Source organism: Acetobacterium fimetarium, assembly GCF_014284475.1.
Classification (GTDB): domain Bacteria; phylum Bacillota; class Clostridia; order Eubacteriales; family Eubacteriaceae; genus Acetobacterium; species Acetobacterium fimetarium.
Genome location: NZ_WJBC01000005.1, coordinates 56,651 through 114,321, shown reverse-complemented (window position 1 = coordinate 114,321; position 57,671 = coordinate 56,651). Strand labels below are relative to the sequence as shown.

Here is a 57,671-nt window from a genome sequence, read left to right as displayed (position 1 = left end):
CCTTGGTCCAATTTACCTGCATCCCCTGATCCAGAAACCGTATCTTCCGTGGACAGCCATCCATGATGGCTTCATTTTGATACTGAAGCAATGTGTACAGAATCTTTTCACATTCTGCATTGAAGGCATTTTCCGCAATTTTCTCTTTTTCTCCAAAGCCAAAGCTTACCATGGATACCGTCAGAAATGACAGTATTGACAAAGTCACCACGAGTTCCAGTAAGGTATACCCTTTTTGAAATCGCCCTGACTTTTTCGTTGTTCTTTCTTTGGCCGCAGAAAATATGTATTCGTTTACATCTGCTACATTTTTCATCTCTTTCACTTCTATTTGAGGCTCACTGTTTTGGTCGATTTATCATAACTAAATACTTTATTTTTGCTCACTGGCTTTATCTCGGCATTTTTTAAATAGCCCTTTGCGTTCAATTCTGTAACCAATCCGTCAAAAGTGGCTATCGTGGATGGGATCTCACCTTTTTCAGCCTCATACAGTTCGACAGCACTTTGAACGATGTGAACATTTGCCAAATCTGTTTTTTCCTGCGAATTCGCAAGAACCCCAGTAAAACGCGGCAATGCCAAAGCGGTCAACGCTCCCAGGATCGCGATCACCACGATTACCTCGATTAGCGTAAACCCACAAACATTTTGAGCGAGTCTGAAAGGGCTGTCTTTATTTTCCACTTTTTCTCTCCATTCTCTTTTAACTTGAATGGTAACACGATAAATCAATTAAAGAAAGAGTAAAAATTTATTTTTCGTTGCATATTGCAACCGATAAAACAATGGTCCCCAAACCTACAACGCTCAAAATTTTGCAGCTACTTAAAGCTCTTTTTTGTTTTTCTGAGGATCTTCTGTTCCCGTTTTGCAACCGGGGCAACTTCCGCCTTTACAGCCTTCACAGGTAAAATCTCCTGATTTCATCTTCCTGACTTTTTTAAATATAACATAACCGGCAGCGCCAATAATCAAAGCTGCCAATATCCACGTAACCATTTTATACCTGCTTTCTGATCTCTAATAAATAAATATTCTGCTTCCGATCTGAAAAACTAGAAAGGACACGACGTAGGCTAAACCAATTTGGTAAGCCAGTGCAAAAAGAAAGTCTTTCCAGTTTCCCAGCTCTTTTTTCATGGTGGCAAGCGCCGCCATACAAGGTGATGCCAACAACACAAAAATTATAAAACTATAAGCCGAAACCGGTGTGAAAATCTGACTGATTGCGTCCGTCAGGCCGCTTGCCTGACCCGCCGTCAATACGCTCAAGGTACTGATAATCATTTCTTTGGCCGCAATGCCAGTCAGCAATGCAACAGAGGCCATCCAGTTGCCGAAACCGAGCGGTACGAAAACCGGCGCAATCAATTTGCCAAAGGCTGCCAGAATGCTTTCATCCGCGGATTGCACCATTTGAAACGACAGCGTAAAGTTCTGTAAAAACCATAAAACGACCGATGCCGCAAAGATAATGGTTCCTGCCCGTATCAGGAATTCTTTTATTCTATCCCATACCTGAGTCAGGGTATTCTTCAATTTGGGCAGTCGATAGGGTGGAATCTCAAGAAGATAACCCGAATCGGCCCCCTTGAACCAGGTTTTTGAAAGAATGAACCCGGACGAAAAGACCACAATCAAACTGATCAGATAGAGCGAAAACACCAGCAATGTCTGATTCGCGGTAAAGAACACCGAAGCCATCAGGATGTAGATCGGCATTTTCGCACCACATGAAATAAACGGTGTCAAAACGGCTGTCAATTTACGTTCTCGTTCATTTTCCAGCGTCCGTGTTGCCATGATCCCCGGAACCGAACAGCCCAAGCCGACAACCATGGGAATGAAGGATTTTCCTGACATCCCAAAATGGCGGAAGATACGATCCATCATAAAAGCAACTCTTGCCATATATCCGCTGTCTTCCAGAATGGAGATAAAAAAGAACAGGACCATCAGCTGCGGTACAAAGGTGATGACGGCGCCCACCCCGGTGATAATCCCATCATTGATCAGAGCAATGATCCAATCATCTGCCCCGATGCCTCCCAGGCCCGATGCGATGTTGACGATCAGCACGTCGTTGATGAACCACTCAATGCCGCCGACGGTTAAATTCCCCACCAGCGTGATGGAGATGTAGTAAATGATGAACATGAAAACAAAAAAAATCGGGATCGCCGCGAAGCGATTCATTAAAACTTTATCGAGTTTTTCCGCAAACTGAAAGCTGTTTTCTTTCGTTTTTCGTGTTGCCTGATTGACACTGTCAGTGATAAAGCGGTAACGGAAATCCGCGATGGCGCTGTCCACATCATGTTTTGAAAACTCTTCGATCTGCTCTCTTGTCTTCTCAATATCGCCCAATAATTCAGCCGGATCATCAAGCTTTGACAAAATTTCCTCATCTTTTTCAATCAGTTTTACCGTTCGAAAAATCCGGGGATAATCCGCCAGAACATCCGGGTACTTGTCTTTCAACAAACTTTCAAATACTTCAAACATTTCATTGATTTTTTCGGGAAATATCTTCGGGAATGCCTGCCTTTTATCATCGACCACGATCTTCTCGACCAATCGAATCAGCTCGTCAATGCCCGTTTCATTTTGTGCCGATATTTCCACAAACGGAAAGCCAAACAGTTTTTCCATCATGTCAACATCGATTTTTACCCCTTTTTTCGCCACGACATCCATCATATTGAGAGCGCCAACCATTGGGCAATCCAGCTCCATGAGCTGCGTGGTTAAATAAAGATTACGCTCGATATTTGAAGCATCAATGATGTTGATGATAAGATCAGGATGTTCATTCAGCAGAAAATTTCGCGAGACAATCTCATCCATGGAATAGGGTGCCAGTGAATAAATACCCGGAAGATCGACCAATGAAATACTTTCTGAAGTATTCTTTAATTCGCCTTCCTTTTTTTCCACCGTCACTCCCGGCCAGTTACCCACATACAGATTGCTGCCGGTGAGACAATTAAATAGCGTGGTCTTTCCCGCATTGGGATTTCCCGCCAAAGCAACCTTAAATTTCATATTTTTCCTCATTTCCGTTCTGCCTGATGCTACTGAACCATTAGAATATTTTCCGCGTCTTTCTTTCTGAGACTCAACGCATAACCTCTCAGCCGAACTTCAATGGGATCCCCAAATGGAGCTGTTTTATTAACTTCTATCTCAACACCGGGTGTAACACCCATATCCATGAGCTTTCGTCTCATCAGACCTTCAACCGCAATCGAACCAACACACGCTTTTTGTCCTGGTTTTAAATCCTTCAATGTGAATATAACAAACACCTCCATATCTCTGTAATTTCAGGATTCGCCATCCTGCGATTCTTAACCATCGCATTTCAGCTCCTCCCTGATTTGTTAGTCTTATTATACTTTAATTGAAAATCATTGTCAATTAGCTTTTATATGTATTTAAGTTTTTTTTAAAAATAAAAATAGCATAAAAATCTAGTTATCCGCATAAAAACTGGACTTATCACACTTTATCAAGGTCAAAACCACTCAATTTACTACTAATTTACTACTTATGAATGAGCTTTGATACGACGATTTATCCTTGAAAAGTGAAGATATAAAGATACTTCCAATAAAATTTGAATATTTAATAGGTAGACACTTCAAAAAATGAGGTGTCTATTTTTTTACCCGATTTTGAAAGGAAGTGAACTTATGAAAACAAAAAATCAAGAATCAAAAGGTCGTTCCCCACTCTTTAAGACCATCAAACATTCATTCAGCCAATAAAAAAGAAAGGATAGGTAAAAATATGGAACTTAAATTTGTGATTCCCAACATGGAAAAAACATTCGGCAATTTAGAATTTGCTGGCGAGGATAAAGTCGTTCAGCGAAGAATCAACGGACGGCTAACTGTCTTATCAAGAAGCTATAATCTCTATTCTGATGTTCAAAGAGCAGATGATATTGTGGTGGTGCTTCCTGCTGAAGCTGGCGAAAAACATTTCGGCTTTGAGGAACGTGTGAAGTTAGTCAATCCACGTATTACCGCAGAGGGCTACAAAATCGGCACTCGTGGTTTTACAAATTACCTTTTACATGCTGACGACATGATAAAAGAATAAAGAAAGAGAGGAAAAATGATGAGATTAGCAAATGGCATTGTATTAGATAAAGACACGACTTTTGGAGAATTGAAATTCTCTGCTCTACGTCGTGAAGTGAGAATCCAAAATGAAGACGGGTCGGTTTCAGATGAAATCAAGGAACGTACCTATGACTTAAAATCCAAAGGACAAGGACGCATGATTCAAGTAAGTATTCCTGCCAGCGTGCCTTTGAAAGAGTTTGATTATAACGCACGGGTGGAACTTATCAATCCCATTGCGGACACCGTTGCTACTGCCACCTATCAAGGAGCAGATGTTGACTGGTATATCAAGGCAGACGATATTGTGCTGACAAAGGATTCTAGTTCATTCAAAGCTCAACCACAAGCAAAGAAAGAACCGACACAAGACAAATAGTCGCTAGGTAGAAAGGAGACTTTTTCGCATGAAACAGCGTGGTAAAAGGATTCGCCCATCTGGTAAAGATTTAGTCTTTCATTTTACGATAGCGTCACTCCTGCCTGTTTTCCTGCTGGTTGTCGGACTGTTTCATGTGAAGACAATCCAGCAGATCAACTGGCAGGATTTTAACCTATCACAAGCAGATAAGATTGACATTCCCTATTTAATTATCAGTTTCAGTGTCGCAATTCTTATCTGCTTGCTGGTAGCGTTTGTATTCAAACGGGTTCGCTATGATACGGTTAAACAACTTTACCACCGTCAAAAACTGGCAAAGATGATACTTGAAAACAAGTGGTATGAATCTGAACAGGTCAAAACAGAGGGTTTCTTTAAAGATAGTGCTGGTCGTACAAAGGAAAAGATAACCTACTTCCCTAAAATGTATTATCGACTTAAAAATGGCTTGATACAGATACGGGTGGAAATCACGCTGGGAAAATATCAAGACCAACTCTTACACTTGGAAAAGAAATTAGAGAGTGGCTTGTACTGTGAGCTGACGGATAAAGAGTTAAAGGATTCCTATGTGGAATATACTTTGCTCTATGACACCATAGCCAGTCGTATTTCTATTGATGAAGTAGAAGCTAAAGATGGTAAACTTCGCTTAATGAAAAACGTATGGTGGGAATATGATAAGCTCCCTCATATGTTGATTGCTGGTGGTACAGGTGGCGGTAAAACTTACTTTATACTGACACTGATTGAAGCCTTGCTTCATACAGATTCAAAACTGTATATTCTTGACCCGAAAAATGCTGATCTTGCGGACTTAGGTTCTGTGATGGCAAATGTCTACTATAGAAAAGAAGACTTGCTTTCTTGCATTGAAACATTCTATGAAGAAATGATGAAACGTAGTGAGGAAATGAAGCAGATGAAGAACTATAAGACTGGCAAAAATTATGCTTACTTAGGTCTCCCGGCACACTTCTTAATCTTTGATGAATACGTCGCTTTCATGGAAATGCTGGGAACAAAAGAAAACACCGCAGTTATGAATAAGCTGAAACAGATTGTCATGTTAGGTCGTCAAGCTGGCTTCTTTCTAATACTGGCTTGTCAACGTCCAGACGCAAAATATTTAGGCGACGGAATCCGTGATCAGTTTAATTTCAGAGTGGCTTTAGGTCGTATGTCTGAAATGGGCTATGGCATGATGTTTGGCAGTGACGTACAAAAGGATTTCTTCTTAAAGCGAATCAAAGGTCGTGGCTATGTTGATGTAGGAACAAGTGTCATATCAGAGTTTTATACTCCCCTTGTACCAAAAGGATATGATTTCTTGGAGGAAATTAAAAAGTTATCCAACAGCAGACAGTCCACGCAGGCGACGTGCGAAGCGGAAGTCGCAGGTGTGGACTGATCTTGCTGGCTGGTGTGGCAATAGCCACGCCAGCACTTACCCCCCCGTATCTAACAGGGGGGTACAAATCGACAGGAAACAGTCAAAAAAACATTAGAAAATCCTTTGGTTACAAGGGATTTACAAAATTTCAGCGTATGTCAAATGGGCTTTAAAAGTTGACATACGCCTTTTTGATTGGAGGGATTTTTACTGAATGAACAAACTTGGTTACAGCATTTAAAAGAAAAACGCTTGGCTTATGGACTATCTCAAAACCGTTTAGCTGTTGCGACTGGTATTACAAGGCAGTATCTAAGCGATATTGAAACAGGAAAAGTCAAGCCATCAGAGGATTTACAGCAGTCCCTTTGGGAAGCTCTGGAACGCTTCAATCCCGACGCTCCCCTTGAAATGCTGTTTGATTATGTAAGAATTCGCTTTCCGACAACAGACGTACAGCAGGTGGTCGAAAACATCTTACAACTGAAACTGTCCTATTTTCTTCATGAGGACTATGGTTTCTATTCTTATTCAGAGCATTATGCTTTAGGCGACATATTCGTCCTTTGCTCCCATGAACTGGACAAAGGAGTTCTGGTGGAATTGAAAGGTCGTGGGTGCAGACAATTTGAAAGCTATCTTCTGGCACAACAAAGAAGCTGGTATGAGTTCTTTATGGACGTTTTGGTGGCTGGCGGTGTGATGAAACGCCTTGACCTTGCCATTAACGATAAGACAGGGATTTTAAATATCCCTGTACTCACTGAAAAGTGCCAACAGGAAGAATGTATCTCCGTCTTCCGCAGTTTTAAAAGCTATCGCAGTGGCGAACTGGTACGCAAAGAGGAAAAGGAATGTATGGGAAACACCCTCTATATCGGTTCATTACAAAGTGAAGTTTATTTCTGTATCTATGAAAAGGACTACGAGCAGTACAAGAAAAATGATATTCCCATTGAAGACGCAGAAGTAAAAAACCGTTTTGAGATTCGATTGAAAAATGAGCGTGCCTATTATGCAGTCCGTGATTTACTCGTCTATGACAATCCAGAGCATACCGCCTTTAAAATTATCAATCGGTATATCCGTTTTGTAGATAAAGACGATTCCAAACCTCGTTCTGATTGGAAACTGAATGAAGAATGGGCTTGGTTTATTGGGAACAATCGTGAACGATTAAAACTAACCACAAAACCAGAGCCTTACTCCTTCCAAAGGACGCTGAACTGGCTATCTCATCAAGTTGCCCCGACCTTAAAGGTTGCGATTAAACTTGATGAAATCAACCAGACGCAGGTTGTAAAAGACATTCTCGACCATGCGAAACTGACAGACCGACACAAGCAGATTTTGAAGCAACAGTCAGTAAAAGAACAGGACGTGATAACAACAAAAAAATAACTCAAATACAAATTCATTGAATATAGAGAGGAGAACATTTTTATGAATTTTGGACAAAACCTTTATAACTGGTTTCTATCAAACGCTCAATCACTGGTGCTTTTAGCAATCGTTGTGATTGGCTTGTATCTTGGCTTCAAGCGTGAGTTTAGCAAACTGATTGGCTTTTTAATTATTGCGATTATTGCGGTTGGCTTAGTCTTCAACGCTGCTGGAGTAAAAGACATTTTACTAGAGCTATTCAATCGCATTATTGGTGCTTAAATAAAACCGTTCTTTTGTGGAATATAAGTGGTTTTCTTATGTTCCGCAAAGGAATGGTACACCAAACGAAGTGCGGTAGGGATTTTTGAATCTCTACAAAGAAAGGACGTGAATATATGGACGATATGCAAGTCTATATTGCGAATTTAGGCAAATACAATGAGGGCGAATTGGTCGGTGCGTGGTTTACCTTTCCCATTGACTTTGAGGAAGTCAAAGAGAAAATCGGCTTGAATGATGAATATGAGGAATACGCCATTCATGACTACGAGTTACCCTTTACGGTTGACGAATACACTTCCATTGGCGAACTCAATCGACTATGGGAAATGGTATCGGAATTACCCGAAGAATTACAATCGGAGCTATCTGCTCTGCTCACTCATTTTTCAAGCATTGAAGAACTAAGCGAACATCAAGAGGATATTATCATTCATTCCGATTGTGATGATATGTATGACGTGGCACGCTACTACATTGAAGAAACGGGTGCTTTAGGCGAAGTACCAGCTAGTCTTCAAAACTATATTGATTATCAAGCCTATGGTCGGGATTTAGACCTTTCAGGAACGTTTATCTCAACCAATCATGGGATTTTTGAAATCGTCTATTAAATCTGTCGGTACATTACTACTGGCAGATTTTCTATTTTACGGGGTGGCTCAATCAGCTACCCCTATTTTTTATGAAAGGATTGATTACATGAAGAAAATACGAAGCTATACCAGTATCTGGTCTGTGGAAAAGGTACTGTATTCTATCAATGATTTTAGACTTCCGTTTCCCATAACCTTTACGCAAATGACATGGTTTGTCGTGTCACTCTTTGCAGTGATGATACTTGGCAACTTGCCCCCTCTTTCCATGATAGAGGGAGCATTTCTCAAATACTTTGGGATTCCTGTGGCTTTCACATGGTTTATGTCTACAAAAACTTTTGATGGTAAAAAGCCTTATGGATTTTTGAAGTCTGTCATTGCTTATGCACTGCGACCAAAGCTGACCTATGCAGGAAAAAAAGTAACGCTTGGCAGAAACCAGCCACAAGAAGCCATTACAGCAGTTAGGAGTGAATTTTATGGCATATCCAATTAAATACATTGAAAACAATCTCGTCTGGAATAAAGACGGGGAATGTTATGCTTACTATGAGCTTGTTCCTTACAATTACTCATTTCTAAGTCCAGAACAGAAAATACAAGTGCATGATTCTTTCAGACAGCTTATCGCACAAAATCGTGATGGCAAAATTCATGCTTTACAAATCAGTACAGAATCCAGCATACGTTCTGCACAAGAGCGTTCCAAAAATGAAGTCACTGGCAAGCTCAAAGCGGTTGCCTATGACAAAATCGACCAACAGACAGACGCTTTAATATCCATGATTGGCGAAAATCAAGTGAACTACCGTTTCTTTATCGGCTTTAAGTTGCTTCTCAACGATCAGGAGTTTTCTATGAAAAGTCTTACCGTTGAAGCAAAAAATGCTTTGTCTGATTTTGTCTATGATGTGAACCATAAGCTGATGGGCGATTTTGTTAGTATGAGTAATGATGAAATCCTGCGTTTTCAGAAGATGGAAAAGCTCTTAGAAAATAAAATCTCTCGTCGTTTCAAAATCCGCAGGTTAGATAAGGACGACTTCGGCTATCTGATTGAACACCTTTACGGACAGACAGGCACTGCCTATGAAGAGTATGAGTACCATCTATCAAAGAAAAAGCTGGATAATGAAACGCTGATTAAATACTATGACTTGATTAAGCCTACTCGCTGTTTGGTGGAAGAAAAACAGCGATATTTGAAAATCCAGCAGGAAGATGAAACCGTCTATGTAGCTTACTTTACCATTAACAGCATTGTCGGAGAACTGGACTTCCCGTCCTCTGAAATCTTCTACTACCAGCAACAGCAATTTACATTCCCGATTGATACGTCAATGAATGTGGAAATTGTAGCGAATCGTAAAGCCCTATCTACTGTCCGCAATAAAAAGAAAGAACTGAAAGACTTGGATAACCACGCTTGGCAAAGTGATAATGAAACCAGCTCCAATGTGGCGGAAGCTCTGGAAAGTGTGAATGAGCTGGAAACCAATTTAGACCAAAGCAAGGAATCTATGTACAAGCTGTCTTATGTGGTAAGGGTATCAGCAAATGATCTTGACGAACTCAAACGTCGTTGTAATGAAGTGAAAGATTTTTATGACGATTTAAGCGTAAAACTGGTACGACCATTTGGGGATATGCTCGGCTTACATGAAGAATTTTTACCTGCCAGCAAGCGTTATATGAATGATTATATTCAATACGTGACCTCTGATTTCCTCGCTGGTTTAGGTTTTGGTGCTACTCAAATGCTGGGGGAAAATGAGGGGATTTATGTTGGCTACAGCTTAGATACTGGACGCAATGTCTATCTGAAACCTGCTCTTGCCAGTCAAGGGGTTAAGGGTTCAGTAACCAATGCGTTAGCGTCGGCTTTTGTTGGTTCGCTGGGTGGTGGTAAATCCTTTGCGAATAACCTTATCGTCTATTATGCGGTGCTTTATGGGGCACAAGCAGTGATTGTAGACCCAAAAGCAGAACGTGGCAGATGGAAAGAAACCTTGCCAGAGATTTCCCATGAAATCAATATCGTCACTCTGACTTCTGATGAGAAAAACAAAGGCTTACTTGACCCTTATGTGATTATGAAAAATCCCAAAGATTCTGAATCACTGGCTATTGATATTCTGACATTCCTTACGGGGATTTCCTCTCGTGATGGGGAACGCTTCCCAATCCTTAGAAAAGCCATTCGTGCAGTAACCAATAGTGAAGTACGAGGGTTGATGAAAGTGATTGAGGAATTACGGGTTGAGAATACGCCACTAAGTACCAGTATAGCCGACCATATCGAAAGTTTTACAGACTATGACTTTGCACATTTATTATTCAGTAATGGTTATGTGGAGCAGTCTATCAGCTTAGAAAAACAACTGAACATTATACAGGTTGCGGACTTGGTACTTCCCGACAAGGAAACTTCCTTTGAGGAATATACCACTATGGAGCTTTTATCCGTTGCTATGCTGATTGTCATTAGTACCTTTGCTTTAGACTTTATCCATACAGACCGAAGCATTTTCAAGATTGTAGATTTAGACGAAGCATGGAGCTTTTTACAGGTAGCACAAGGAAAAACACTATCTATGAAGCTGGTTCGGGCTGGTCGTGCTATGAACGCTGGGGTATATTTCGTGACCCAAAATACAGACGACCTCTTAGATGAAAAACTGAAAAATAACCTCGGCTTAAAATTTGCATTTCGTTCCACTGACCTTAACGAGATTAAAAAGACCTTAGCCTTTTTTGGTGTAGACCCAGAGGACGAAAACAATCAGAAGCGATTGCGTGATTTGGAAAACGGGCAATGCCTTATCAGTGATTTATATGGTCGTGTCGGTGTGATACAGTTCCACCCTGTATTTGAAGAACTGCTCCATGCCTTTGATACCAGACCACCTGTGCGAAAAGAGGTGTAAATGTGAAACCATCAATAGTAAACAGAATAAAATCAAACTGGACGCTGAAACGTCTAGGTAAAGTGGCAATGACAGTGGCTTTCACACTTGTGATTGCCATTTTTCTTTTAGCCATGCTGGGAACGGTGGTTCAAGCTGCGGGCTTGGTAGATGATACGGTCAATGTGGCAAATGAATACAGCCGATACCCACTTGAAAACTATCAACTGGATTTTTATGTGGATAATAGCTGGGGCTGGCTTCCGTGGAACTGGTCGGACGGGATTGGAAAACAGGTCATGTATGGACTATATGCCATTACCAATTTTATTTGGACAATCAGTTTGTATGTTTCCAATGCGACAGGTTACTTAGTACAGGAAGCCTATTCCTTAGACTTCATTTCCGCTACAGCAGATTCCATTGGTAAGAATATGCAGACCTTAGCTGGTGTGAGTGCAAACGGATTTTCAACAGAGGGTTTCTATGTTGGATTCCTCTTACTCTTGATTTTGGTTCTTGGGGTTTATGTTGCCTATACGGGACTGATAAAGAGAGAAACCACAAAGGCAATTCATGCCATTATGAATTTTGTGCTGGTGTTTATCCTATCGGCTTCCTTTATTGCCTACGCTCCCGACTACATTAAAAAAATCAATGACTTTTCATCAGACATCAGTAATACCAGTTTATCACTTGGCACGAAGATTGTCATGCCCCATTCCGATAGTCAAGGCAAGGACAGCGTGGACTTAATCAGAGATAGCCTGTTTTCCATACAGGTTCAGCAACCGTGGCTACTGCTTCAATACAACAGTTCAGACATTGAAAGTATCGGTATTGACCGTGTGGAAAGCCTGCTCTCCACCAGCCCAGATTCCAACAATGGCGAAGACAGAGAAAAAATTGTTGCGGAAGAAATTGAAGACAGAAGCAATACCAATCTAACCATTACAAAGACCATTAACCGTTTAGGTACAGTCTTCTTCCTATTTGTCTTCAATATTGGGATTTCCATATTTGTATTCCTATTAACAGGAATCATGATTTTCTCGCAGGTACTTTTTATCATCTATGCTATGTTTCTGCCTGTGAGCTTTATTTTAAGCATGATTCCATCATTTGATGGTATGTCAAAACGAGCCATAACAAAGCTCTTTAATACCATTTTGACACGAGCTGGAATCACATTGATTATTACGACAGCATTTAGTATTTCAACCATGCTCTATACCTTATCGGCTGGTTATCCGTTCTTTTTGATTGCTTTTCTACAGATTGTGACCTTTGCAGGAATCTACTTCAAGCTGGGCGATTTAATGAGTATGTTTTCTCTACAGAGTAACGATTCTCAAAGTGTGGGAAGTCGTGTGATGAGAAAACCTCGTATGCTTATGCACGCTCACATGCACCGTCTACAGCGGAAACTTGGACGTTCCATGACTACTCTAGGGGCTGGGTCTGCCATTGTTACAGGTAAAAAAGGACAGTCGGGTTCGGGGAGTTCTGCAAGGACACAAGCAGATCACTCCCGACCAGACGGAAAGGAAAAATCAACACTTGGAAAACGTATCGGTCAAACCATCGGTACAGTAGCTGATACCAAAGACAGAATGGTAGACACTGCTAGTGGTTTGAAAGAACAGGTTAAAGATTTGCCGACCAATGCAAGATATGCAGTATATCAAGGAAAATCCAAAGTAAAAGAGAATGTCCGTGATTTAACCAGTAGTATTTCTCAAACCAAAGCGGACAGAGCCAGTGGACGCAAGGAACAGCAGGAACAAAGGCGAAAAACCATTGCGAAGCGTCGCTCTGAAATGGAACAGGTCAAACAGAAAAAACAGCCTGCTTCTTCTGTTCATGAAAGACCGACTACAAGACAAGAACAATATCATGATGAACAGACCTCAAAACAGTCTAATATTCAGACTTCATATAAGGAATCTCAACAAGCCAAACAAGAGCGTCCAGCAGTTAAGTCCGATTTTTCAAGTCCAAAAGTGGAACGCCAAGGCAATACCGTTCAAGAAAAAACCGTTCAAAAGCCAGCAACTTCAACCACTACAGCAGATAGAACTTCACAACGTCCAATCACAAAAGAACGTCCGTCTACTGTTCAAAGAGTACCACTACAAAATACAAGAAGTAGACCACCAATCAAAACCGCCACCATTAAGAAAGTCGGTAAGAAACCATGAAGTTGAAAACTTTAGTGATTGGTGGTTCTGGATTATTCTTGATGGTCTTCTCACTGCTTCTGTTTGTTGCCATTTTATTTTCAGATGAACAGGACAGCGGAATTTCCAATATTCATTATGGAGGTGTGAATGTTTCCGCAGAAGTGCTGGCTCATAAGCCTATGGTAGAAAAATATGCCAAAGAATATGGCGTTGAAGAATATGTCAACATACTTCTTGCGATTATACAGGTGGAATCGGGCGGTACTGCGGAAGATGTTATGCAGTCCTCGGAATCCCTCGGTCTTCCACCTAATTCATTGAGTACAGAAGAATCCATTAAGCAAGGTGTGAAGTATTTCAGTGAATTATTAGCCAGTAGCGAAAGGCTCAGTGTAGATTTAGAATCGGTTATCCAGTCCTACAATTATGGTGGTGGTTTCTTAGGGTATGTGGCTAATCGTGGAAATAAATATACCTTTGAACTGGCTCAAAGTTTCTCAAAAGAGTATTCAGGTGGCGAAAAAGTGTCTTACCCCAATCCCATAGCCATACCTATCAATGGGGGCTGGCGATACAACTATGGCAATATGTTTTATGTGCAACTGGTAACGCAGTATCTTGTCACAACAGAGTTTGATGATGATACGGTACAAGCCATCATGGACGAAGCACTGAAATATGAGGGCTGGCGATACGTTTACGGTGGAGCTTCCCCGACTACTTCTTTTGATTGTAGCGGACTGACACAATGGACGTATGGAAAAGCTGGAATTAACTTACCACGAACCGCACAACAGCAATATGATGTGACCCAGCATATCCCACTATCGGAAGCACAAGCTGGCGATTTGGTTTTCTTTCATTCTACCTATAACGCTGGCTCTTATATTACTCATGTTGGGATATACCTTGGCAATAACCGTATGTTTCATGCAGGCGACCCAATCGGTTATGCCGACTTAACAAGCCCCTACTGGCAACAGCATTTAGTGGGAGCAGGACGAATCAAACAATGAGAAAGGAAGATTTAATGATGAAATTTAGAAAAAATCAGAATAAAGAAAAACAGATACCAAAGGAAAAGAAACCTCGTGTCTATAAGGTCAATCCTCATAAAAAGGTTGTGATTGCCTTGTGGGTACTTTTAGGGCTTAGTTTCAGCTTTGCGATATTCAAGCACTTTACAGCTATAGATACTCATACTATTCACGAAACAACTATCATAGAAAAGGAATACGTTGATACTCATCATGTAGAAAATTTTGTAGAGAACTTTGCGAAAGTCTACTATTCATGGGAGCAATCCGATAAGTCCATTGATAATCGAATGGAAAGTCTAAAAGGCTATCTGACAGATGAACTTCAAGCTCTCAATGTTGATACAGTACGCAAAGATATTCCTGTATCGTCTTCTGTAAGAGGATTTCAGATATGGACGGTAGAGCCAACTGGCGACAATGAGTTTAATGTAACCTACAGTGTAGACCAGCTCATTACAGAGGGAGAAAATACAAAGACCGTCCACTCTGCTTATATAGTGAGTGTCTATGTAGATGGTTCTGGAAATATGGTACTGGTTAAGAATCCGACCATTACCAACATACCTAAGAAATCAAGTTATAAACCAAAAGCCATTGAAAGTGAGGGGACGGTTGATTCCATTACAACCAATGAAATCAATGAGTTTTTAACGACGTTCTTCAAGCTCTATCCTACAGCGACAGCCAGTGAACTTTCCTACTATGTGAATGACGGGATATTAAAACCAATCGGAAAAGAGTACATCTTTCAAGAACTGGTAAATCCTATTCACAATCGTAAGGATAATCAAGTCACGGTATCGCTGACAGTGGAGTATATCGACCAGCAGACCAAAGCAACGCAGGTATCTCAATTTGATTTGGTACTTGAAAAGAACGGGAGTAATTGGAAGATTATAGAATAACAAATATTGGTACATTATTACAGCTATTTTGTAATCACGTACTCTCTTTGATAAAAAATTGGAGATTCCTTTACAAATATGCTCTTACGTGCTATTATTTAAGTATCTATTTAAAAGGAGTTAATAAATATGCGGCAAGGTATTCTTAAATAAACTGTCAATTTGATAGTGGGAACAAATAATTGGATGTCCTTTTTTAGGAGGGCTTAGTTTTTTGTACCCAGTTTAAGAATACCTTTATCATGTGATTCTAAAGTATCCGGAGAATATCTGTATGCTTTGTATGCCTATGGTTATGCATAAAAATCCCAGTGATAAGAGTATTTATCACTGGGATTTTTATGCCCTTTTGGGCTTTTGAATGGAGGAAAATCACATGAAAATTATTAATATTGGAGTTTTAGCTCATGTTGATGCGGGAAAAACTACCTTAACAGAAAGCTTATTATATAACAGTGGAGCGATTACAGAATTAGGAAGCGTGGACAGAGGTACAACGAAAACGGATAATACGCTTTTAGAACGTCAGAGAGGAATTACAATTCAGACGGCGATAACCTCTTTTCAGTGGAAAAATACTAAGATGAACATCATAGACACGCCAGGACATATGGATTTTTTAGCAGAAGTATATCGTTCATTATCAGTATTAGATGGGGCAATTCTACTGATTTCTGCAAAAGATGGCGTACAAGCACAAACTCGTATATTGTTTCATGCACTTAGGAAAATAGGTATTCCCACAATCTTTTTTATCAATAAGATTGACCAAAATGGAATTGATTTATCAACGGTTTATCAGGATATTAAAGAGAAACTTTCTGCGGAAATTGTAATCAAACAGAAGGTAGAACTGCATCCTAATATGCGTGTAATGAACTTTACCGAATCTGAACAATGGGATATGGTAATAGAAGGAAATGATTACCTTTTGGAGAAATATACGTCTGGGAAATTATTGGAAGCATTAGAACTCGAACAAGAGGAAAGCATAAGATTTCATAATTGTTCCCTGTTCCCTGTTTATCACGGAAGTGCAAAAAACAATATAGGGATTGATAACCTTATAGAAGTGATTACGAATAAATTTTATTCATCAACACATCGAGGTCAGTCTGAACTTTGCGGAAAAGTTTTCAAAATTGAGTATTCGGAAAAAAGACAGCGTCTTGCATATATACGTCTTTATAGTGGCGTACTGCATTTGCGAGATTCGGTTAGAATATCGGAAAAGGAAAAAATAAAAATTACAGAAATGTATACTTCAATAAATGGTGAATTATGTAAAATCGATAAGGCTTATTCCGGGGAAATTGTTATTTTGCAGAATGAGTTTTTGAAGTTAAATAGTGTTCTTGGAGATACAAAGCTATTGCCACAGAGAGAGAGAATTGAAAATCCCCTCCCTCTGCTGCAAACGACTGTTGAACCGAGCAAACCTCAACAAAGGGAAATGTTACTTGATGCACTTTTAGAAATCTCCGACAGTGACCCGCTTCTGCGATATTATGTGGATTCTGCGACACATGAAATCATACTTTCTTTCTTAGGGAAAGTACAAATGGAAGTGACTTGTGCTCTGCTGCAAGAAAAGTATCATGTGGAGATAGAAATAAAAGAGCCTACAGTCATTTATATGGAAAGACCGTTAAAAAAAGCAGAGTATACCATTCACATCGAAGTTCCACCGAATCCTTTCTGGGCTTCCATTGGTCTATCTGTAGCACAGCTTCCATTAGGGAGCGGAGTACAGTATGAGAGCTCGGTTTCTCTTGGATACTTAAATCAATCGTTTCAAAATGCAGTTATGGAGGGGATACGCTATGGCTGTGAACAAGGATTGTATGGTTGGAATGTGACGGACTGTAAAATCTGTTTTAAGTATGGCTTATACTATAGCCCTGTTAGTACCCCAGCAGATTTTCGGATGCTTGCTCCTATTGTATTGGAACAAGTCTTAAAAAAAGCTGGAACAGAATTGTTAGAGCCATATCTTAGTTTTAAAATTTATGCGCCACAGGAATATCTTTCACGAGCATACAACGATGCTCCTAAATATTGTGCGAACATCGTAGACACTCAATTGAAAAATAATGAGGTCATTCTTAGTGGAGAAATCCCTGCTCGGTGTATTCAAGAATATCGTAGTGATTTAACTTTCTTTACAAATGGACGTAGTGTTTGTTTAACAGAGTTAAAAGGGTACCATGTTACTACCGGTGAACCTGTTTGCCAGCCCCGTCGTCCAAATAGTCGGATAGATAAAGTACGATATATGTTCAATAAAATAACTTAGTGTATTTTATGTTGTTATATAAATATGGTTTCTTGTTAAATAAGATGAAATATTTTTTAATAAAGATTTGAATTAAAGTGTAAAGGAGGAGATAGTTATTATAAACTACAAGTGGATATTGTGTCCTGTATGTGGAAATAAAACACGATTAAAGATAAGGGAAGATACTGAATTAAAAAAATTCCCCCTCTATTGTCCGAAATGCAGACAAGAAAATTTAATTGAAATAAAGCAGTTCAAAGTAACTGTGATTACAGAGCCAGACGCAAAGACGCAGAGCCGATAAAATGAGATTAATACAATCTCATTTTATCGGCTCTTTCCGTTATGTATGGATTCTTTTAATTAGTCTTCGATGTTTCTTGCTTCGTTGATACCGCTGGCTAAAGATTCCATTAAGGATAGTTCTTTGTCTGTAAAGCTATCCATGTATTTCTCTATCTGTAATCGTCGGGTGCTTTTTACCAAGTTATTAGCAGGTAAGAAAAATTCATCAACGGAAACATGAAGTAACGATACAAGGTCATAAAGAACTTGTATGCTGGGGTGTTGCCCTTTATTTTCAATATTAGTTAAGTACCGTGGGTCAATTTCAATCAATGCTCCCACTTGTTCACGAGTTAAACCTCGTTTCAATCGAGCTTCTTTAATGGCTAAACCAAAGGCTCTAAAATCATATTTATCTTCTTTTTTACGCATAGTAGACCACCTCTATACATTTTATTGTTCCTACTGAATTAAAAACAGGTATAGAAAAACGTGTTATATGGTTTATAGGTTTATATTTAATAAAAAGCACTACTAAACGCCAATAAAAAAAACCGTTATATGGTAGTGCTATTTACGCTGTTAAAATATTGTATATTACTTCCAAATGGCGGTTTGTTGGAGGTCAACGTCGCCATGAAGTACATCATATACAATAAATTTCCTTACATTGGGTTCTTGTCAAAAAAAGTCGTCTATCTGCAATAGATAAGTACGTCCACCAATGTGGTTTTATAAATCATATAGATAGAATAACAGAAGCATGTAAACAGAGAAATAAATCTGTTTATATGCTTTTTTGGCTATTCAGAACTTTTTTACAAAGTTTATTTATCAGTAATGCAACAAATCCCCCTTTCACATTGGGACTAAGAGTGAAAGGAGATAAACGAGCAAGGCTCACTTCCTTTCCTAGACAGAAAGGGGGTGAGAAACATGAAACCATCTTCTTTTCAGACCACAATAGAAAATCAGTTTGACTATATCTGTAAACGTGCTATGGAAGACGAGCGAAAGAATTATATGCTTTATCTTTCAAGGATTGCAAAGCGTGAGGTGTCCTTTTCGGATGTTGGCGATTATCTTGTTAGCCAGTTTGCGACAACAGATAACTATTCAACTGACTTTCAGATTTTTACACTCAATGGGTTATCAGTAGGCGTTGAAAATGATTTGTTGAGTGAAGCATTACGTGAGTTGCCAGACAAGAAACGTGAAATTCTACTGCTGTTTTACTTTATGGACATGAGCGATTCAGAAATTGCAGACCTGTTGAAATTGAACCGTTCTACTGTCTATCGGCATAGAACCAGTGGACTAGCCTTAATTAAAAAGTTTATGGAGGAATTTGAAGAATGAAAACACAATATCCTATGATTCCCTTTCCTCTCATTGTAAAGGCAACAGATGGCGATACCGAAGCGATTAACCAGATTCTACATCATTACAGAGGGTACATAACGAAGCGTTCCCTACGACTTATGAAAGATGAATATGGCAATCAAAGTATGGTCGTTGATGAAGTCTTACGTGGAAGAATGGAAACCAGACTGATTACAAAGATTTTGTCATTTGAAATTAAGTAATATCCTCTCTCCTTTCGTGGAAGCGTGCTAAACCATTCCACGCTTCCCGAACAGGGAGGTTTGTTATTCCACCAAAGCATATTGAGCTTTCAATGTGTTTTGATAGGCTAACGAGCCATTGTTCTTTGAAAACTGAATAAAAGTAATCGAATACGTTTCGATAAGAAAAGAGCCAACGGAACTAACCGCCATGACCTATCTTATAAAGATAGCGAGCGATTCATGTTAGTGATCCGAGAAGCAATCTTTAGCAGGATTGCCTGCAACGACATTCTTATCGTGATAATGATACTCCCATACAGTCAATAGTCCGAGCGTGATAAAACCGTCGCAGGCAATGAGTATGGCTACATGAGAACCATGCAGGGGTGGAACTCCCGTGAGCTTTGCTAAAGCTGTTCGATTGCTGGTAAAACAACTTTTATGAAATCCAAATAAGTGATTTGGAAAGGAGGATTTTATGAAGCAGACTGACATTCCTATTTGGGAACGTTATACCCTAACCATTGAAGAAGCGTCAAAATATTTTCGTATTGGCGAAAACAAGCTACGACGCTTGGCAGAGGAAAATAAAAATGCAAATTGGCTGATTATGAATGGCAATCGTATTCAGATTAAACGAAAACAATTTGAAAAAATTATAGATACATTGGACGCAATCTAGCGTCGCCAAAGGGTCTTGTATATGATAAAATAGTATTAAGTCGTATCAAGGCTCTTTCCATAAAGGAAAGGAGCAAATGCCATGTCAGAAAAAAGACGTGACAATAAAGGTCGAATCTTAAAGACTGGAGAGAGCCAACGAAAAGACGGAAGATACTTATACAAATATATAGATTCATTTGGAGAACCGCAATTTGTTTACTCGTGGAAACTTGTGGCTACAGACCGAGTACCAGCAGGAAAGCGTGATTGTATCTCACTTAGAGAGAAAATCGCAGAGTTACAGAAAGACATTCATGATGGTATTGATGTTGTAGGAAAGAAAATGACACTCTGCCAGCTTTACGCAAAACAGAACGCTCAAAGACCAAAGGTTAGAAAAAACACTGAAACTGGACGCAAATATCTTATGGATATTTTGAAGAAAGACAAGTTAGGTGTAAGAAGTATTGACAGTATTAAGCCATCAGACGCTAAAGAATGGGCTATTAGAATGAGTGAAAATGGTTATGCTTATCAAACCATCAATAACTACAAACGTTCTTTAAAGGCTTCATTCTATATTGCTATACAAGATGATTGTGTTCGGAAGAATCCATTTGACTTTCAACTGAAAGCAGTTCTTGATGATGATACTGTCCCTAAGACCGTACTAACAGAAGAACAGGAAGAAAAACTGTTAGCCTTTGCAAAAGCTGATAAAACCTACAGCAAAAATTATGATGAAATTCTGATACTCTTAAAAACAGGTCTTCGTATTTCAGAGTTTGGTGGTTTGACACTTCCAGATTTAGATTTTGAGAATCGTCTTGTCAATATAGACCATCAGCTATTGAGAGATACTGAAATTGGGTACTACATTGAAACACCAAAGACCAAAAGTGGCGAACGTCAAGTTCCTATGGTTGAAGAAGCCTATCAAGCATTTAAGCGAGTGTTAGCGAATCGAAAGAATGATAAGCGTGTTGAGATTGATGGATATAGTGATTTCCTCTTTCTTAATAGAAAGAACTATCCAAAAGTGGCAAGTGATTACAACGGCATGATGAAAGGTCTTGTTAAGAAATACAATAAGTATAACGAGGATAAATTGCCACACATCACTCCACATAGTTTGCGACATACATTCTGTACCAACTATGCAAATGCAGGAATGAATCCAAAGGCATTACAGTACATTATGGGACATGCTAATATAGCCATGACGCTGAACTATTACGCACATGCAACATTCGATTCTGCAATGGCAGAAATGAAACGCTTGAATAAAGAGAAGCAACAGGAGCGTCTTGTTGCTTAGTAGTACAAATGAATTTACTACTTATTTACCACTTCTGACAGCTAAGACATGAGGAAATATGCAAAGAAACGTGAAGTATCTTCCTACAGTAAAAATACTCGAAAGCACATAGAATAAGGCTTTACGAGCATTTAAGAAAATATAAAAAGATAATTAGAAATTTATACTTTGTTTAAACAAAAAAAACGAAAGCTGATCAAGGCTTTCGTTTTTGGGTTCTATACTTTTGATAATATTTTTTTCAGGTACTGTCCGGTGTAGGATTCACTTACATCGGCAATTTCTTCAGGTGTTCCGGTTGCAATGACGGTCCCGCCGCCATCGCCGCCTTCCGGGCCTAAATCAATGATGTGATCCGCCACCTTGACGACATCCAACTGATGCTCAATCACCACCACGGTACTGCCACTGTCAGCCAGTCGCTGCAGGACTTTAACCAGCTGGTCGACATCGGCAATATGAAGGCCAGTTGTGGGTTCGTCCAGGATATACAGTGTTTTTCCGGTGTTTCTTTTGCTTAACTCTGTCGCCAGTTTAATTCGCTGCGCTTCGCCGCCGGACAGCTGAGTGGAGGGCTGCCCCAATCGCACATAGCTCAGACCAACATCATAAAGAGTTTGCAGCTTTTCTTTAATCTTTGGAATATTGTTGAAGAATTCCAGCGCCTCCTCAACGGTCATTTCGAGCACATCGGCAATGTTCTTGCCCTTATATTTGACTTCCAGGGTTTCCCGGTTGTAGCGCCTTCCATGGCAGACTTCACAGGGCACATAGACGTCCGGCAGAAAATGCATCTCGATTTTTAAGATGCCGTCGCCGCTGCATTTCTCACACCGCCCGCCTTTCACATTAAAACTGAACCGGCCTTTCTGATAGCCTCTCGCCTTTGCTTCCGGCGTTTTGGTAAAAAGATCGCGAATCAGATCAAAAACGCCGGTATAGGTGGCCGGATTGGATCTGGGCGTCCGGCCGATGGGTGACTGATCAATATCAATGACCTTGTCAATCGTTTCGATTCCCTGAATACTTTTGTACTTACCCGGTTTTTTGAGACTTCGGTAAAGCTTTTGCGAAATTCCCTTATACAGAATTTCATTCACCAGGGTGCTTTTACCCGATCCGGAAACACCGGTGACACAGATGAATTTTCCCAGCGGAAACACCACATCGATATTCTTCAGGTTATTTTCTGAAGCACCGATGATCTTGATGTATTCGCCGCTTCCTGCCCGGCGGGTTTCCGGAACGGGGATTGACTTTTTGCCACTGAAATACTGTCCGGTAATGGACTCCGGCACGGCCATGATCTCTTCCAGGGTTCCCTGGGCGACCACCTCGCCGCCGTGAACCCCGGGGCCGGGGCCGATGTCAACGATATGGTCGGCTTCCTGCATGGTTTCTTCGTCATGTTCAACCACAATCAGCGTATTTCCCAGATCGGTCAGGTGGCGCAGTGTTTCCAGCAGTTTCTGATTGTCTCTCTGATGCAGCCCGATGCTCGGTTCGTCCAAAACATAGAGAACCCCCACCAAACCGGATCCGATCTGCGTCGCCAGCCGGATCCGCTGCGATTCTCCGCCGGACAGCGTCCCGGCATTCCGTGACAGGGTCAGGTACTCCAAGCCCACGTTTTTCAGGAAATTAAGCCGGGCATTGATTTCCTTGAAAATCGAATCACCGATCATGATTTCCCGGTCTGTCATTTTTTGGGTTCTGAAGAACTCGATCAGTTTTCCGACTGACATATCGGTTATTTCAATGATGTTTTTACCATGAATCGTCACCGCCAGACTGGTTGGATTCAGCCGTTTTCCATGGCATTTCGGGCAGGGTGTTTCCGACATATACCGTTCGATCAGACTGCGCATCCGCTCTGATGGTGTTTCGATATAACGTCTTTCCATGTTTTTGATCAGGCCTTCAAAAGTTGACGAATAGGTTCCCGAGAACTTGCCTTCATAGGCAATCTCCAGCACTTCGTCGCTGCCATACAAAAGCGCTTTCAGGAATTCCGGGCTGGCGTTTTCGAGCGGGTCCTCCATTGAAAACTGGTGTTTTTCACCCAGTGCTTTGATCAGATTATAGTAATATTTGGAATCGCTTTTCAAACCGAAGAATTTAATCGCACCGTTAGAAATCGACAATTGTTTATCCGGGATCAGCAAGTCCGGATCGACCTCCTGATGAAAGCCGAGTCCGTGGCAATCGGGGCACATGCCAAAGGGGTTGTTGAAGGAAAAAGTCCGTGGTTCCAGCGTGTCCATGGCTATGCCACAATCCGCACAGGCGAGTTTTTCACTGAAAAGCTGCTGTTCCTTCCCGATCACATCGCAGATCACAAGGCCTCCGGAAAGCTTCAGTGCCATCTCAACGGAATCTGTCAGGCGCTTTCCAAGATTTTCTTTTGCGATCAGCCGATCCACTACCACCTCGATGGTATGTTTTTTGTTTTTATCCAGATTGATTTCGTCGGTCACCTCCATGGGTTCTCCGTCGACCACAATTCGGACAAAACCTTCTTTTTTGATATGTTCGATGATTTTTTTATGCTGGCCCTTTTCTTTGCGGATGACCGGAGCCAAAATCTGAAACTTCGTTTGGGGCGGCAGCGCCAGAATGGCATCGACAATCTGATCCACCGACTGGGACTCCACCACTTTTCCACACTTCGGACAATGCGGAATCCCGATTCTGGCGTAAAGCAACCGCATGTAATCATATATTTCCGTGACGGTTCCAACGGTTGATCGGGGATTCCGGTTGGTCGTTTTCTGGTCGATGGAAATTGCCGGGGACAAACCATCGATGCTTTCCACATTCGGTTTCTGGGACTGACCCAGAAACTGGCGGGCGTATGAAGAAAGGGATTCCATATAACGGCGCTGCCCTTCGGCATAGATCGTGTCAAATGCCAGCGAAGATTTTCCCGATCCGCTGACTCCAGTCAACACCACAAGCTGATCGCGGGGTATTTTCAAGCTGATATTTTTTAAATTATGTTCTTTTGCACCTTTGATATCTATATATTTCATGATTCTGTTTTATATCTCCTTAAATCTTCGTCTACTGATTCTCCAGCTGTTTCAGCCAATGAATTTCGTCACGCAGCTTGGCAGCGCGCTCAAATTCCAGAGCTTCGGCAGCACTGAGCATTTCTATTTCCAGTTCTTTTATCTTGTTCTCGACATCAGAAATCTGCTCTTCTTCCTGATAGCTTGCCTGATCTTCGGCAACTTTTGTGGCTTCGATAATATCCCGGATATCCTTTTTAACCGAGGTCGGCACGATGTGATGTTTTTCGTTATAGGCCGTCTGAATTGCCCGGCGGCGATTCGTCTCGCTGATGGCATAATCCATTGAAGCAGTTATTCTGTCTGCATACATAATAACATGACCTTCCAGATTTCTTGCGGCCCGTCCGACGGTCTGAATCAGCGAAGTTTCTGAACGCAGGAATCCTTCCTTGTCCGCATCCAGAATAGCGACCAGCCCGACCTCAGGCAGATCCAGGCCTTCCCGCAAAAGATTGATGCCGACAAGAACGTCAAACGTGCCTAGGCGCAGGTCTCTGAGAATCTTCATGCGTTCAATGGTATCCACGTCGGAGTGGAGATAATTAACCTTGATCCCGTTTTCTTTGAGATACAGCGTTAAATCTTCTGCCATTTTCTTTGTCAGCGTCGTGACCAACACCCGGTTGCCTTTTTCTGTCGTCGCATTGATTTCTCCCAGCAGATCATCAATTTGACCATTAACCGGGCGCACTTTTATTTCCGGATCAATCAGTCCGGTTGGGCGGATAATCTGCTCGATTGTTTTCTGGCTGTGTGCTTTTTCATATTTACCGGGCGTCGCGGTGGTAAATACGATCTGATTGATTTTCCCTTCAAACTCCTGAAAGTTCAGCGGCCGGTTGTCGTATGCTGACGGCAGCCGAAAGCCAAAATCCACCAGATTCTTCTTTCGCGCCTGATCCCCTGCATACATCCCGCCAATCTGCGGAATGGAAACATGGGATTCATCCGCAATGATCAGAAAGTCTTTGGGAAAATAATCGATCAGCGTATAGGGCGGCGATCCTGGCGGCAAGCCATTGATGTAACGGGTGTAGTTTTCAATGCCATTGCAGTACCCCATTTCCCGAAGCATCTCAATGTCGTAATTCGTTCGCTGGAGGATGCGCTGAGCTTCGACCAGCTGGTTGTTGTTGGTGTATTCATCATATCGCAACCGCAATTCCTTCTGAATCGCGGCAATTGCCCGTTCGAGATTTTCCGGCGTGGTGGTATAGTGGGATGCCGGAAAAATGGAAACATGGCTGAGTTCTCCGTAAATTTCTCCGGTCAGGGTATTTATTTCCGTGATCCGTTCAATTTCATCGCCAAAGAATTCCAATCGTATCGCTTTTTCGGAGGATGCGGCCGGAAAGATTTCCAGGATATCACCCCGAACCCGAAAATTGTTTCGTTCAAAGGCGATATCGTTTCTGGTATATTGAATATCGACGAGTTTGTGGATGATGGCGTCGCGGTCTTTTTCCATGCCAGGGCGCAAAGAAAGCACCAGATTCTCATAATCGATGGGGCTTCCCAGTCCGTAGATGCACGATACGCTCGCAACAACAATGACATCGCCTCTTTCAAATAGCGATGCTGTGGCCGAGTGCCGCAATTTGTCGATTTCGTCATTGATGGATGAATCTTTTTCGATAAAAAGATCGGAATGCGGCACATAGGCTTCCGGCTGATAATAATCATAATAGCTGACAAAATATTCAACTGCGTTTTCCGGAAAAAAGCTCCGGAATTCGTTGGTCAGCTGAGCAGCAAGGGTTTTGTTATGGGCAATCACAAGCGTCGGCTTCTGTACCGCTTCAATTACCTTTGCCATGGTATATGTTTTGCCTGAGCCGGTTACGCCCAGCAAAGTCTGGAATTTCAATCCGTCTTCGATGCCTGCTGCGATTTCTTTGATCGCTTTTCCCTGATCACCTTTCGGTTCATATTCGGAAACTACTTTAAATGGGTTTTTCATCGCTTTCATCCGCGCCCTCCTATCGATAACCTGAACATTCGTTCTATTATCTTACCACAGGAATTTTATAATGGCAATCAGTAATCCTTCTAAATTAATAAATATAAAGAAGCACACCCTAAGGTGTGCTTCTTTAATCAGTTTGTACCGCCAAGGACTTCCAGTGCTTTCTGCAGCTGGACATCTTCTTCATCGGTGAAGCGATTGTTTTTCATAAAATCGCTCGCATCAATACCGACGCTCGGCTCCAGCCCCTTTTTATTGATGCTGTTGCCGCTGGGCGTAAAGTATTCCGAATTCGTGATTTTTATGCCACTGCCATCGGTGAGTTTGATCACTTCCTGAACAATGCCTTTTCCGAAAGATTTTGTACCAATAAGGGTTGCTGCACCGGTATCCTGAAGGGCCCCCGCCAAGATCTCTGCTGAGCTGGCCGAACCTTCATTAATCAATACTGCAATCGGCAGCCCTAACTGTTGTGTTGCATCTGATTTATATTCGGTCTTTTTCCCGGCTTTATCAACCGTATAAACAACCACCGTTTCACCCAGTAAGCGATCCGCAATTTCCACTGCCTGATTGACCCCGCCGCCCGGGTTGCTACGCAAATCAATAACCAGGCCGGTGATATTCTGTGCCAGCAGCGCGGTAAGCTGGGCCTCAAAATCAGTTGCCGTGTTATTGCCGAATTCACTGATCTGAATGTAACCTTTGTTTCCAATGACTTGGGAGTCCACTGTTTGAACCTGGATGGCCTTTCTGACCACTTCCAGTTCGATTGTTTCAGTGCCTCTGGCAATCGTCAGTGCGACCGTCGTATCGGCCGGACCTTTGACGCGGGATACCACCGCATCGGAGCCTAAGATGCTGACATCTTCACCATTCACTTTAATGATCTTATCCCCGGTTGTAATTCCGACTGCTTCAGCCGGCGTTCCTTTTTGGGATGCGATCACCGTGGTATAGCCTTCATCATCTTCGGTGACAACCACACCGATTCCCTCGTATTCCCCCGTTGCCATTTCCATGAAACTCGTGAACTCATCCTTGGTAAAATAGGCTGTATAGGGATCGCCCAGGCTGTCGTACATCCCTTTGATGGCACCATCCATCATCTTGTTGTCATCCGTATCCTGATAATATTCCGCTGAAATCTGGTCTTTCAACTGTAACAGTTTCTTGATGCCATTGGCCGTTTCTTTGCTGTCGACGCTGACAATCAACTTGTTTCCCAGTAAATAGTTTCCCGTTGTCGCAATTGTAAAGGTGAAAACATTTGTGACAATCAACAATACCGCGATGATGATAATCAGCCTTTTTTTTGATTTATTCTCCATAGTCCTCCAAACAAGCTACCGCTTACGAATTATTATAAAATAGAACAGGAGAAAAGAATCATGATTCTTTTCTCCTGTTCTTTGCTTTCTATTGTACGTTTAAACCCTTAAAATATACTAAAAGGATCGACGAAGTCGCCACCGGAAATAATTCCGAAATGCAAATGCGGCCCGGTGGAATTTCCCGTTGAGCCAACCAGGCCAACGATATCGCCCTGATTAACCGTTTGTCCGGCCGAGACATTGATGGCACTCAAATGGCCATAATAACACTGGATGCCATTTCCCAGGTCGATGACAACACAATTACCATAACCGCCGTTCCAGCCGGCTGATACAACGTATGCATTGCCCATGGCGGCAACCGGTGTTCCGGTGGAAGCCCCGATATCAACACCTTCATGATAACCGGTGTATGGATCGGTACGCGGTCCATAGTAACTGGTAATCTCACCGCCGCAAGGCCATGTATAGGAACTGGATGAGACAAAGGAAGTACTGCCGCCGGTGGTGGAACCACTGCCCGCCCGTGCTGCCACTTCTGCGGCAATCTGTGCTTTAATATCAGTGGCCGCTGCTGTTTCTGCATTAAGGGCCGTCTGAGCTTGGGCAATGATCGCCTGGTTCTGCGCAACAAGCTGATCTTTCTGAGCTTTAAGCTGTTGCTGCTGTGCCAGAGCGGTTTCCTGTTCATTCTTTTTACTGACCGTCTGCAGACGGGATGCTTCAATGCTTGCTTTCTTTTCGGCGATCGTCTGCTTGGTTTCTTCCAACGCATCCAATGCTTCTTTATCGGATTCGACAATATAGCGTGACATATCTACCTTGGTGACGAAGTCAGAAAAATCGGTAGAATTAAATAAAAATTCCAGGATACTTCCGTTTCCATGCATATACATTGAACGGACACGCTCATTCATTGCCGCTTCCTGTTCCGCCCGTTTTGCCTCGGCCGCATTCAACTCTATCTGAGTTTGGGCAATATTGGCTTCCAGCGCGGTAATTTCAGCATTGATTCCATTGATCACCCCTGAAATACGGGACATTTCTTCATTTGCTTTGGTAATCTCAGCTTCGATGCCATCGATTGTATTTTGTGTCATATCAATCTGATACTGTGCCGCCGCTGCTCTCTCATTACTGGCTGCCAGTTGATCTGAAAGTGACTCGGCGTTTACCGGGGAAATAACCATTCCCAGCAGCAAAACAGTTCCCACCATGCCCGTTATCATTCTTTTTTTAATCATATACCAATCCTCCTGATTTAAAAACCACTTTTAAAGTTAATAATTTATACATCCAAAAACTTGCGAATTGCAAATACACTGCCAACCGCTCCGATAAACCCGCCATAGATCAGAAAGAAAAACAGCAGTTTTCCCATAACCGCCTCAGGCGAAGCCAAACTGGCGTCGACCGGCAGGAAAGAACTTCCGCCGACAAAACCCAATATATAATAGTATGTGATTCGAATGATCAAAAATGCGACAATCGCACCGATGAGTCCCAGAAACGTTCCTTCCAGAATAAACGGAGCCCGGATATAATTATTGGTCGCACCGACATACTTCATAATACCAATCTCTCTACGCCTGGCAAAAACGGTCAATTTAATGGTATTGTAGATGATAAAGATTGAGATCACTGACAGAACAACCAGGACGACGATGCTCAATGTGTTGGTGAAGTTATTGAAACTGACCAACGCCTGGACATATTCCTGCCCGTATCGGACATATTCGACGCCCTGCCCTTTATAATTCATCGCCAGATCCTGAACCGCTTCCAGATCGCTCGGATCATTCACCCGAATGATAAAGGATGCCGGCATCGGGTTATTTTCCGAATTGTAGCCACTCAACAGTGATGAATACTCATCCAGACTTGATGAGAATTTATCCAATGCTTCCTCAGCACTCTCGAACGTGACGCTTTCGATCATATCGCTGTTCTCCAGCCCCTGTTCAACCGTCAGCTTTTGAGCCTCGGTAAAATCCTGTTGCAGAAAAACTTTAAGTTCAAGCTTTGATTCCACATCTTTTGTTACTTCTTCAACATTGATACTCAATATCAAAAAAATGCCTAATATCATCAATGCTGCAATGACCGACAATATGGAAGCAGCACTCATGAGATTATTTCGCTCAATACTCTTTACCGTGTCACGAACTACATTTCTTGGCATTGTCTTTATTGAACTAAACTTCATATCCGTACCTACCTATTGCATCGTCAACCGTGAGGACACCATCTTCCAGTGTCAGCACGCGTTTTTTCATGGTATCAACAATCTCACGATCATGCGTTACAACCACAATGGTGGTGCCGCGTCGATTTATTTCTTCCAATATACTGATAATTTCATATGAAGTTTCCGGGTCCAGGTTTCCTGTCGGTTCATCACAGATCAGGATGGTCGGATTATTAATGATTGCCCGTGCAATAACCACGCGCTGCTGCTCTCCTCCTGAAAGTTCATGCGGATAGTGATTCATCCGATGCGACAGTCCCACCATATCCAACGCCAGGGGAACTCGCTTGCGGATCTGTCTTTCCGACTTTCCGATTATTTCCATCGCGTAGGCGACATTTTCATAGACGCTGCGATTCTCCAGTAGCCGAAAATCCTGAAAGACGACACCCATTTTTCGTCTCAAGAAGGGAATCTCCCGTTTTGACAGATTTGCAATGTTGTAGTTATTGATATAAATAGAACCCTGTGTTGGCTCAATTTCTCTTAAAAGAAGCTTTATAAATGTCGATTTTCCGGCCCCGCTTCGACCAACAAGAAAGACAAACTCTCCCTTGTCAATAAACAAACTCACATTTTTGAGCGCGTCACTCTTGTTTTTCTCGTAACCCTTGGTTACATTTTTAAATTCAATCATATTCTATTTCACTCCCAGGATGTATGCCATCTGAATTCGTTTTTGCAGCGTATTCTAACACATCAAATTATAATGTTTCTTAATACCCTTTTTCTAAACTCTCATTATTTTAACTCAATTAAAACGGAATGTGAAAGACTTCTCATGTTTAAACGCGCTGCCTATCGGCTGTCAGAACAGTCTCGTATTGATTAATGTATTCATTTTAACATACTTCCTGACTAATTTCATTAAAAAAATAAATTTTTTGTAACAAATGTAACTTATTCCATCCAATTCTGTGATCGCAGCAGTCAAGAATGCGATCGTCCCTGTAGTTAAACGCTCCGGCAGTTGCCGGGTGAATGTAAATCCCAATTTAATTCAAGATTGGGCCAGACATGAAAAAATGAGAAAAGGCTTTTTTCCGATCTGCCTTTTCTCATTCACAATTCTTTATTTAATTAAACATAACTGCCTGGATTCACTGCTGTTCCGTATTGTCGTATTTCAAAATGAAGATGCGGTCCGGTGGAATCTCCGGTACTGCCGACAGCACCAACGGTCTGTCCAATGCTTACCGTCTCCCCTGCCGAAACATTAATGGCACTCAAATGCCCATAAACGGCAGATAAACCATTTCCGATATCGACAATGACACAATTGCCGTAACCGCCGTTCCAGCCAGCCGAAATAACTGTTCCATTTCCGGCACAGGCAACGGCCGTTCCAGTGGAAGCACCGATGTCAACACCTGAATGGTATCGGGTGGTGCCAGGATTGAGGGGATCATCGCGATATCCAAACTCGCTGGTAATTTCTCCGCCGCAAGGCCACTGATAGCCGCTCGAGTAACTTGGTGTCGTGCCTGATCCGCTGTTTGAACCGCCGGCATCGCCGCTGCTTCCGTCCGCTCCGTCACTGACGCCGCCACTTCCAGCATCCCCAGCGCCGCTGGGCGCACTCTGCGAAGCCTGTGCGGCTTGTGACGCATAATACGCCTCAAGCTGACCCTGAATATCGGCCGATGTTGCTGCTTCAGAATCGGCAATTGCCTGATACTGCGTTAGTACCGTCTGATTTTGTGCCAGCAACTGGTCTTTTTGGGCCTTGACATTTTCCTGTTCAGACAGAGCCGTTTCCTGCTCTGTCTTCTTTTGAACGGTCTTCAGGCGGTCCGCTTCAATGCTTGCTTTTTTCTGGTCAATAACCGCCTTTGTTTCTTCAAGGGCATTGATTGAATCCTTGTCGGCAGCAATGATGTAACGCGACATATCTAATTTAGTGACAAAATCCGAAAAATCAGTGGCCGAGAACAAGTATTCAATGATGCTTCCGTTACCATACATATACATGGTTCTCACCCGTTCACTCATTGAAGCTTCCTGTTCAGCCTTCTTGGCTTCTGCTATTCCCAGTTCATCCTGAGTTTTGGCAATGTTCGCTTCGATTCCCGAAATATCTGTATTGATTGAGCCAATCACACCGCTAATGCGATTGACCTCATCATTCACTTTGCTGACCTCCACCTCAATCCCGTCAATCGTATTTTGCGTCATGTCGACCTGAAATTGAGCGGCGGCTTGCCGGGCACTGCTTTGCGCTAACTGCTCGCTGAGAGAAGTAGCATTGACGGGTACTGCTAAAAAGGCCAAAACCAACGAACCAGTAACAAAACCTGATATGATTTTTTGTTTTTTCATTTTACCCCTTTTTTCATAACTTATAATCGTTACGATCCTATTTAAATTTTTATCAGTCATATTATTTTTGTAACGATTGTATTATACCACAACAAAGTCGGTATTAAAACAAAACAATCGAAATATCTGAAAATATTTTATCTAAAATATGGATGAAACTTTCATCCCTGGTTGCCGATAAGCACCGTACCGACAATTGTTAATCAGTTGTATGCTTGCAATTCGTACAGGCTGCCGCCTGTTCGCCTTGATGCATACAACACGATGTAATAATTGTCGGTACTACGTTAGTACTTCATCTACAGTCTCCAATAAAACTTTCATTCTTCAATTGTTTTTACATGCAAACAGTCTCTCGCTGATCCAACAGCGAGAGACTGCAAAGGTCTTTAGAGACAGCTTTTAAGTTTTTCAACCATGTCAAGTCGTTCCCATGGCAAATCAATATCAGTTCGTCCAAAATGGCCGTAGGCGGCGGTCTGTTTGTAAATCGGGGCCCGCAGTCCGAGATTTTTAATGATCGCTGCCGGTCGGAGATCAAAACATTTTTCGATCAGTTCGATGATTTTGTCTTCCGATATTTTTCCGGTTTCAAATGTATCAACGTGAATGGAAACCGGTTTTGCAACCCCAATCGCATAGGCCAGCTCAACTTCGCATTTATCCGCCAGGCCTGCTGCAACAATATTTTTTGCCACGTGCCGTGCTGCATAGGCTCCGGATCGATCCACTTTTGTGGGATCTTTTCCGGAAAAAGCACCACCACCGTGACGGCCATAACCACCGTAAGTATCGACAATGATTTTACGTCCGGTCAAACCACAGTCGCCCTGCGGACCGCCAATAACAAATCGTCCGGTCGGATTGATAAAGTACTTGGTGTTTTCATCCAGCAATGCTGCAGGAATAACCGGTTTTATAACCTTTTCAAGCATATCTTTTTGAATCGTCTCAAATGCAACATCAGCACTGTGCTGAGTGGAAATGACAATCGTATCAATTCGCGTTGGAACACCATCATTATATTCAACTGTCACTTGTGTTTTTCCATCCGGTCGCAGATAATCAACAAGCTTCTGTTTTCGGATATCCGTCAGGCGTTTTGCCAGCTTATGCGACAATGAAATCGGCATCGGCATCAGTTCCGGGGTCTCATTGCAGGCAAATCCAAACATCATCCCCTGATCTCCGGCTCCTGTTGCCAGCTCCAGCTCGTCGCCTTCCCCTTTTTTGGATTCCAGTCCTTCGTCAACCCCCATTGCAATATCGCCGGATTGTTCATCGATGGTTGTTATCACTGCACAGGTATCGCAGTCGAAGCCGTATTTTGCGCGATCGTAACCAATTTCACGTACCGTTTCTCGCACTATTTTGGGAATATCCACATAACAGGTGGTTGTAATCTCTCCGGCTACCACCACTAGTCCCGTGGTAACCAAGGTCTCACAGGCAACTCGTGCCATATGATCCTTTTCGAAAATCGCATCCAGTACGGCATCAGAAATCTGATCGCACATTTTGTCAGGATGCCCTTCGGTAACCGATTCCGAGGTAAATAATTTCTTCATATCGTTCTCCTTCTGATAATAATGTATAGGTCATTGCGTAACTCTTAATGCACGAACAAAAGTTGCTTTGATGTCGGTTTTCGCAACCAATTGTGTAACGTGTAGGCGAACAGTTCAAAGAACTGTCCGCCGTACAGTGTAACAATTGGTTCGCGTAAACCGGCAGCGAAGCTCACAGTCGTTTCGCAAATGCCTAGCAATGTAACGTCTATTTACCTGACACCATAAAAAAACCTCGCCGTCAGACGAGGTTAATGATTTACATTAAATCCCATCATTGCGAAAAATTCGCAGGTATTGGCACCATGCTTTCGCTGGTTGCCGGGTTTCATCGGGCCTGTCCCTCCACCTCTCTGGATAGGTAAATATTCAATTACTAGAGTCAATAATACACTTCATGGTTTTCGCTGTCAATATTTTTTTTAATTATCGGCATTGTTTTTACAGCACTTCACAGCCGTTGTCTGTGATCACCACGTCGTCTTCAATCCGAACACCAATGCCAAGCTTTTCCAGATATAAACCCGGTTCAACGGTCAGCACCATTCCCGGTTCCAGTACCAGATCGCCGTCGGGTCGCAAATCATGGGTATCCAAACCCAAAGAATGCCCAATCCCATGATAGTAGAATTCCGTAATATCCCGATTTCTGGGGATAATGCCGGCATCACAACATTTTTCAAGGAACAGTTTTTTAGTTAAATTCTGCAGGTCTTTCATGACCGCACCGGGTTTATATGCCAGAAACATTTCTTTTTGTACCAATTCAACGATGCGGACTATTTTTTCCTGGATAAACGTCATTTCGCCATTGACGGCAAGGGTCCGGCTAATATCTCCGCAATAACCGTTCACTCTCGCGCCCAGATCAAATAGAACCAGATCGCCGGATTTTAATTTCGAACAGTTTGTCACATAGTGAAGCGTTGTGGCATTTTTCCCGGACGCAACAATGCTTTCAAACGCGAGCCCATCGGCGCCTTCTTTTTTGATATAATATTCAAAAAAGGCCGCCAGTTCATATTCACAGATGCCAGGCTTGATCAGCTGTTTCATTTCTTTGAAGCCTTCTTTTGTCATCGCATTGGCCTTCTTTATGGCTTCAATCTCATCAGGCGTTTTGATCATCCGCATTCTGGCTAAAATCGGATGCAGATCTTTCAGTTCACACTGTTTGAGCAATTTCTGGACCTGTTTATCTTTGACTTTGAAGCTCTGATGTTTCGGAACTTTAAAGTCAAAATATAATCGGCTAAAAGAAACAATTTCGCTTATTTCTTTTGGCAGCTCTTTGCTGTACTCAATTGACGCGATTCCGGATACTGCTTTTGCCTGCTCTTTGTCAATTTTTTTACCGACCCATTTTTCTTTAACCGGATCGGATTCTTCAATAAACAACTTTTCACGCACCAGACCAGCTGCTGTTTTCACGATGATCAACACCACATCAGGCTCTTTTATTCCGGTTAAATAGTAAAAATTATTGCTTGCAAAAAAGGGATAGTTCTCATCTAAGGACTTTTCAATTTCTCTGCCTGAAAACAGGATTGCCATACTGTCGTTTTCCAGTTGTTCCCCAACCTTTTTTCTGTTCTCCACATAGAAGCTCTGTTTTAGTGCCAATTTTTTCCTCCTGAATTTTTAAATCGATCATCGTGGGTTGAATTCGCCAATTTTCAACTGCAAACAGTCTGACTCCCTTAATCCCATTTCAGGAACCGGTGAATCAGGCATTTTTCGCTTCAATCCGATAAAAATGCCATTAAATTAAAAAATGCCTGATTTATCAGCCAGATACACAGATAATCTCCTTTTATTCTTCTTCATTAAATGATAAAATGATTGCAATATGTCGATTAACTTCAATTGTACCTTTAAGCACGGCTTTTGGCAACATTTGACCCGGCATTTAATTTATCAGGAGAACCTTTATGAAAAAAATTCTTGGCCCTCTTCGTCGCGGGGTCGAAAAATACGAAATGATCAAACCCGGCGATCGCATCGCCGTCGGATTGTCCGGCGGCAAAGACAGCACTGCGCTTTTGGTTGCAATGAAACGCTTTCAATACTTTTCCCCAGTTCCTTTCGAACTTGAAGGAATCACTCTGGATATGGGTTTTGGCGGCATGGATTTTTCCCCGTTGATTGATCTATGCGCCAGCCTTGATATCCCTTATACCATCAAAAAAACATCCATCGGACCGATCGTCTTTGAAGAACGCAAAGAGAAAAACCCTTGCTCCCTTTGCGCCCGCATGAAACGTGGTGCCCTTCACGATTTGGCGATTGAACGGGGCTGCCGGAGTATCGCTCTCGGGCACCATTCAGATGATGCCATCGAAACATTTTTCCTCAGTCTCTTTTATGAGGGAAGAATCAATACGTTTTCGCCGGTAACCTATCTGGACCGGAAAAACATCACCCTGATCCGTCCTTTGATTTTTGTCAAAGAGCGAGATATCATCAGTTACTTCAAAATGAATGTACTGCCTGAAATCAAAAGCACTTGTCCCGCTGATGGGTTCACCAAACGGGAGGATATCAAAACCATGATCAAGGATCTTCGTAAAACCATCCCCGATCTGGATGACCGGGTGTTAGGGGCGATTCAGAACAAGGAACAACTGAATCTCTGGTTTTAGATTTCCCGATATTCCTTAAAATCAGCTGATTCTGAAGTGCTGAAGGTACGAACAGAAGTTGTTTTGCTGCCAGTTTCTGCAACCAATTTGGTAACGTGTAGGCGAACAGTTCGGAGAACTGTCCGCCGTATAGTGTACAAATTGGTTCGCGCAAACTGGCAGCGAAACTTGCGGTAGTTTAGCAAATGCCTACCACATAAAATAATAAAATTTAGAAAGCAGGTATTAAAATGAATGAAAAAATACTGGTCGTCGATGATGAAGCGTCGATTGTCGATCTGATAAAACTAGAGCTTGAATTTGAAGGCTATCAGGTTGAAACGGCATACGATGGCGTAGAAGCTGTCGAAAAAGCGCTGGCCATTCGTCCTGATCTGATTGTGCTGGATATCATGCTGCCGAAAAAGAACGGCTATGACGTCTGCCGTGAACTGTGTCCGCAATTGGGAGTGCCCATTATTCTTCTGACTGCGAAAACCGATATCATCGATAAGGTTTTAGGGCTGGAACTGGGTGCTGATGACTATCTCACCAAGCCTTTTGACAATCGGGAACTATTGGCGCGAATCAAAGCGCATTTGAGACGTTCATCGATCACCGTTGAGCCTCAGAAACAGGAATCACTTTTACAAAACGGCGACTTGAGCATTTATGCTGATGAGCGCATGGTCTTGCTCGAGGGAAAAGAAATCCATCTGACACCAAAAGAATTTGAGCTGCTTTTTCTGCTGGCCTCCAATCTTGAACAGGTTTTTCCCCGTGATACGCTGCTTGAGAAAATTTGGGGATACGACTACTATGGCGACACCCGAACCGTTGACATGCATGTTCAGAGAATTCGACGAAAAATTGATACCCAGGGCAACAAGTACATCCAGACTGTATTTGGAATTGGATATAAAATGAGGAAGCTCTGATGCAACTGAGTTACCGCGTCCGGATGATCCTGTACAACATTCTGCTTTTCGCTTTTGCCTTTCTGATTGTTGTATTTTGCGTATTTCAGGGGACATCCTATTACTATATCAATCAGGCCAAAAACAATCTGTTAAGTATGACTCAGGACACCACTTTATATATCGGCCAGGAGATCAAAGCTTCGCAAAGTTCCGACCCGCTGTCTGATCGACTGGTTGCGAATGCACTTTACCTGTGCAAGAACATTTCAGCCAGTGAAAATAATCGTGTCCTGCTTTTTGATATCAACGGATCGCTGATTGCAGATTCCGTTGATATCAGCAATACCAATCTTCTTGATACGGAAATTAATTTGTCAAAGACTGAGTCTGCTCCGATATTAACCTTGAAATCCATCAATAATGCAAGCATTGCTTACTATGTCTCTCCGATCACGATCGATAATTCCACCATTGGTTATATTGGCTTTCTCTATCCAATGCGTGAACTGGATACCTTTCTTCATGTTACCAGTGTCCTTTTTGCCATCAGCGGCATTATCGGTCTGATCATATTGGTGGCCGTGACGACGTCTTTTTCCCGACACTTTTTTCAACCGATCAAAGATCTGACCAAAATTTCCAAAGAGATCAATAACGGAAACTTCAATTTAACCATTTACTACAAGCATTCTGATGAAATCGGAGATTTGACACAGGCGTTCAATGGGATGGTTACCAATATCAACAATGTCATTCTTCAGCTTGAGTCTGAAAGAAAGCGTCTTGCCGGCGTCCTGGCATCGATTGACGACGGCCTCCTGGCGATTGATAAAAACGGAAATATTATTACCTCAAACAGCTATATCAAGACTTACTTTAATGTCAGCAACCCGAAAACGATTTATGATTTTCAGTACCAGTCCTTTCTGCGCGATATTTTTGACAGTCTGAAAAACGGAAAAAATCATATTTCAGAAGAAATTGACTGCAACGATCGAAATCTGCTGCTGATCGGCAGTCCGATTCGGGAAAAGGGTTTTGAGGAAAACTATCTGATTATCATCCGTAATATGACGGCTGCCCGTCATCTTCAGGATGAGCAGCGCAAATTTATCAGCAGTGTTTCGCATGAACTGCGTACCCCTCTGACAACAATTATCGGGTATACCGATATGCTGACCCGCCGACAGGTTGCCGACCCAGAAATCATCAACCGCTCTTTGAACACCATCAATCGGGAAGGCCACCGCCTCCTTCGACTTGTCGATAATTTGCTGAATGTCAACAAATTTGACAAAGCGGAGTTTGATTTCAAAAAGACCAACCTGAACATCGTCGTTCTGATCTCGGAAGTCGTTGAGCAGATGCAGATCAAGGCAACACAGTCCGATATCCAAATCAACTATATTTCTGATGAGCTTCCGGAAATTCTCGGCGATTATGACCGGCTGCAACAGGTGTTCATCAACATTCTTCACAATGCCATCAAATATTCAAACAACGGTGACATTATCGATGTTATCTCAACCCTTGAAGATGACAAAATTGTGGTCTCCATTCGTGACTACGGCCCCGGAATTTCAGAAATTGAACAAACACGCATTTTCAACGCCTTTTATCGTGTTGAAGAAGATCGTTCGCGCGGGCCGGAAGAAGGGGGATCTGGTCTTGGCTTGTATATCGTCAAACAGATTGTTGAAAAACATGAAGGAAAAATTGAAATTGTTAGTCAGGTTGGCGAAGGAACCAATATCATTGTGTCGCTTCCTGTCTTATCGGTTCTTTTGTATGGAGGGAATGCAGATGAAAAAGCTGAAGCGTAGCATCATTTGTTTTGTCTTCGTCGTCACGACGGCAATTGTAACCAGTGGCTGTCAAAATGTATTTATTCCATCCAACCGACCGGTCGTCATTAAAGAAGCTGTGTCCTCGGCCCTGCGATCGTCTCATCAAATCAGCATCCAGTCCTGTAATGAGATAGCATCCGGTGTGGTTCAGGACATTTCAAACAGCGGCAACAATATCATTGTTCTCAATAGTGGCACCACTTTTACGATTGATCTGTTGAATACCGACACGCGACAGTTGTCCGCCTTTATCAATTCAGATAAAAAGGAACTGTCCGCCCTCTATGACACCCATGATACCGGGATTTATTATATTCAAAAAGTGGTTGAACCCGCTTCTGAAAATGTAAACAGTCAACTTTTGTGGACTGATATCAACAAGAATATCACCCGTATCATTTCAACGCCAGAGGAGAACGTCAATCAGTTTTTTGCCATCAACGAGTCCGGTCAGGTGGTTTATGTGAACAACAGCAATGAACTGATCCTGGCTGACAGCGGTGGCAACCGTACTGTCTACCAACCCATTCGCGATTATTCTATTCTTTCTGTAGACTATATTGAAGATGAGAAGGGTTTTGTATTTATGGCCTATGACCCGGCCAAAGAGGAAAAGACAAATCTGTATTATGCCAAAATTGAAGATGGTTCTCTGGAATTATCACCCAGCCTGGTTGTCGAAAATGTGATTAATTTTGATATCAACAAGGTTACCAATCAAGTTGTTTTTATCAAGAACAGCAGTGAATATCAAACTATCGGTACCTGGAAAACCGATGATACGAAAACCACGACCATCGCAACCGGCAATTTTGGAACTGCCAATTTTACCCCAAATGGTGAAAATATTTTTTACTCGCAGTATTCAGCCAATTACGATTCCCAGTCACAATCGATTTGGATGATGAACGCCAACGGCGATAATCCCCTGCAGGTGACGGCGCCACTGAATTTGAACTCCCAGCTGATCTGTCATCCCAATAAATCGATTCTGTATTTTTCGGTAGAAAAAAATGCTGAAAGTGCCAATACCACGGAAGACACGGTGCTGTCTCAGACCTATCAGATCACTTACAAGATTGACTGATTCACAAAATCAGCCGCTCCTTTGGGGATACTCTTTCAAAGCAAAAGCCTCTGTTCCACTAATCGGAACAGAGGCTTTTGGCTATTTCCTGCGTTTTTTCGTCTGATCATGTCGGGATATAAAGCTATTTCAGATCATTTGCACTCTTCCCTGATAAACAATGCCGCGTTTGGGATCAACCGAAATCAGCTTGCCATGCTCAATGACATTCAGGGCTTTTGACACATTGACAATGACCGGGATGTCGTAGTGAAGCCCTGCGATTGCGCCTTCTGAGCTCAGACCGCCTTCTTCTGTAATAATCGCCGAGGCCAGATGAAGGATATGACTGATCTCTGTGGTTACCGATTTGACAACTAGAATATCGCCTTCCGTAAATTCACTGGTATTGGCTTCGGTAATGATTTTTGCGTAACCGGTTACCGCTTTTTTACCGATGCCGACGCCATTGATGATGGCATTGCCAACCGTATGGACTTTTATCATATTGGTATTTCCCTGTACTCCCAGCGGTACCCCGGCAGCTACGACGACGATGTCGCCGAATTTTACATAACCCTGCTCAACTGCCTTTTTAACCGCATCCATAATCATGCTGTCGGTATCGCCAAACTCCGGCGTATAAATGCAATCGACGCCCCAAACCAGAGCCAGCCGTCGGACCGTTGTTACCTTATCGGTCACTGCCAGTATTTCACAGTCCGGGCGGTATTTCGAAATCATTCGGGCGGTATGGCCGGATGATGTTGCGGCAATAATGGACTGCGCCGTGAGCTGATCGGCAATTTGGCAGGCCCCTTCACTCACTGCATTGGTGGTGGTCAGTTCCCCATGCTCCGGTTTTAGTCGACGTTCATATTCTTCTGAGTTTTCACTTTTCACGACGATATTCCACATCGTTTTTACGGCTTCAATCGGATAGGAGCCGGCGGCTGTTTCGCCTGAAAGCATCACCGCATCGGTGCCGTCAAAGACAGCATTGGCCACATCGCCAACCTCAGCCCGGGTTGGCCTTGGATTGCGCATCATCGAATCCAGCATCTGGGTCGCCGTGATGACCGGTTTTCCAACCAGATTGCATTTTTTTATGATGCTTTTCTGTACCAAGGGCACTTCTTCCGCCGGTATCTCTACCCCCAGATCGCCTCGGGCAACCATAATGCCGTCAGAAACGGACAGAATACGATCAATTTTTTCAACGCCTTCGCGATTTTCTATTTTTGAGATGATTTCGATGAGATCGCCGCCGTTGTGTTCCAGCACTTTTCTGATTTCCAGCACATCCTTTGGTTTCCTGACGAAAGAGGCGGCAACAAAATCCACCTTCTGTTCAATCCCGAAAATAATATCCTCTTTATCCTTTTTTGTTAACGCCGGCAACTCGATATTGACGCTGGGAAGATTGATGCTTTTTTTGCTTCCCAGGGTTCCACCATTTAAAATTCGACAACTCATTTCGGTTCCCTGAATGTCTTCCACTTCAAGCTGTATCAATCCGTCATCGATTAAAATTCGGCATCCCGCTGCGACTTCATTAGGGAGATTATCATAGGATACGCTGAAGCGTTTTTCATCTCCGGCGATGCTTTCGGTCGTTAAAACAACCTTCTTCCCGGCTTCAAGTTCAACTTTTCCAAGCAGCAGTTCCCCGGTCCTGATTTCCGGTCCTTTTGTATCCAGCATAATCGCAACCGGTATGCCCAGCTCTTTTCGCACTTCTTTAATGCGCTGAATTCTGCCCGCATGTTCCTCATGAGAACCATGAGAAAAATTCAGCCGGGCCACATTCATGCCATTAAGAATAAGTTCTCTCAATATTTCCTTGGTATCTGACGCTGGTCCCAAAGTACAAACAATCTTGGTTCTTTTCATTTTCTTACCTGCTTTCTATCTAAAATCTTTTTTACCAATCATATCGATAAAACCGAAGCCATTTCGTAAATGTCCTGTCGGAATATTTTTTTCATTTGAAGCGCTTCTTCCAGGGGAATCCCCAGATAAGAGCCACACCGCTGGACAATCACACAGCCGGTTGTTTTCCTGATGATGTTCATGACCGCATTGTATCCCATGAAACAGGCCAGATTCCGGTCGGCATTGGAAGGTGAGCCGCCTCTTTGAATATAACCCAAATTCGTTCCTCTTGTCGTCACCTGGGTGCGTTCCTCAATTTTTACACAATAGTCCATGTAATTTCCGCAGCCTTCTGCCAGCATCACGATGCTGTGAAGCTTGCCCCGATCTTTTCCCTGCAGAAGTCGCTCGCAGATAGCGTCAATGTCCGTTTTGACTTCTGGCAGAATCAACGCTTCCGCCCCTCCGGAAAGGCCGGCATAAAGAGCAATATCACCGCATTTTCGGCCCATCACCTGAACGATATTGATGCGGTTATGGGCAGAGGTTGTATCTCTTATTTTGCTGATCGCATCCAGCGCGGTTGTCACCGCCGTGTCAAAACCAATGGAATTGTCACTGCACCCCATATCATTATCAATGGTTCCCGGAATCACAATGACACTGACGCCAAGCTTTTTAAGCGCAGCAGCCCCCTTTGTGCTTCCGTCGCCGCCAATAACGATGAGATGATCAATGCCGTATTCGGCGAGCACTTCAGCACCTTTTTTGACTCCCGCATCGGTAGCAAAGAACTCACTTCTTGATGTCCGAAGAATCGTGCCGCCCCGCTGCAGAATATCCGCTACTGAGTAAACACTCATCGGTGTGATATCCTCCTCCAGCAGACCGGCAAAACCACGATTAATTCCATAAACTTCAATCTTGTTGAATATCGCCGTCCGCACAATGGCACGGATGGCGGCGTTCATCCCCGGGGCATCTCCCCCACTCGTTAAAACTCCAATTCGCATTTCTATCTTACCTCCACGTTTTGATTTCCTAGAATATGAATTAATTCATTGATCAAAGCATCTCCCGGCGTAATCCACAAATTTTTATTGGCTCCGAACTGCATCTGATCTTTTTTTATGTATAGCACTACCGGGACGGATCCCGGATACTTTATTAGAATTGATTTCACCCGGTTTATCAAGGTCTTTTCTGTTAAATCATCAAAGCTGAGCATGAGTTTTTTACGTGACTGATTTGTTGTGGTTGTTTTGTAGGGAGCCGAAGTTTCCTTAACTTGCAGGCTCGGCATGGTTTGCGGCGGTTGTCCGATGGGATAGATCTGTGAAGCAATCACTGATGTTTTTGCTTCTTCGTTATAGTTTATTTTCCCCTTAATGACCACCGGTTGATCCTGCTTTAATTGATTCCGGTATTCATCGTAGGTTCGCGGAAAGACGACCACTTCAATCTTTCCATACAAGTCCTCGATGGTCAGAAAGCACATCATCTGTCCTTTTTTCGTCATCATCGATTTCAACTCGGCAATTAATCCGCCTACACTGACCTGTTGTCCATCTCTTATTCCAGCATCTTTTAAATCCTGATAACTATCAACCATATTAGAAAAAAGTGTCACTCTCTTTTTCAGTATCTCTTCATACTTTTCCAACGGATGACCGGTAACATACAGACCGAGCACCTCTTTCTCCAGTGCCAGCCGTTCTTCCTTGGAAAACGGTTCTTTTTGCGGAAAGTGCTCCTCTTTTAAAGTCAGTATTTCGCTTGCGTTTTCCAGACCGCCCATGTCCAGCAGCGACAGCTGACCGGACAGGCGATCTCTTTTTTCTCGCTGCACCTGATCAATAATCAACTCGGCGATGGCCAGCATCTGCGCCCGGTTGCTTTCGACTGAATCAAAAGCGCCGCCCTTGATGAGACTTTCAATGCTCCGTTTGTTCAGGGATTTGAGATCCACGCGTTCATAGAAGTCACGAAGACTGATGAAATCTCCGCCCTTTTTCCGGGCTTCGATGATTGCGGCGATGGCATTTTTTCCAAGTCCTTTTACCGCACCCAGTCCAAAGCAGATTGAATTCTCTGATACACTGAATTTTTCATAACTTGCATTGATACTTGGCGGCAACACATGGATCGCCATTTTACGGCAGTCCTCAATGTATTTCGCGACCTTTTTCTCATCATCCATTACGCTCGACATCAAAGCAGCCATAAACGCGGTGGGATAAAAACATTTCAGCCAGGCCGTCTGATAGGAAATGACGGCATACGCCGCGGCATGGGATTTGTTGAAGGCGTATTTTGCAAAGTCTTTCATCTCTTCAAATATTTTGATGGCCACTTTTCCCGGAACACCTCGACGGATGGCTCCATCCACTCGGATTTTCCCGTTTTCATCCACTTCGCCATGGATAAAAACCTGGCCTTCGGATTCCATCACACTGCCTTTTTTCTTTGACATGGCGCGCCGTACCAGATCGCTTCGTCCCATCGAAAAGCCGGCAACATCACGGAATATCTGCATAACCTGTTCCTGATACACCATACAGCCATAGGTCACATTCAGAATCGGAGTCAGAATCGGATGATCGTAAGTGATACCCGCCGGATTCTTTTTGTTTTCGATATAGCGGGGAATCTGGTCCATCGGACCGGGACGGTACAGCGATATCCCGGCAATGATATCTTCAAAATTACTGGGCTGGAGTTCTCTCATAAACTGCTGCATACCACGGCTTTCTAATTGAAATACACCCATGGTATCCCCTTTTGAAAGCATCTCATAGACCTTTGCATCATCCATTTCCAGCGCATCCAGATCTGGCCGTCGGCTGCCGGAAATCTCAATGTTTTCCAGCGCATCCCGAATCACGGTCAATGTCCGCAGACCCAGAAAGTCCATTTTCAGGAGTCCCAGATCTTCCAGCAGCCCCATCGGAAACTGGGTGGTGATGGCATCGTTGTTCCGATAAAGCGGAATATACTCCACCAGCGGCTGGTCGGATATTACCACCCCGGCGGCATGCGTAGAGGCATGGCGGGACAACCCTTCAATGGCCTGAGCGGTTCTGATGAGCTTTGCCACATCCTCGTCCGCCGCCGCCATTTTTTTCAACTCCGGGTTCTCTTCCAGCGCATCTTTAATAGTCACATTCGCCCCGGGATGAATCGGTATTTCTTTGGCGACCCGATCAACGGCATTATAGGGCATATCCAGCGCTCTTCCGACATCCCGCAATGCGCCTCGGGCAGCCATCGTGCCAAAGGTGATGATTTGCGCAACCCGTTCTTCCCCGTACTTGTGAACCACGTAATCGATCACTTCCTGGCGGCGCTCATAGCAAAAATCGACATCGATATCCGGCATGGTGACGCGTTCCGGATTCAGGAAACGCTCAAACAACAGTTGGTACCGGATTGGATCAATGGTTGTAATGCCTAAACAGTAAGCGACAACACTGCCAGCCGCACTGCCTCTTCCCGGGCCGACCATAATCTGATGGTCTTTGGCATATTTAATGAAATCCCAGACGATCAGGAAATAATCATCAAAGCCCATTTTATGAATGGTTTCCAGTTCATAATCCAGCCGTTCATCCAAATCTGACGGCGGATCCGGATACTTCTTGCGCATTCCCTGGCGGCATAACTTTTTCAGAAAGTCTTTGGCATTTTCACCGGGAGGCAGCTCAAACTCCGGCAAATGTGTTTCTTCCAGATCAAAGCTCACCTGACATCTTTTGGCGATGCGGTTTGAATTTTCGATTGCCTCCGGTATGTCAATGAACAGCTTGGCCATTTCCTCAGGACTTTTTAAATAGAACTCATTGTTGGGAAAACGCAGCCTTTTTTCTTCCTGAACCGTAGCGGCCGTCTGAATACATAAAAGAATATCATGGTTTTCACTGTCTTCCTTGTTAATATAATGAACATCATTCGTTGCCACCAACGGAATGTCATACCGTTTCGAAATTTGAAGCATCCGCTCGTTGACCAGAGCTTCTTCGCGCAGGCGATGATCTTGTATCTCCAGAAAAAAATTGTCTTTCCCGAATATATCCTGATACATCAAACATCGCTGGGCGGCACCATCCACATCATTTTTGAGAATCATTTGGGGAATTTCACCGCCAATACAGGCCGACATGCAAATAATTCCTTCACTGTTTTCTCTCAGACATTGATGATCCACCCGCGGTTTATAATAGAATCCATCAATAAAACCTTTAGACACTATTTTCATAAGATTTTTATACCCAATGTTGTTTTCAGCTAACAAAATAAGATGATAGCGTTCTTTATCCCATTGCGGGTCTTTTTGTTCCAAGGCGCGGGGTGAAATATAAACCTCACAACCAATGATCGGGTGGATGCTTTCTTTTTGACAGGCCTTGTAAAAATCAACCGCTGCAAAAAGAACACCATGATCCGTCAGGGCCACACTGTCCATTCCTTTTTCGCCAGCCGTTTTGACAAGATCGCCAATCCGGCAAAATCCATCCAACAAACTATATTCACTATGCACATGAAGATGTGTAAAATTTCTTTCCATATTAATATCCATTTTTAAAAGATTTGTGTTTTTCTTGATATTTCCGATTCTCTGTATGATCTGATATTATACCATACTTTTCGTATAATTGATAGATCCTTGTCCCAGTCGGGTGTTATTGATCCCACTATCTATTCTACTATTTTGCGAATAACACTGGAATTAAATAATTCTGACGCCGGCCTGACAAAAATTTGCTGCTAAAACAACGTCAAATTTAGAATGTTACTAATTTAACACTGTTTTTTTATCCGCAATCCTTTACATCCGTTCCAAATTATGTTATTATTGGGCAGTAAAGTAATTTAATGATTTTATGAAAATTTAGCAGAATTACAAATATAAAACAATTTCATATTTGGCAGGAGTTATGGAGGGCCGTACTATCGTTTTTACATTAAGAAAATATGTAAATTTGTTGGTATATGCTCTTTTTGTTTTTTTTTCGTAAATTTCCTGTTTTTTCCTTTCGATTTTATTATGTTTTTTACATAATTAAATAAAATAATAAAATAAATAGGGGGTTATACTTATGAAAAAGTATATCTTATCACTGGATGCGGGAACCACGAGTTCAAGAGCGATTTTATTTAACCATGACAGCGAAATCGTCAGTGTTGCACAAAAAGAATTTACGCAGATCTATCCAAAAGCCGGTTGGGTTGAACATGATGCCATGGAAATCTGGGCGACTCAAAGTGGTGTTATAGCTGAAGCCATGTCAAAAGTCGGCGCTACGGCTGATGATATTGCTGCTATCGGAATTACCAATCAACGTGAAACCACTGTGGTTTGGGACAGAAAAACTGGCGAACCTATTTATAATGCAATCGTTTGGCAATGCCGACGAACAGCAGGTTTTTGCGATGAGTTAAAAGCCCGCGCTGGATTAGAAGACTATGTTCAGGAAAATACCGGACTCGTTATTGATGCCTATTTTTCAGGAACTAAAATTAACTGGATTCTGAATAATGTTCCCGGCGCTCGTGAAAGAGCTGAAAAAGGCGAACTGGCTTTCGGAACCATTGATACCTGGTTGATCTGGAAATTGACTGATGGTAAAGTACATGTCACTGATTATTCAAATGCTTCCAGAACCATGGCATTTAATATCAAAACCCTTAAATGGGACGAAAAAATGTTAAAAGAACTGGATATTCCAGCTTCGATGCTGCCAGAAGTCAGACCTTCTTCTGATGTTTATGGAACAACTTCATTATACGGTAATCCGATTCCTATCTCCGGTGCTGCCGGCGATCAACAGGCGGCTCTCTTTGGACAAGCTTGTTTTGAACCAGGCATGGCTAAAAATACCTATGGAACCGGTTGCTTCCTCTTGATGAACACGGGTGAAAAACCGGTAAAATCCAACAGCGGTCTTGTTACAACCATCGCCTGGGGCTTAGATGGTGCCGTCGACTATGCTTTGGAAGGCTCAATCTTTGTTGCCGGTGCAGCTATTCAATGGTTGCGTGATGAAGTAAAAATTGTTGACTCTGCTCCAGACAGCGAATTCTATTGCAATAAAGTTGGCGATACCAATGGTGTCTATATGGTACCGGCTTTTGTTGGTCTGGGTGCTCCCCATTGGGATATGTATGCACGTGGTGCCATTTTGGGATTAACCCGTGGTGCCAATAAATCCCATATCATCCGGGCGACTGTTGAATCGCTTGCTTATCAGACAAAAGACGTTCTGGATGCCATGGAAAAAGACTCTCAAATCAAACTGGCCAGATTGAAAGTTGACGGCGGCGCCTGTAACAATGATTTCCTGATGCAGTTCCAGGCTGATATTCTTGGTGTTCCAGTTGACCGACCTTCGATCGTAGAAACAACCGCAATGGGTGCTGCTTACCTGGCTGGTCTGGCTGTTAAATTCTGGGATGGCAAAGAAGATGTTACAAAAGCATGGAAACTTGATAGATCCTTTAATCCAATGATGGATGCTGATGTTCGAGCTAAATTGTATGGCGGCTGGTTAAAAGCAGTTGAATGTGCCAAAGGCTGGGAAGACGCAGAATAATTATTTTTCTCTCCTGATATAGTTTTAAACTATATACACCGGTTGGGGTGTTCTCTCTAATACCCCAACAATTTTTGATTTTTCTCTTTCCAAATCAAGTGATTGTGTTATATAATATTCTCGTAAAACACAGTCCAAGGGAGGAGATTTATGGCTACGAGAAAATGTCTTTTGATGTTTCAGGAGAATCCCATCATTGCCGCTGTTCGTAATCCTAAGGATATTTATGATGCCATTCGTTCGCAATCGCAAATCATATTTTTACTGACGGGAAACGTATTTAATTTAAAGAAATTAGTTGAAGCTTGTATAAAAGCCGATAAATATGTTTTTATACATCTGGATCTCATCAAAGGTTATTCACAGGATAATTATTTCATTAAATACCTTAAAGACGAGATTCAGCCCACGGGAATCATTACCACCAAGAATAACATCATCACCCGTGCGAAACAGGAAAATCTTATGACAATCCAACGTTTATTTTTATTGGATTCTTCTGCTATGGATATTTCCATTGAATCGGCCAAAAAAATCAAGCCGGATGCAGTAGAAATCCTGCCAGCTTTAGTTCCCAAACTCATCAGAAGCGTTAAAAAGGAAATAAATATTCCCATTGTCACCGGAGGTTTCATAGAGACAGAAGAAGAAGTTCGTTCTTGTCTTGCAGCTGGCGCATTATCCGTCAGCACATCCCATAAACCATTGTGGGATAAAACTAAACTTATTCGTGAAGAGCAGAAATCACTATCAGTCGAATAAGTAAAAATATAATACAAGGCAACGGAGAGCCACACTGTTTTTTTAAATGAACCTTCATTTGGAAAAATTGTGTGGTTTTTATTTTTATAAGTTCCAAGGAGGAATAAATTATGTATGATATCGCCATTATTGGAGCCGGCATCGCTGGTTCCTACATTGCCCGGGAATTATCCCGGTACCAGTTGGACATTGTTTTACTGGATGGAGAAAATGATGTTGGCAATCAGATTACGATGGCCAATTCCGCTATTATCCATGCCGGTTTTGATGCACCGTCTTATAAGCTGAAAGGAAAATTCAATGCGGTCGGAAACATCATGTATGAAAAGGTTTGTGATGATCTTGATGTTCCATTTAAACGCTGTGGTTCACTGGTTGTTGCCCATGATGAATACGAAATGGCAACCATCCACGAACTGTATCAGAATGGCTTGAAAAATGGTGTTCCCGGCTTAAGAATTCTTTTCAGAGAAGAGGTTCATGCCATGGAACCAAATCTGAATGAAGACATCTGCGGCGCGCTTTACGCACCATCTGCAGGCATCGTTTCGCCTTTTGAACTCTGTGCCAATGTCGCCGAAAATGCGATTGACAATGGCGTAACCCTGAAGCTTAATCATATGGTTACCGCCATCGACAAGGATGACGATTGTTTTAAAATTACAACCAGCGCCGGGAATATTGAGGCCAAATTTGTCATTAATGCCGCCGGTCTATTTGCGGATGATATTTATGCACTGGTTGGCGATCCTTATTTCAAACTGCTGGCCCGAAAAGGTAATTACTTTATTTTTGACAAGGATGCCGGCTCGCTTGTAAACAATGTCATTTTCCCCTGTCCTTCCAAAAATGGGAAAGGTATCCTGGTTTCTCCGACCGTTCACGGCAACCTCTTAATCGGTCCGGATGCTGCGCCGGTCGAAAAAGGCGATATCTCAACGACAGGCGATCGTCTGGATTACATCAAAGCCAACGCCTTAAAGAACTGTCCAACGTTGCCATTCAAAAAGATCATCCGGTCCTATGCGGGGCTCCGAAACACACCGGTCGCTGACACCTACACCACCACCGATGGTGACTTCATCCTTGAAGAATCGCCAGTAAAAGGATTTATCAATGTCGCCGGTTATGAATCGCCCGGCTTGTCCTCAATTCCGGCGGTGGCTCATTACGTGGTGGAAGAAATCGTCAAACCCCTGATTCCGGATATTGAGGTCAACCACGATTTCAACCCCAAAATCCGTCCGCATGTTCGCTTTACTGAGCTTTCTGACGAAGAGCGCGCCGAAATTATCAAAAAAGATCCGAAATACGGCAAAGTCATCTGCCGTTGCGAAACCATTACCGAAGGTGAAATTCTTGATGTCATCCATCGCAATGCCGGGGCGCGAACCGTTAAATCGGTTAAAAAACGATGCCGCGCCGGCATGGGCCGTTGTCAGGGCGGGTTCTGTTCCCCACGGGTCGTTGAAATTCTTGCCCGTGAGCTGAACTGTTCATTGGATGAAATTATGTATGATCAGCAAGACTCAGCTTATATTCTTGCCGGCGAAACCAAATCAGCTAAGGAGGAGGCATAATCATGATTTATGATATTGTTATTTTAGGCGGCGGCCCTGCTGGTTTATCGGCTGCTGTTCAAGCTAAAAAAGATGGTGTGGAAAATATTCTGATCCTGGAACGAGACCGGGAATTGGGCGGTATTCTGAACCAGTGTATCCATAACGGTTTTGGTCTTCATACCTTCAATGAAGAATTAACCGGCCCTGAATATGCGGCGCGTTATATCAAACAGGTTGTCGATCTTGGCATTCCGTATCTGCTGGATACCATGGTCCTGGATATGACGGATCACGGCGAAACCAAAATTATCCACGTGATCAATGAAGAAAGCGGCTATATGACGATTGAAACCCGTTCTGCCATCCTAACCATGGGTTGTCGTGAACGTACCTCCGGAGCGATTGGCATCCCGGGATATCGTCCTTCCGGAGTATTCACCGCCGGTACGGCACAGCGTTTTATCAACATGGAGGGCTATATGCCCGGTAAAGAAGTTGTCATTCTGGGATCCGGCGATATCGGTCTGATTATGGCCCGCCGAATGACGCTGGAAGGCGCCCACGTTAACGCGGTCTGCGAACTGATGCCCTACTCCAACGGTCTGGTACGTAATATCGTCCAATGCCTGAACGACTATGACATTCCCCTGAAGCTCAGCCATACCATTACCTTCATTCACGGCAAGGATCGTATCGAAGGGGTCACCGTTGCCCAGGTCGATGATAAACTGAAAGTCATTCCGGGGACGGATGAATTTATTCCCTGCGATACCCTGCTCCTATCGGTCGGTTTAATCCCCGAAAATGAAATCACCGTGAATGCCGGTGTTGAAATGGATAACCGCACCAATGGTTCCATTGTTGGCGAACTCCGTCAGACAACCATGCCCGGCGTTTTTGCCTGCGGAAATGTCGTCCACGTTCACGATCTTGTCGATTTTGTCAGCGAGGAAGCCGTGCTTGCCGGCAAAGGCGCTGCCAAATACGTAAAAGGAACCCTGGATACCAATGTCACTTTCACCACCGCCAATGGCGACGGCATCGGTTATGTCGTTCCCCAGCAGGTGGCCATGAAAAATGTGGAAGAAAATGTCACTTTCTACATGCGTGTTCGACAGGTATTCGAAAACAAGGTCGTCAATGCCTACATTGGTGATCAGCTGATCGCAACGAAAAAAGAAAAGAAACTGCTTCCTGCTGAAATGGTCAATTTTAAAATTGCCAAAGAAGTACTGGAAAAATATCCTGCCGGAGAAATCCGTTTTGTCGTCGAGGAGGCCCAAAAATGAAAAAAGAACTAACCTGTATCACTTGCCCCATGGGTTGTCAGTTGACCGTTGTTGACAAAAATGACGATGGTAATTTTGAAGTTACCGGAAACACCTGTAAACGGGGGCCAAAATATGCCATCAATGAGCTGACCAACCCCACCCGGGTGATTCCGACCACCGTCGTCGTGCGAAACGGCATGCTTCCCCGTCTGCCGGTGAAGACTGCTGAGCCGATTCCCAAGGGCCAGATTTTTGAAGCCATGAAAGCCATCAATCAGGTGGTCGTGGACGCGCCCGTAAAAATTGGTGATGTCGTGATTGAAAATCTTTTAGGTCTCGGCATCAACGTTGTTTCAACCAAGAACATGGATCGATGTTAAACCATTAATCTGAGTTTTCAAAGACAGCAGATCAGAAATTTCTGGACTGCTGTCTTTTTTGCATCCAGGATGGTGACATCAAAAAAATAATTTGTTACAAAAAGAACGTTGAACTGATTGCATGCTTTGTGATATCGTAATCTACGTACGAATATCACAATTGAAGGTGAACCCCTGTGGATATAAATGATCTGATAAACAGAATACGAAACACGCCCGGAGTTGCTTTGATCATCACCATTCCCATTCTTATCATCGGAGCGATCATCCTTGTCAATCTACTGAGTACGACCAAACAGAATTCAGAAATTTCCGCCGGTGTCGAGGTCCTGAAAAACCTGGAGTCAAAGGACGTTGTCACAATGGAAGGAAAAATTGATTTTATCAAAAAGAAAGCGGGAGATTCCGGTGGTTATCCGGAACTATTTGAAACTTCCGTTATTTTTGGCGACTCCATCGCTGAAGGAATCGGTTCATACGGTTATCTGCCCGCTTCTTCGCTGATTGCCGTCCTTGGCAAAACGACGGATAGCAGTCTTGAAGATGTTGCTAAACTGGTTGATATGGCTCCCAAAAACGTTTTTTTTGAATTAGGGCTTAATGACATGAGTCATCCCGATACCACCCTTGATTCCTATAAACAATCTTATGAAAAGCTGATCGATGCGGTCAAGTCCCAACTGCCCAACACGCAGATCTACATTTGCAGCATCTTTCCGGTTACCGACGCCGCGATTCAGGAAGACCCGAAGCTTAATCAGGTGGAAGCCTATAATGCCGCCCTCGTGGAACTGGCCAAACGCAAAAACGTCCACTACATTGATACCTATACCCTGTTGAAGGAAAATCCGCAGTACCATGAGGCCGACGGCATCCACGTACTGCGTGAATTTTATCCGTTCTGGCTGGATACCCTTGTCAATAACAGTGATCTTTCAAAATTATTATAGAACGGAAAAATTCATGAAAAGATTCTGCATTATGCTACTTATTTTAATATTGGCGTTGCCCCTGCTCGGTTGTCATCAGTACGACAAGCGGCCCTTAGCGGAGGTGGAAACAGATATTCTGGCCTCGGTGAGCGATCTGGGGATGGCCAAAGGGGCAGGCAAAGATTTAAAGCGCTTTTATGGGCTGAATGCCAATGATTTCGAAGAAGCGGTGGTCTATATGCCCTCCAACTATATGGATGTATCGGAAATGCTGATTGTAAAAGCAAAAGATTCGACGCAAGTCGATCGCGTTGAAGAAGCCGTCGAAGCCCGGGTTGCCAAACAGGCGGAAAGTTTTAGTGGTTACGGGCCGGAACAATGCGCGCTTCTTGATAACTATGAACTGAAAATAATGGGCAATACCGTATTTTACTGCGTTTCTCCAAATGCTACCACCCTCAAAGAAGCCTTTGTCAAAAGTATGAAAAAATAAAAGTAAGGAGTCACTATGGTCTTTAGCAGTATTCTGTTTTTGTTTACCTTTCTTCCTGTCGCACTCGGTCTTTATTACATCGCTCCTAAACAGATAAAAAATACTGTTCTGCTGTTGGTCAGTCTATTATTTTACGCCTGGGGTGAACCGGTTTATGTTTTTCTGATGATTTTCACGATCGTTTTCGACTATTCGATTGGAATCGTCATGGAAAACAAATCCGCCATCATCCGCAAACGACTGTTTATTCTTACCTTAACGGCAAACCTTGGGGTTCTGTTTTTTTTCAAATACTGGGGTTTTCTTATTGAGACCATTAATCAGCTCTTTAATCTGGGTATTTCCTATACCGCACTCCCGCTGCCCATCGGCATCTCATTTTACACGTTCCATATCCTGTCCTATTTTATCGATGTCTATTTAAAAAAAGTACCGGTCCAGAAAAACATCATTTCTTTTGGACTCTATATCACCATGTTTCCCCAGCTGATGGCCGGCCCGATTATCCGCTATCCGAATATTTATCAACAGCTTTCCGAACGCACCGTGACTCAGGATCAGTTTGGACTGGGCGTTGAGCGTTTTATCCAGGGACTTGGAAAAAAAGTGCTGATCGCCAATAATATCGGCTATGTCTGGACGATGGTCCAAGCCATGGAAATCACTCAGATATCGGTATTAACCGCATGGATCGGTATTCTTGCCTTTTCTTTCCAAATTTATTTCGATTTCAGCGGATATTCGGATATGGCTATTGGGCTCGCTAAAATGTTTGGTTTTGAATTCCCGGAAAATTTCAACTACCCCTATCTCTCTAAAAATGTTTCCGATTTCTGGCGTCGCTGGCATATTTCCCTGGGAATGTGGTTTAGAGAATACCTCTATATTCCGCTGGGCGGGAACCGTGTTGCCCTGCCCCGGTTTTTTATCAACCTCTGCATCGTCTGGTTTCTCACCGGCCTCTGGCATGGCGCCAGCTGGAATTTTGTGGTCTGGGGGCTTTACTACGGGATGCTGCTCTTTATTGAAAAAGTATTCTTAAAATCATTACTGGAAAAAACACCGGCGTTTCTGCAACATGTTTATGCTCTTATTTTTATCGTCATCGGCTGGGTCTTTTTCGCCAGTCCGGATCTGGGCTATGCGCTTCATTACCTGAGCATCCTCTTCTTTACCGCTGGTGCGCCTCTGATCGACACGACCGGGCTCTATTATCTGTATACCAATTTTGTATTATTCATTATTTGCGGCGTTTGTTCGACCCCGGTTATTCATACCTTATACGACAAGCTCCTTCACAGCGAGAAAAAAGGGGTGGTTCCGACAGCACTCGGACTCAATGGCATCATTATGTTCCTGTCCATTGCCTATTTAGTGACGGAAACATATAATCCATTTCTATATTTTAGATTCTAGGTGAAATTTTATGCGAAATCAAAATAAAAGCCACGCACGTGAACGGCATGCCCGTTCTCATTATTATAAACGGTACCTCAATCTGTTGGGATCATTTTTTATTGTTCTGATCATCATCGTACCATTGATCACATTGATCCGCCCGGATGTGAAATTCTCTGAAACTGAAAACCGCATCCTGACACAATTGCCGCGTTTTTCTTTTGACAGTGTCACCGATGGCCGTTATATGAAGAAGGTGGAAAAATATGCCGCCGATCAGCTGATCGGACGTAATTTCTGGATTCACACTAAAACGAACACCGACCGTCTGCTGGGAAAGAATATTTCGAACGGCGTTTATCTGGGAAAAGACAGCACCCTGATTGAAAACTTTGATCCGCTGTCTGCTGAAGATGTTGCTAAGACGAAGACCGCTTTAAACCGCTTTGTCGAAAAACACCCGGAGCTTAACCATTACTTCATGCTGGTTCCCAATGCCATCAGCATTTATGGGGATAAACTTCCCTTGGCGGCACCGGTTCTGGATCAAAACCAGTATATCGATTCTTTCACTTCCGGACTAAACGAAAAAACAGTCATTCTTGATCCAAGACCGATCCTGAAAGAAAACACGAATCAACTGCTTTACTACAAAACCGACCATCACTGGACGACTCTTGGTGCCTCGCTGTCCTTTCAGTCGGTTGCCGGAAAAATGGGCATCACACCGAATCCAGATGCCTATTCGGTCGATCCGGTGACGCATTCTTTTTCCGGGGCACTGGTATCCAAAAGTGGTTATTCCATAAAAAACACCGACACCATTGATGTTTACATTCCCAAAAGCGAAGACGATTATTCAGTCGTTAATTACATCGAAGAGCAGCGAAAGTCACCTTCCTTCTATGCTTCAGAACAACTGACCGGAAAGGACAAATATGCCGTTTTTTTAGATGGCAATCATCCGCTTGTAACCATAAAGAATCCCGTGAACAACGGTAAAAATTTACTGGTCATCAAGGATTCCTATGCCAATGCCTTCATTCCATTTTTAGCCCCTTTTTACAGTGAGATTATCGTGATCGACCCACGTTATTACTATAACAGCATTGAAACGCTGCTTGCCGATTATGACATCACCGATGTTTTATATCTTTATAATGCCAATACATTTTTCAGGGATACCAGTCTTGAACCGGTTCTCAATGATGAATAGAATACTGTATGAAGGCTGAATATAATATTCACTGGTGGGTTACCGTTTATTTGTCACTTTATATGGTATAATAATTATATTGTATATCAGACTCCCTTTATTCCCATACTCTTTAAATCCAAGCACAATTAAATAGTTTGTCTTATAAAGCACTTGTTCTTGTTCACAATGAAAGGAAGTTTTCAAATATGAAAGAAAAAGCTTTAGTATACTGTGAAGGTCATTTTGGCGATACAGATGGAAAGACAGCAAACGGTTTAATTCGACGTTCTCAAAAATATCAGATTGCCTGTGTGATCGACAGCACAAAAGCCGGCTTGGATGCCGGCAAGATACTGGGCGGTTCTGAAAATGGCATCCCCATCTATCGTGATTTAACGGATGCACTTGATAAATTAGGTGAAACACCTGAATACTTTATCTACGGCATCGCCCCCAAGGATACATTTTTATCCCTCAACGAAAGAAGAATTTTCCTCAAAGCAATGTCCCTGGGCATGAATATCGTCAACGGCCTGCATGAATTTATTTCCGATGATGCGGAATTCAAGCGCGAAGCCAAACGTTATAACGTCAAGCTCTATGATATTCGCAAGCCTTTGTCCAATCGTTATCTTCATCTTTTTACCGGCGATATCATGCAAGTCAAGACCCCCAAACTGGCAATTTTCGGAACCGACTGTGCTGTGGGCAAACGAACCACCGCGATGCTGTTAATGCAGGCGTTAAAAGAGCGGGGTATTCGGACCTCATTTATCGGAACCGGGCAAACGGCTTTGATCCAGGGCGAAAAATATGGCATCGCAATGGATGCCATTCCCTCTGAATTTATGGCCGGCGAACTGGAAAACGCCGTTTTAGAAGCCGATATTCATGAAAAACCGGACATCATCCTTTTAGAAGGGCAAAGC

General features: G+C 42.8%; 49 protein-coding genes, 1 pseudogene and 1 riboswitch (2 of these 51 running past the window's edge). Of the genes and pseudogenes, 32 read left to right on the top strand and 18 right to left on the bottom strand.

Annotated features, from left to right (window positions below):
* The 5 genes from GH808_RS05285 to GH808_RS05265 all read right to left on the bottom strand — a co-directional run.
* Window positions 1-316: the 5' portion of a GspH/FimT family protein gene (locus GH808_RS05285; protein ID WP_186841736.1), read on the bottom strand. It extends 200 nt beyond the left edge of the window; only the first 316 of its 516 coding nucleotides appear in the window; the start codon lies at window positions 314-316; its stop codon lies beyond the left edge, outside the window.
* An 11-nt stretch (window positions 317-327) separates the two neighbouring features.
* Window positions 328-687: a competence type IV pilus major pilin ComGC gene (locus GH808_RS05280; protein WP_186841735.1), complete on the bottom strand. Its 360-nt coding sequence runs from the start codon at window positions 685-687 to the stop codon at window positions 328-330.
* A gap of 141 nt (window positions 688-828) precedes the next feature.
* A complete protein-coding gene (locus GH808_RS05275) occupies window positions 829-1,002 on the bottom strand; it encodes a FeoB-associated Cys-rich membrane protein (RefSeq protein ID WP_186841734.1) in 174 nt (57 codons plus the stop codon).
* A 21-nt stretch (window positions 1,003-1,023) separates the two neighbouring features.
* Window positions 1,024-3,048, bottom strand: a complete 2,025-nt coding sequence (gene feoB, locus GH808_RS05270; RefSeq protein ID WP_186841733.1) for a ferrous iron transport protein B — start codon at window positions 3,046-3,048, stop codon at window positions 1,024-1,026.
* Between the two features lie 29 nt (window positions 3,049-3,077).
* Window positions 3,078-3,302, bottom strand: a complete 225-nt coding sequence (locus tag GH808_RS05265) for a FeoA family protein (RefSeq protein WP_311135756.1) — start codon at window positions 3,300-3,302, stop codon at window positions 3,078-3,080.
* A gap of 493 nt (window positions 3,303-3,795) precedes the next feature.
* Between GH808_RS05265 and GH808_RS05260 the strand changes: the two genes are divergently transcribed.
* The 14 genes and pseudogenes from GH808_RS05260 (at window position 3,796) to GH808_RS05190 (ending at window position 17,788) form a co-directional block, all read left to right on the top strand.
* A complete protein-coding gene (locus tag GH808_RS05260; protein ID WP_000420682.1) occupies window positions 3,796-4,110 on the top strand; it encodes a YdcP family protein in 315 nt (104 codons plus the stop codon).
* A gap of 18 nt (window positions 4,111-4,128) precedes the next feature.
* The gene (locus tag GH808_RS05255) at window positions 4,129-4,512 is read left to right on the top strand and encodes a YdcP family protein (protein ID WP_001234286.1); all 384 of its coding nucleotides are present in this window, start codon (window positions 4,129-4,131) and stop codon (window positions 4,510-4,512) included.
* A gap of 28 nt (window positions 4,513-4,540) precedes the next feature.
* Complete coding sequence (locus GH808_RS05250) at window positions 4,541-5,926, top strand: FtsK/SpoIIIE domain-containing protein (RefSeq protein ID WP_000813488.1); 1,386 nt, start codon at window positions 4,541-4,543, stop codon at window positions 5,924-5,926.
* A 192-nt stretch (window positions 5,927-6,118) separates the two neighbouring features.
* Window positions 6,119-7,309: a MobT family relaxase gene (gene mobT, locus GH808_RS05240; protein WP_191619837.1), complete on the top strand. Its 1,191-nt coding sequence runs from the start codon at window positions 6,119-6,121 to the stop codon at window positions 7,307-7,309.
* A 42-nt stretch (window positions 7,310-7,351) separates the two neighbouring features.
* Window positions 7,352-7,573, top strand: coding sequence for a hypothetical protein (locus tag GH808_RS05235; RefSeq protein ID WP_001009056.1), 222 nt, complete (start codon window positions 7,352-7,354; stop codon window positions 7,571-7,573).
* A 116-nt stretch (window positions 7,574-7,689) separates the two neighbouring features.
* On the top strand, window positions 7,690-8,187 hold the full coding sequence (locus GH808_RS05230) for an antirestriction protein ArdA (RefSeq protein WP_000342539.1): 498 nt from the start codon (window positions 7,690-7,692) through the stop codon (window positions 8,185-8,187).
* 88 nt (window positions 8,188-8,275) lie between these two features.
* Window positions 8,276-8,668: a conjugal transfer protein gene (locus tag GH808_RS05225; RefSeq protein ID WP_000723888.1), complete on the top strand. Its 393-nt coding sequence runs from the start codon at window positions 8,276-8,278 to the stop codon at window positions 8,666-8,668.
* Window positions 8,652-11,099 carry a conjugal transfer ATPase TcpF gene (gene tcpF / locus GH808_RS05220; RefSeq protein ID WP_000331160.1) on the top strand — a complete coding sequence of 816 codons (2,448 nt, stop codon included), beginning with the start codon at window positions 8,652-8,654 and terminating at the stop codon, window positions 11,097-11,099. The genes GH808_RS05225 and tcpF overlap by 17 nt, the downstream gene beginning before the upstream one ends.
* A 14-nt stretch (window positions 11,100-11,113) precedes the next feature.
* The gene (locus tag GH808_RS05215) at window positions 11,114-13,279 is read left to right on the top strand and encodes a CD3337/EF1877 family mobilome membrane protein (RefSeq protein ID WP_476559226.1); all 2,166 of its coding nucleotides are present in this window, start codon (window positions 11,114-11,116) and stop codon (window positions 13,277-13,279) included.
* On the top strand, window positions 13,276-14,277 hold the full coding sequence (locus tag GH808_RS05210) for a bifunctional lytic transglycosylase/C40 family peptidase (protein ID WP_000769868.1): 1,002 nt from the start codon (window positions 13,276-13,278) through the stop codon (window positions 14,275-14,277). Before GH808_RS05215 ends, GH808_RS05210 begins: the two co-directional genes overlap by 4 nt.
* On the top strand, window positions 14,274-15,206 hold the full coding sequence (locus GH808_RS05205) for a conjugal transfer protein (protein WP_001224318.1): 933 nt from the start codon (window positions 14,274-14,276) through the stop codon (window positions 15,204-15,206). Before GH808_RS05210 ends, GH808_RS05205 begins: the two co-directional genes overlap by 4 nt.
* A gap of 313 nt (window positions 15,207-15,519) precedes the next feature.
* A pseudogene (locus tag GH808_RS15800) lies at window positions 15,520-15,567 on the top strand (hypothetical protein); the annotation flags it as partial.
* Window positions 15,568-15,582: 15 nt separating this feature from the next.
* Entirely contained in the window at window positions 15,583-17,502 is a 1,920-nt protein-coding gene (gene tet(M), locus GH808_RS05195) for a tetracycline resistance ribosomal protection protein Tet(M) (RefSeq protein WP_026389858.1), read from the top strand.
* Window positions 17,503-17,599: 97 nt separating this feature from the next.
* Window positions 17,600-17,788, top strand: a complete 189-nt coding sequence (locus GH808_RS05190) for a cysteine-rich KTR domain-containing protein (protein ID WP_012962334.1) — start codon at window positions 17,600-17,602, stop codon at window positions 17,786-17,788.
* A 59-nt stretch (window positions 17,789-17,847) separates the two neighbouring features.
* Here GH808_RS05190 and GH808_RS05185 read toward each other — a convergent pair whose 3' ends face one another.
* Entirely contained in the window at window positions 17,848-18,201 is a 354-nt protein-coding gene (locus tag GH808_RS05185) for a helix-turn-helix transcriptional regulator (protein ID WP_001227347.1), read from the bottom strand.
* A 504-nt stretch (window positions 18,202-18,705) separates the two neighbouring features.
* On the opposite strand from GH808_RS05185, the gene GH808_RS05180 reads away from it, so the two are divergent.
* The 4 genes from GH808_RS05180 (at window position 18,706) to GH808_RS05165 (ending at window position 21,318) form a co-directional block, all read left to right on the top strand.
* A complete protein-coding gene (locus tag GH808_RS05180; protein ID WP_000804885.1) occupies window positions 18,706-19,128 on the top strand; it encodes a sigma-70 family RNA polymerase sigma factor in 423 nt (140 codons plus the stop codon).
* On the top strand, window positions 19,125-19,355 hold the full coding sequence (locus GH808_RS05175) for a helix-turn-helix domain-containing protein (protein ID WP_000857133.1): 231 nt from the start codon (window positions 19,125-19,127) through the stop codon (window positions 19,353-19,355). Before GH808_RS05180 ends, GH808_RS05175 begins: the two co-directional genes overlap by 4 nt.
* A gap of 460 nt (window positions 19,356-19,815) precedes the next feature.
* The gene (locus tag GH808_RS05170; RefSeq protein ID WP_000814511.1) at window positions 19,816-20,019 is read left to right on the top strand and encodes an excisionase; all 204 of its coding nucleotides are present in this window, start codon (window positions 19,816-19,818) and stop codon (window positions 20,017-20,019) included.
* Between the two features lie 81 nt (window positions 20,020-20,100).
* Window positions 20,101-21,318, top strand: coding sequence for a tyrosine-type recombinase/integrase (locus GH808_RS05165; protein ID WP_001291561.1), 1,218 nt, complete (start codon window positions 20,101-20,103; stop codon window positions 21,316-21,318).
* Window positions 21,319-21,536: 218 nt separating this feature from the next.
* Here GH808_RS05165 and uvrA read toward each other — a convergent pair whose 3' ends face one another.
* The 9 genes from uvrA to GH808_RS05120 all read right to left on the bottom strand — a co-directional run bounded on the left by uvrA (window position 21,537) and on the right by GH808_RS05120 (window position 35,450).
* Entirely contained in the window at window positions 21,537-24,350 is a 2,814-nt protein-coding gene (gene uvrA / locus GH808_RS05160; RefSeq protein ID WP_186841730.1) for an excinuclease ABC subunit UvrA, read from the bottom strand.
* A 31-nt stretch (window positions 24,351-24,381) separates the two neighbouring features.
* Window positions 24,382-26,361 carry an excinuclease ABC subunit UvrB gene (uvrB, locus tag GH808_RS05155; protein ID WP_279289663.1) on the bottom strand — a complete coding sequence of 660 codons (1,980 nt, stop codon included), beginning with the start codon at window positions 26,359-26,361 and terminating at the stop codon, window positions 24,382-24,384.
* 128 nt (window positions 26,362-26,489) lie between these two features.
* The gene (locus tag GH808_RS05150; protein WP_186841729.1) at window positions 26,490-27,689 is read right to left on the bottom strand and encodes a S41 family peptidase; all 1,200 of its coding nucleotides are present in this window, start codon (window positions 27,687-27,689) and stop codon (window positions 26,490-26,492) included.
* Between the two features lie 107 nt (window positions 27,690-27,796).
* Complete coding sequence (locus GH808_RS05145) at window positions 27,797-28,936, bottom strand: murein hydrolase activator EnvC family protein (RefSeq protein ID WP_186841728.1); 1,140 nt, start codon at window positions 28,934-28,936, stop codon at window positions 27,797-27,799.
* A 44-nt stretch (window positions 28,937-28,980) separates the two neighbouring features.
* A complete protein-coding gene (gene ftsX / locus GH808_RS05140) occupies window positions 28,981-29,898 on the bottom strand; it encodes a permease-like cell division protein FtsX (protein ID WP_186841727.1) in 918 nt (305 codons plus the stop codon).
* The gene (gene ftsE, locus GH808_RS05135; protein ID WP_186841726.1) at window positions 29,888-30,577 is read right to left on the bottom strand and encodes a cell division ATP-binding protein FtsE; all 690 of its coding nucleotides are present in this window, start codon (window positions 30,575-30,577) and stop codon (window positions 29,888-29,890) included. The genes ftsX and ftsE overlap by 11 nt, the downstream gene beginning before the upstream one ends.
* A gap of 443 nt (window positions 30,578-31,020) precedes the next feature.
* On the bottom strand, window positions 31,021-32,259 hold the full coding sequence (locus GH808_RS05130) for a murein hydrolase activator EnvC family protein (RefSeq protein ID WP_186841725.1): 1,239 nt from the start codon (window positions 32,257-32,259) through the stop codon (window positions 31,021-31,023).
* A gap of 389 nt (window positions 32,260-32,648) precedes the next feature.
* Entirely contained in the window at window positions 32,649-33,827 is a 1,179-nt protein-coding gene (gene metK, locus GH808_RS05125) for a methionine adenosyltransferase (protein ID WP_186841724.1), read from the bottom strand.
* Window positions 33,828-34,095: 268 nt separating this feature from the next.
* Window positions 34,096-34,191, bottom strand: a riboswitch (SAM riboswitch).
* Between the two features lie 77 nt (window positions 34,192-34,268).
* A complete protein-coding gene (locus tag GH808_RS05120; protein WP_186841723.1) occupies window positions 34,269-35,450 on the bottom strand; it encodes a M24 family metallopeptidase in 1,182 nt (393 codons plus the stop codon).
* Between the two features lie 308 nt (window positions 35,451-35,758).
* On the opposite strand from GH808_RS05120, the gene GH808_RS05115 reads away from it, so the two are divergent.
* The 4 genes from GH808_RS05115 (at window position 35,759) to GH808_RS05100 (ending at window position 40,302) form a co-directional block, all read left to right on the top strand.
* A complete protein-coding gene (locus GH808_RS05115; RefSeq protein WP_186841722.1) occupies window positions 35,759-36,469 on the top strand; it encodes a tRNA 2-thiocytidine biosynthesis TtcA family protein in 711 nt (236 codons plus the stop codon).
* 230 nt (window positions 36,470-36,699) lie between these two features.
* Window positions 36,700-37,386 carry a response regulator transcription factor gene (locus GH808_RS05110; RefSeq protein WP_186841721.1) on the top strand — a complete coding sequence of 229 codons (687 nt, stop codon included), beginning with the start codon at window positions 36,700-36,702 and terminating at the stop codon, window positions 37,384-37,386.
* Window positions 37,386-39,191, top strand: coding sequence for an ATP-binding protein (locus tag GH808_RS05105; protein ID WP_186841720.1), 1,806 nt, complete (start codon window positions 37,386-37,388; stop codon window positions 39,189-39,191). Before GH808_RS05110 ends, GH808_RS05105 begins: the two co-directional genes overlap by 1 nt.
* On the top strand, window positions 39,172-40,302 hold the full coding sequence (locus GH808_RS05100) for a hypothetical protein (protein ID WP_186841719.1): 1,131 nt from the start codon (window positions 39,172-39,174) through the stop codon (window positions 40,300-40,302). The genes GH808_RS05105 and GH808_RS05100 overlap by 20 nt, the downstream gene beginning before the upstream one ends.
* Before the next feature lie 129 nt (window positions 40,303-40,431).
* Here the strand turns inward: GH808_RS05100 and pyk are convergent, their stop codons facing one another.
* The 3 genes from pyk to GH808_RS05085 are packed head-to-tail and all read right to left on the bottom strand — an operon-like array spanning window position 40,432 to window position 46,720.
* Window positions 40,432-42,174, bottom strand: coding sequence for a pyruvate kinase (pyk, locus tag GH808_RS05095; RefSeq protein WP_186841718.1), 1,743 nt, complete (start codon window positions 42,172-42,174; stop codon window positions 40,432-40,434).
* 38 nt (window positions 42,175-42,212) lie between these two features.
* A complete protein-coding gene (locus tag GH808_RS05090; protein WP_186841717.1) occupies window positions 42,213-43,169 on the bottom strand; it encodes an ATP-dependent 6-phosphofructokinase in 957 nt (318 codons plus the stop codon).
* 2 nt (window positions 43,170-43,171) lie between these two features.
* Window positions 43,172-46,720, bottom strand: a complete 3,549-nt coding sequence (locus GH808_RS05085) for a DNA polymerase III subunit alpha (protein ID WP_207722261.1) — start codon at window positions 46,718-46,720, stop codon at window positions 43,172-43,174.
* Between the two features lie 532 nt (window positions 46,721-47,252).
* Here GH808_RS05085 and glpK point away from each other — a divergent pair.
* From glpK to GH808_RS05035, 10 genes are all read left to right on the top strand, one after another.
* The gene (gene glpK / locus GH808_RS05080; RefSeq protein ID WP_186841715.1) at window positions 47,253-48,746 is read left to right on the top strand and encodes a glycerol kinase GlpK; all 1,494 of its coding nucleotides are present in this window, start codon (window positions 47,253-47,255) and stop codon (window positions 48,744-48,746) included.
* 150 nt (window positions 48,747-48,896) lie between these two features.
* Complete coding sequence (locus GH808_RS05075) at window positions 48,897-49,508, top strand: glycerol-3-phosphate responsive antiterminator (RefSeq protein ID WP_186841714.1); 612 nt, start codon at window positions 48,897-48,899, stop codon at window positions 49,506-49,508.
* Between the two features lie 110 nt (window positions 49,509-49,618).
* Window positions 49,619-51,088: an NAD(P)/FAD-dependent oxidoreductase gene (locus GH808_RS05070; protein ID WP_186841713.1), complete on the top strand. Its 1,470-nt coding sequence runs from the start codon at window positions 49,619-49,621 to the stop codon at window positions 51,086-51,088.
* 2 nt (window positions 51,089-51,090) lie between these two features.
* Entirely contained in the window at window positions 51,091-52,359 is a 1,269-nt protein-coding gene (locus GH808_RS05065) for an NAD(P)/FAD-dependent oxidoreductase (RefSeq protein WP_186841712.1), read from the top strand.
* Window positions 52,356-52,721 carry a DUF1667 domain-containing protein gene (locus GH808_RS05060; RefSeq protein ID WP_186841711.1) on the top strand — a complete coding sequence of 122 codons (366 nt, stop codon included), beginning with the start codon at window positions 52,356-52,358 and terminating at the stop codon, window positions 52,719-52,721. Before GH808_RS05065 ends, GH808_RS05060 begins: the two co-directional genes overlap by 4 nt.
* 176 nt (window positions 52,722-52,897) lie before the next feature.
* Window positions 52,898-53,671 (top strand): SGNH/GDSL hydrolase family protein, encoded by a 774-nt coding sequence (locus GH808_RS05055; protein ID WP_186841710.1) that lies wholly within the window; start codon window positions 52,898-52,900, stop codon window positions 53,669-53,671.
* 31 nt (window positions 53,672-53,702) lie between these two features.
* Complete coding sequence (locus GH808_RS05050) at window positions 53,703-54,146, top strand: DUF4358 domain-containing protein (RefSeq protein WP_207722260.1); 444 nt, start codon at window positions 53,703-53,705, stop codon at window positions 54,144-54,146.
* 15 nt (window positions 54,147-54,161) lie between these two features.
* The gene (locus GH808_RS05045) at window positions 54,162-55,562 is read left to right on the top strand and encodes an MBOAT family O-acyltransferase (RefSeq protein WP_186841708.1); all 1,401 of its coding nucleotides are present in this window, start codon (window positions 54,162-54,164) and stop codon (window positions 55,560-55,562) included.
* Between the two features lie 10 nt (window positions 55,563-55,572).
* Window positions 55,573-56,760 (top strand): DHHW family protein, encoded by a 1,188-nt coding sequence (locus GH808_RS05040; RefSeq protein ID WP_186841707.1) that lies wholly within the window; start codon window positions 55,573-55,575, stop codon window positions 56,758-56,760.
* A gap of 188 nt (window positions 56,761-56,948) precedes the next feature.
* Window positions 56,949-57,671: the 5' portion of an N-acetyltransferase DgcN family protein gene (locus GH808_RS05035; protein WP_186841706.1), read on the top strand. The gene runs 354 nt beyond the window's last position; only the first 723 of its 1,077 coding nucleotides appear in the window; its start codon is at window positions 56,949-56,951; its stop codon lies off the right edge, out of view.

Coding starts and splice junctions, on each gene's coding strand:
- GH808_RS05275 (WP_186841734.1), bottom strand. CDS start 1,002: ATGGTTACGTGGATATTGGCAGCTTTGATTATTGGCGCTGCCGGTTAT.
- feoB (WP_186841733.1), bottom strand. CDS start 3,048: ATGAAATTTAAGGTTGCTTTGGCGGGAAATCCCAATGCGGGAAAGACC.
- GH808_RS05260 (WP_000420682.1), top strand. CDS start 3,796: ATGGAACTTAAATTTGTGATTCCCAACATGGAAAAAACATTCGGCAAT.
- GH808_RS05255 (WP_001234286.1), top strand. CDS start 4,129: ATGAGATTAGCAAATGGCATTGTATTAGATAAAGACACGACTTTTGGA.
- GH808_RS05250 (WP_000813488.1), top strand. CDS start 4,541: ATGAAACAGCGTGGTAAAAGGATTCGCCCATCTGGTAAAGATTTAGTC.
- GH808_RS05235 (WP_001009056.1), top strand. CDS start 7,352: ATGAATTTTGGACAAAACCTTTATAACTGGTTTCTATCAAACGCTCAA.
- GH808_RS05230 (WP_000342539.1), top strand. CDS start 7,690: ATGGACGATATGCAAGTCTATATTGCGAATTTAGGCAAATACAATGAG.
- GH808_RS05225 (WP_000723888.1), top strand. CDS start 8,276: ATGAAGAAAATACGAAGCTATACCAGTATCTGGTCTGTGGAAAAGGTA.
- tcpF (WP_000331160.1), top strand. CDS start 8,652: ATGGCATATCCAATTAAATACATTGAAAACAATCTCGTCTGGAATAAA.
- GH808_RS05210 (WP_000769868.1), top strand. CDS start 13,276: ATGAAGTTGAAAACTTTAGTGATTGGTGGTTCTGGATTATTCTTGATG.
- GH808_RS05205 (WP_001224318.1), top strand. CDS start 14,274: ATGAGAAAGGAAGATTTAATGATGAAATTTAGAAAAAATCAGAATAAA.
- GH808_RS05185 (WP_001227347.1), bottom strand. CDS start 18,201: ATGCGTAAAAAAGAAGATAAATATGATTTTAGAGCCTTTGGTTTAGCC.
- GH808_RS05180 (WP_000804885.1), top strand. CDS start 18,706: ATGAAACCATCTTCTTTTCAGACCACAATAGAAAATCAGTTTGACTAT.
- GH808_RS05175 (WP_000857133.1), top strand. CDS start 19,125: ATGAAAACACAATATCCTATGATTCCCTTTCCTCTCATTGTAAAGGCA.
- GH808_RS05170 (WP_000814511.1), top strand. CDS start 19,816: ATGAAGCAGACTGACATTCCTATTTGGGAACGTTATACCCTAACCATT.
- GH808_RS05165 (WP_001291561.1), top strand. CDS start 20,101: ATGTCAGAAAAAAGACGTGACAATAAAGGTCGAATCTTAAAGACTGGA.
- uvrA (WP_186841730.1), bottom strand. CDS start 24,350: ATGAAATATATAGATATCAAAGGTGCAAAAGAACATAATTTAAAAAAT.
- uvrB (WP_279289663.1), bottom strand. CDS start 26,361: ATGAAAGCGATGAAAAACCCATTTAAAGTAGTTTCCGAATATGAACCG.
- GH808_RS05150 (WP_186841729.1), bottom strand. CDS start 27,689: ATGGAGAATAAATCAAAAAAAAGGCTGATTATCATCATCGCGGTATTG.
- GH808_RS05145 (WP_186841728.1), bottom strand. CDS start 28,936: ATGATTAAAAAAAGAATGATAACGGGCATGGTGGGAACTGTTTTGCTG.
- ftsX (WP_186841727.1), bottom strand. CDS start 29,898: ATGAAGTTTAGTTCAATAAAGACAATGCCAAGAAATGTAGTTCGTGAC.
- ftsE (WP_186841726.1), bottom strand. CDS start 30,577: ATGATTGAATTTAAAAATGTAACCAAGGGTTACGAGAAAAACAAGAGT.
- GH808_RS05130 (WP_186841725.1), bottom strand. CDS start 32,259: ATGAAAAAACAAAAAATCATATCAGGTTTTGTTACTGGTTCGTTGGTT.
- metK (WP_186841724.1), bottom strand. CDS start 33,827: ATGAAGAAATTATTTACCTCGGAATCGGTTACCGAAGGGCATCCTGAC.
- GH808_RS05115 (WP_186841722.1), top strand. CDS start 35,759: ATGAAAAAAATTCTTGGCCCTCTTCGTCGCGGGGTCGAAAAATACGAA.
- GH808_RS05110 (WP_186841721.1), top strand. CDS start 36,700: ATGAATGAAAAAATACTGGTCGTCGATGATGAAGCGTCGATTGTCGAT.
- GH808_RS05105 (WP_186841720.1), top strand. CDS start 37,386: ATGCAACTGAGTTACCGCGTCCGGATGATCCTGTACAACATTCTGCTT.
- GH808_RS05100 (WP_186841719.1), top strand. CDS start 39,172: ATGAAAAAGCTGAAGCGTAGCATCATTTGTTTTGTCTTCGTCGTCACG.
- pyk (WP_186841718.1), bottom strand. CDS start 42,174: ATGAAAAGAACCAAGATTGTTTGTACTTTGGGACCAGCGTCAGATACC.
- GH808_RS05090 (WP_186841717.1), bottom strand. CDS start 43,169: ATGCGAATTGGAGTTTTAACGAGTGGGGGAGATGCCCCGGGGATGAAC.
- GH808_RS05085 (WP_207722261.1), bottom strand. CDS start 46,720: ATGGAAAGAAATTTTACACATCTTCATGTGCATAGTGAATATAGTTTG.
- glpK (WP_186841715.1), top strand. CDS start 47,253: ATGAAAAAGTATATCTTATCACTGGATGCGGGAACCACGAGTTCAAGA.
- GH808_RS05075 (WP_186841714.1), top strand. CDS start 48,897: ATGGCTACGAGAAAATGTCTTTTGATGTTTCAGGAGAATCCCATCATT.
- GH808_RS05070 (WP_186841713.1), top strand. CDS start 49,619: ATGTATGATATCGCCATTATTGGAGCCGGCATCGCTGGTTCCTACATT.
- GH808_RS05065 (WP_186841712.1), top strand. CDS start 51,091: ATGATTTATGATATTGTTATTTTAGGCGGCGGCCCTGCTGGTTTATCG.
- GH808_RS05060 (WP_186841711.1), top strand. CDS start 52,356: ATGAAAAAAGAACTAACCTGTATCACTTGCCCCATGGGTTGTCAGTTG.
- GH808_RS05050 (WP_207722260.1), top strand. CDS start 53,703: ATGCTACTTATTTTAATATTGGCGTTGCCCCTGCTCGGTTGTCATCAG.
- GH808_RS05045 (WP_186841708.1), top strand. CDS start 54,162: ATGGTCTTTAGCAGTATTCTGTTTTTGTTTACCTTTCTTCCTGTCGCA.
- GH808_RS05040 (WP_186841707.1), top strand. CDS start 55,573: ATGCGAAATCAAAATAAAAGCCACGCACGTGAACGGCATGCCCGTTCT.